This window comes from Burkholderia sp. KJ006, assembly GCF_000262695.1.
GTDB lineage: Bacteria > Pseudomonadota > Gammaproteobacteria > Burkholderiales > Burkholderiaceae > Burkholderia > Burkholderia vietnamiensis.
Window position 1 is genome coordinate 1,253,454 of record NC_017920.1, and the last position, 57,385, is coordinate 1,310,838.

At 67.9% G+C, this 57,385-nt stretch carries 49 protein-coding genes, 2 tRNA genes and 3 pseudogenes (2 of these 54 only partly in view); 37 read left to right on the forward strand and 17 right to left on the reverse strand.

Translation table 11 applies throughout. From position 1 onward, the window contains the following. From carB to MYA_RS05725, 3 genes are all read left to right on the forward strand, one after another. Window positions 1–390 carry the end of a carbamoyl-phosphate synthase large subunit gene (carB, locus tag MYA_RS05715; RefSeq protein ID WP_011884275.1) on the forward strand. Its footprint begins 2,865 nt before the window's first position, so only the last 390 of its 3,255 coding nucleotides appear in the window; the start codon falls outside the window, past its left edge; it ends in the stop codon at window positions 388–390. Between the two features lie 118 nt (window positions 391–508). Next, window positions 509–985, forward strand: coding sequence for a transcription elongation factor GreA (greA, locus tag MYA_RS05720; protein ID WP_011884276.1), 477 nt, complete (start codon window positions 509–511; stop codon window positions 983–985). A 14-nt stretch (window positions 986–999) separates the two neighbouring features. Beyond that, window positions 1,000–1,458: a DUF4149 domain-containing protein gene (locus MYA_RS05725; protein WP_011884277.1), complete on the forward strand. Its 459-nt coding sequence runs from the start codon at window positions 1,000–1,002 to the stop codon at window positions 1,456–1,458. A gap of 57 nt (window positions 1,459–1,515) precedes the next feature. Here the strand turns inward: MYA_RS05725 and MYA_RS05730 are convergent, their stop codons facing one another. Next, window positions 1,516–2,040 carry a YhbY family RNA-binding protein gene (locus MYA_RS05730; RefSeq protein ID WP_011884278.1) on the reverse strand — a complete coding sequence of 175 codons (525 nt, stop codon included), beginning with the start codon at window positions 2,038–2,040 and terminating at the stop codon, window positions 1,516–1,518. Between the two features lie 193 nt (window positions 2,041–2,233). Between MYA_RS05730 and MYA_RS05735 the strand changes: the two genes are divergently transcribed. The 11 genes from MYA_RS05735 (at window position 2,234) to phoR (ending at window position 14,470) form a co-directional block, all read left to right on the forward strand. Further along, a complete protein-coding gene (locus MYA_RS05735; RefSeq protein ID WP_011884279.1) occupies window positions 2,234–2,896 on the forward strand; it encodes an RlmE family RNA methyltransferase in 663 nt (220 codons plus the stop codon). Window positions 2,897–3,062: 166 nt separating this feature from the next. After that, window positions 3,063–4,958 carry an ATP-dependent zinc metalloprotease FtsH gene (ftsH, locus tag MYA_RS05740; protein ID WP_011884280.1) on the forward strand — a complete coding sequence of 632 codons (1,896 nt, stop codon included), beginning with the start codon at window positions 3,063–3,065 and terminating at the stop codon, window positions 4,956–4,958. Between the two features lie 76 nt (window positions 4,959–5,034). Then, the gene (gene folP / locus MYA_RS05745) at window positions 5,035–5,928 is read left to right on the forward strand and encodes a dihydropteroate synthase (protein WP_014722814.1); all 894 of its coding nucleotides are present in this window, start codon (window positions 5,035–5,037) and stop codon (window positions 5,926–5,928) included. A 36-nt stretch (window positions 5,929–5,964) separates the two neighbouring features. Further along, entirely contained in the window at window positions 5,965–7,320 is a 1,356-nt protein-coding gene (glmM, locus tag MYA_RS05750; protein WP_011884282.1) for a phosphoglucosamine mutase, read from the forward strand. Window positions 7,321–7,766: 446 nt separating this feature from the next. Continuing rightward, window positions 7,767–8,801 (forward strand): phosphate ABC transporter substrate-binding protein PstS, encoded by a 1,035-nt coding sequence (pstS, locus tag MYA_RS05755; RefSeq protein ID WP_014722815.1) that lies wholly within the window; start codon window positions 7,767–7,769, stop codon window positions 8,799–8,801. Window positions 8,802–8,896: 95 nt separating this feature from the next. Next, on the forward strand, window positions 8,897–9,883 hold the full coding sequence (gene pstC, locus MYA_RS05760; protein ID WP_011884284.1) for a phosphate ABC transporter permease PstC: 987 nt from the start codon (window positions 8,897–8,899) through the stop codon (window positions 9,881–9,883). Continuing rightward, window positions 9,880–10,773: a phosphate ABC transporter permease PstA gene (pstA, locus tag MYA_RS05765; protein ID WP_011884285.1), complete on the forward strand. Its 894-nt coding sequence runs from the start codon at window positions 9,880–9,882 to the stop codon at window positions 10,771–10,773. Before pstC ends, pstA begins: the two co-directional genes overlap by 4 nt. A gap of 15 nt (window positions 10,774–10,788) precedes the next feature. Next, a complete protein-coding gene (gene pstB / locus MYA_RS05770) occupies window positions 10,789–11,637 on the forward strand; it encodes a phosphate ABC transporter ATP-binding protein PstB (protein ID WP_011884286.1) in 849 nt (282 codons plus the stop codon). 18 nt (window positions 11,638–11,655) lie between these two features. After that, window positions 11,656–12,360, forward strand: a complete 705-nt coding sequence (gene phoU / locus MYA_RS05775) for a phosphate signaling complex protein PhoU (protein WP_011884287.1) — start codon at window positions 11,656–11,658, stop codon at window positions 12,358–12,360. Between the two features lie 31 nt (window positions 12,361–12,391). Then, window positions 12,392–13,093, forward strand: coding sequence for a phosphate regulon transcriptional regulator PhoB (phoB, locus tag MYA_RS05780; RefSeq protein WP_006750313.1), 702 nt, complete (start codon window positions 12,392–12,394; stop codon window positions 13,091–13,093). A gap of 57 nt (window positions 13,094–13,150) precedes the next feature. Next, entirely contained in the window at window positions 13,151–14,470 is a 1,320-nt protein-coding gene (phoR, locus tag MYA_RS05785; protein ID WP_011884288.1) for a phosphate regulon sensor histidine kinase PhoR, read from the forward strand. Between the two features lie 117 nt (window positions 14,471–14,587). Here the strand turns inward: phoR and ppk1 are convergent, their stop codons facing one another. Further along, on the reverse strand, window positions 14,588–16,651 hold the full coding sequence (gene ppk1 / locus MYA_RS05790) for a polyphosphate kinase 1 (RefSeq protein ID WP_011884289.1): 2,064 nt from the start codon (window positions 16,649–16,651) through the stop codon (window positions 14,588–14,590). Between the two features lie 283 nt (window positions 16,652–16,934). Between ppk1 and ppx the strand changes: the two genes are divergently transcribed. Further along, window positions 16,935–18,449, forward strand: a complete 1,515-nt coding sequence (gene ppx / locus MYA_RS05795) for an exopolyphosphatase (protein ID WP_011884290.1) — start codon at window positions 16,935–16,937, stop codon at window positions 18,447–18,449. A gap of 79 nt (window positions 18,450–18,528) precedes the next feature. Here the strand turns inward: ppx and MYA_RS05800 are convergent, their stop codons facing one another. Continuing rightward, complete coding sequence (locus MYA_RS05800; protein WP_011884291.1) at window positions 18,529–18,963, reverse strand: hypothetical protein; 435 nt, start codon at window positions 18,961–18,963, stop codon at window positions 18,529–18,531. A gap of 142 nt (window positions 18,964–19,105) precedes the next feature. After that, window positions 19,106–19,182, reverse strand: a tRNA-Pro gene (locus MYA_RS05805). A gap of 161 nt (window positions 19,183–19,343) precedes the next feature. Between MYA_RS05805 and sixA the strand changes: the two genes are divergently transcribed. Further along, complete coding sequence (sixA, locus tag MYA_RS05810) at window positions 19,344–19,805, forward strand: phosphohistidine phosphatase SixA (protein ID WP_011884302.1); 462 nt, start codon at window positions 19,344–19,346, stop codon at window positions 19,803–19,805. A gap of 160 nt (window positions 19,806–19,965) precedes the next feature. Next, complete coding sequence (locus tag MYA_RS05815) at window positions 19,966–20,772, forward strand: GNAT family N-acetyltransferase (protein ID WP_011884303.1); 807 nt, start codon at window positions 19,966–19,968, stop codon at window positions 20,770–20,772. Between the two features lie 190 nt (window positions 20,773–20,962). Here MYA_RS05815 and MYA_RS31905 read toward each other — a convergent pair whose 3' ends face one another. Then, complete coding sequence (locus tag MYA_RS31905) at window positions 20,963–21,133, reverse strand: hypothetical protein (RefSeq protein ID WP_014722818.1); 171 nt, start codon at window positions 21,131–21,133, stop codon at window positions 20,963–20,965. Between the two features lie 135 nt (window positions 21,134–21,268). Here MYA_RS31905 and MYA_RS05820 point away from each other — a divergent pair, with 135 nt between their 5' ends. Beyond that, window positions 21,269–21,454: a hypothetical protein gene (locus MYA_RS05820; protein WP_034193330.1), complete on the forward strand. Its 186-nt coding sequence runs from the start codon at window positions 21,269–21,271 to the stop codon at window positions 21,452–21,454. 16 nt (window positions 21,455–21,470) lie between these two features. On the opposite strand, the gene MYA_RS05825 is transcribed toward MYA_RS05820, so the two are convergent. The 4 genes from MYA_RS05825 to MYA_RS05840 form a co-directional block, all read right to left on the reverse strand. Further along, window positions 21,471–22,841: an MATE family efflux transporter gene (locus tag MYA_RS05825; RefSeq protein ID WP_014722820.1), complete on the reverse strand. Its 1,371-nt coding sequence runs from the start codon at window positions 22,839–22,841 to the stop codon at window positions 21,471–21,473. A gap of 10 nt (window positions 22,842–22,851) precedes the next feature. Then, the gene (locus tag MYA_RS05830; RefSeq protein ID WP_034193252.1) at window positions 22,852–23,175 is read right to left on the reverse strand and encodes a DUF2288 domain-containing protein; all 324 of its coding nucleotides are present in this window, start codon (window positions 23,173–23,175) and stop codon (window positions 22,852–22,854) included. A gap of 849 nt (window positions 23,176–24,024) precedes the next feature. Beyond that, the gene (locus MYA_RS05835) at window positions 24,025–24,723 is read right to left on the reverse strand and encodes a peptidoglycan DD-metalloendopeptidase family protein (RefSeq protein ID WP_014722823.1); all 699 of its coding nucleotides are present in this window, start codon (window positions 24,721–24,723) and stop codon (window positions 24,025–24,027) included. 130 nt (window positions 24,724–24,853) lie between these two features. Beyond that, on the reverse strand, window positions 24,854–25,768 hold the full coding sequence (locus MYA_RS05840) for an aldose epimerase family protein (RefSeq protein ID WP_014722824.1): 915 nt from the start codon (window positions 25,766–25,768) through the stop codon (window positions 24,854–24,856). 482 nt (window positions 25,769–26,250) lie between these two features. Here MYA_RS05840 and MYA_RS05845 point away from each other — a divergent pair, with 482 nt between their 5' ends. Both MYA_RS05845 and MYA_RS05850 read left to right on the forward strand, forming a co-directional pair. Next, window positions 26,251–27,081 carry an undecaprenyl-diphosphate phosphatase gene (locus MYA_RS05845; protein ID WP_011884310.1) on the forward strand — a complete coding sequence of 277 codons (831 nt, stop codon included), beginning with the start codon at window positions 26,251–26,253 and terminating at the stop codon, window positions 27,079–27,081. 179 nt (window positions 27,082–27,260) lie between these two features. Continuing rightward, window positions 27,261–27,337 (forward strand) — tRNA-Arg (locus MYA_RS05850). 401 nt (window positions 27,338–27,738) lie between these two features. Here MYA_RS05850 and MYA_RS05855 read toward each other — a convergent pair. Continuing rightward, entirely contained in the window at window positions 27,739–28,455 is a 717-nt protein-coding gene (locus tag MYA_RS05855) for a helix-turn-helix domain-containing protein (RefSeq protein WP_014722825.1), read from the reverse strand. A gap of 266 nt (window positions 28,456–28,721) precedes the next feature. Here MYA_RS05855 and MYA_RS05860 point away from each other — a divergent pair, with 266 nt between their 5' ends. Beyond that, a complete protein-coding gene (locus MYA_RS05860; protein WP_014722826.1) occupies window positions 28,722–29,783 on the forward strand; it encodes a helix-turn-helix transcriptional regulator in 1,062 nt (353 codons plus the stop codon). Window positions 29,784–29,872: 89 nt separating this feature from the next. Here MYA_RS05860 and MYA_RS05865 read toward each other — a convergent pair whose 3' ends face one another. From MYA_RS05865 to MYA_RS05875, 3 genes and pseudogenes are all read right to left on the reverse strand, one after another. Then, on the reverse strand, window positions 29,873–30,421 hold the full coding sequence (locus MYA_RS05865; RefSeq protein ID WP_233432741.1) for a hypothetical protein: 549 nt from the start codon (window positions 30,419–30,421) through the stop codon (window positions 29,873–29,875). Between the two features lie 199 nt (window positions 30,422–30,620). Continuing rightward, window positions 30,621–31,902 (reverse strand): annotated as a pseudogene (locus MYA_RS05870) (ATP-binding protein). Further along, window positions 31,903–32,631 (reverse strand): annotated as a pseudogene (locus MYA_RS05875) (response regulator). Window positions 32,632–32,873: 242 nt separating this feature from the next. Between MYA_RS05875 and MYA_RS05880 the strand changes: the two are divergent. Beyond that, window positions 32,874–33,620, forward strand: coding sequence for a MipA/OmpV family protein (locus MYA_RS05880; protein ID WP_014722828.1), 747 nt, complete (start codon window positions 32,874–32,876; stop codon window positions 33,618–33,620). A 93-nt stretch (window positions 33,621–33,713) separates the two neighbouring features. After that, on the forward strand, window positions 33,714–34,049 hold the full coding sequence (locus tag MYA_RS05885) for a hypothetical protein (protein WP_014722829.1): 336 nt from the start codon (window positions 33,714–33,716) through the stop codon (window positions 34,047–34,049). Window positions 34,050–34,095: 46 nt separating this feature from the next. On the opposite strand, the gene MYA_RS05890 is transcribed toward MYA_RS05885, so the two are convergent. Beyond that, window positions 34,096–35,295: a lytic transglycosylase domain-containing protein gene (locus MYA_RS05890; RefSeq protein WP_014722830.1), complete on the reverse strand. Its 1,200-nt coding sequence runs from the start codon at window positions 35,293–35,295 to the stop codon at window positions 34,096–34,098. A gap of 77 nt (window positions 35,296–35,372) precedes the next feature. Between MYA_RS05890 and MYA_RS30920 the strand changes: the two genes are divergently transcribed. Beyond that, window positions 35,373–35,609 carry a hypothetical protein gene (locus MYA_RS30920; protein ID WP_144410673.1) on the forward strand — a complete coding sequence of 79 codons (237 nt, stop codon included), beginning with the start codon at window positions 35,373–35,375 and terminating at the stop codon, window positions 35,607–35,609. Between the two features lie 97 nt (window positions 35,610–35,706). On the opposite strand, the gene MYA_RS05895 is transcribed toward MYA_RS30920, so the two are convergent. Next, window positions 35,707–36,867, reverse strand: a complete 1,161-nt coding sequence (locus MYA_RS05895) for a porin (RefSeq protein ID WP_014722832.1) — start codon at window positions 36,865–36,867, stop codon at window positions 35,707–35,709. A gap of 402 nt (window positions 36,868–37,269) precedes the next feature. On the opposite strand from MYA_RS05895, the pseudogene MYA_RS05900 reads away from it, so the two are divergent. Further along, window positions 37,270–37,979: pseudogene (locus MYA_RS05900) on the forward strand (topoisomerase IV). Window positions 37,980–38,033: 54 nt separating this feature from the next. On the opposite strand, the gene MYA_RS05905 reads toward MYA_RS05900, so the two are convergent. Then, window positions 38,034–38,963 (reverse strand): phosphatidate cytidylyltransferase, encoded by a 930-nt coding sequence (locus MYA_RS05905; RefSeq protein WP_011884369.1) that lies wholly within the window; start codon window positions 38,961–38,963, stop codon window positions 38,034–38,036. 35 nt (window positions 38,964–38,998) lie between these two features. Beyond that, window positions 38,999–39,631, reverse strand: coding sequence for a lysophospholipid acyltransferase family protein (locus MYA_RS05910; protein WP_011884370.1), 633 nt, complete (start codon window positions 39,629–39,631; stop codon window positions 38,999–39,001). On the opposite strand from MYA_RS05910, the gene MYA_RS31695 reads away from it, so the two are divergent. The 12 genes from MYA_RS31695 to bcsA form a co-directional block, all read left to right on the forward strand. Next, entirely contained in the window at window positions 39,624–40,004 is a 381-nt protein-coding gene (locus MYA_RS31695) for a hypothetical protein (RefSeq protein WP_155416765.1), read from the forward strand. The genes MYA_RS05910 and MYA_RS31695 overlap by 8 nt on opposite strands. A 79-nt stretch (window positions 40,005–40,083) precedes the next feature. After that, window positions 40,084–40,689 (forward strand): CDP-alcohol phosphatidyltransferase family protein, encoded by a 606-nt coding sequence (locus MYA_RS05915; RefSeq protein WP_011884371.1) that lies wholly within the window; start codon window positions 40,084–40,086, stop codon window positions 40,687–40,689. 90 nt (window positions 40,690–40,779) lie between these two features. Continuing rightward, window positions 40,780–42,549, forward strand: a complete 1,770-nt coding sequence (locus MYA_RS05920) for a bifunctional alpha/beta hydrolase/class I SAM-dependent methyltransferase (RefSeq protein ID WP_014722836.1) — start codon at window positions 40,780–40,782, stop codon at window positions 42,547–42,549. After that, a complete protein-coding gene (locus MYA_RS05925; protein ID WP_014722837.1) occupies window positions 42,546–43,943 on the forward strand; it encodes a phosphatase PAP2 family protein in 1,398 nt (465 codons plus the stop codon). Before MYA_RS05920 ends, MYA_RS05925 begins: the two co-directional genes overlap by 4 nt. Beyond that, window positions 43,940–44,401, forward strand: coding sequence for a hypothetical protein (locus tag MYA_RS05930; RefSeq protein ID WP_014722838.1), 462 nt, complete (start codon window positions 43,940–43,942; stop codon window positions 44,399–44,401). Before MYA_RS05925 ends, MYA_RS05930 begins: the two co-directional genes overlap by 4 nt. A gap of 619 nt (window positions 44,402–45,020) precedes the next feature. Then, the gene (gene bcsB, locus MYA_RS05935) at window positions 45,021–47,369 is read left to right on the forward strand and encodes a cellulose biosynthesis cyclic di-GMP-binding regulatory protein BcsB (protein WP_014722840.1); all 2,349 of its coding nucleotides are present in this window, start codon (window positions 45,021–45,023) and stop codon (window positions 47,367–47,369) included. A 3-nt stretch (window positions 47,370–47,372) separates the two neighbouring features. Beyond that, window positions 47,373–48,596: a cellulose synthase complex periplasmic endoglucanase BcsZ gene (bcsZ, locus tag MYA_RS05940; protein ID WP_014722841.1), complete on the forward strand. Its 1,224-nt coding sequence runs from the start codon at window positions 47,373–47,375 to the stop codon at window positions 48,594–48,596. Continuing rightward, window positions 48,581–52,513 carry a cellulose synthase subunit BcsC-related outer membrane protein gene (locus MYA_RS05945; RefSeq protein ID WP_014722842.1) on the forward strand — a complete coding sequence of 1,311 codons (3,933 nt, stop codon included), beginning with the start codon at window positions 48,581–48,583 and terminating at the stop codon, window positions 52,511–52,513. Before bcsZ ends, MYA_RS05945 begins: the two co-directional genes overlap by 16 nt. 10 nt (window positions 52,514–52,523) lie before the next feature. Continuing rightward, a complete protein-coding gene (gene bcsE, locus MYA_RS05950) occupies window positions 52,524–54,479 on the forward strand; it encodes a cellulose biosynthesis protein BcsE (protein ID WP_014722843.1) in 1,956 nt (651 codons plus the stop codon). Beyond that, complete coding sequence (locus MYA_RS05955; RefSeq protein ID WP_011884388.1) at window positions 54,476–54,685, forward strand: hypothetical protein; 210 nt, start codon at window positions 54,476–54,478, stop codon at window positions 54,683–54,685. The genes bcsE and MYA_RS05955 overlap by 4 nt, the downstream gene beginning before the upstream one ends. After that, window positions 54,682–55,488 (forward strand): cellulose biosynthesis protein BcsQ, encoded by an 807-nt coding sequence (gene bcsQ, locus MYA_RS05960; protein WP_014722844.1) that lies wholly within the window; start codon window positions 54,682–54,684, stop codon window positions 55,486–55,488. Before MYA_RS05955 ends, bcsQ begins: the two co-directional genes overlap by 4 nt. Continuing rightward, window positions 55,485–57,385, forward strand: partial view of a UDP-forming cellulose synthase catalytic subunit gene (gene bcsA / locus MYA_RS05965; RefSeq protein ID WP_014722845.1) — the 5' portion only. The gene runs 637 nt beyond the window's last position; the window shows 1,901 of its 2,538 coding nt (coding positions 1–1,901); it begins with the start codon at window positions 55,485–55,487; its stop codon lies off the right edge, out of view. The genes bcsQ and bcsA overlap by 4 nt, the downstream gene beginning before the upstream one ends.

Sequence of the window (57,385 nt, forward strand, 5' to 3'; positions counted from 1 at the left end):
CTGCTGACCGTGATGGATGCGGACAAGCCGAAGGCCGTCGAAGTCGCGCGCATGCTGCACGACCTCGGCTACCCGATCGTCGCGACCAAGGGCACTGCCGCCGCGATCGAAGCGGCCGGCGTGCCGGTGAAGGTCGTGAACAAGGTGAAGGACGGTCGTCCGCACATCGTCGACATGATCAAGAACGGCGAGATCGCGCTCGTCTTCACGACGGTCGACGAGACGCGTCAGGCGATCGCCGATTCGCGCTCGATCCGCATGAGCGCGCAGGCGCACAAGGTCACGTACTACACGACGATGTCGGGCGCGCGCGCGGCGGTGGAAGGCCTGCGCTACCTGAAGGATCTGGAAGTCTATGATTTACAAGGTCTTCACGCTCGCCTAAACTAAGCGTTCAGTTACCTGTCGAAGCAACACGTGCCGCGGTTAAGCGGTGTTTCCGGTTCGCCGGAAACGCGCTTAATCGCGGTGATTTTTTTTATAGCCGTTTTTAGCGATTGACCCGTTTATGAGCACCATTCCGTTGACAAAGCGTGGCGCAGAGCAACTGCGCGATGAATTGCAGCGCCTCAAGTCCGTCGAGCGGCCGGCCGTGATCAACGCGATCGCCGAGGCCCGCGCACAGGGCGATCTGTCCGAAAACGCCGAATACGACGCCGCGAAGGAAAAGCAGGGCTTCATCGAGGGCCGCATCGCGGAAATCGAATCGAAGCTGTCCGCCGCGCAGGTCATCGATCCCACCGTGCTCGACGCCGAAGGCCGCGTGGTGTTCGCGTCGACCGTCGAACTCGAGGATCTCGAGTCGGGCGACACCGTCAAGTACCAGATCGTCGGCGACGACGAAGCCGACATCGATCACGGCCTGATTTCGGTCAGCTCGCCGATCGCACGTGCGCTGATCGGCAAGAGCGAAGGCGACGTCGCGGCCGTGCAGGCGCCGGGCGGCGTGCGCGAATACGAGATCATCTCGGTCAGTTACATCTGAAGCGGGGCAACGTGATGCCGCATCGCGTGTTCCGTTTGCTGTCGGCCGTATGGGTCGGCAGCCTGCTGACGATCGGGTATGCGGTCGCACCCGTGCTGTTCAGGACGCTGGAGCGGATGACGGCCGGTTCGGTCGCCGCCCAGCTGTTTCGTATCGAGGCGATTCTCGGTGTCGTGTGCGGCGTGTTGCTGCTCGCGCTGTCGAACCAGCAGGTGCGGCGCGGCAGCGGCGATTATCGGCGCGTGCGCTGGATCGTCGCCGCGATGATCGCGTGCGTGCTGATCGGCTATTTTGCGCTGCAGCCGTTCATGAATGCGCTGCGGGTGGCCGCGATGGATGCGGGCACCGATATCGCGAACTCGCCGTACGCGAGCCGCTTCGGGATGCTGCACGGCGTCTCGAGCCTGTTCTATCTGGTCGAGAGCGTGCTGGGGCTGATGCTGATCTGGCGTTTGCCGGCGCGGGACGCGTAAGCGACCAATGACCAAACGGCCGGCACGACACGGGACACCCCGTGCCGCGCGCCGGTGTTACTTGCCCTGGTGCGGCCGCTTCGTGCTGGCCTGACGCTTTTTCGCACGCTTCACGGTGCCGCCCGCGGTCACGCGCTCGTTGCCGCGCACGAGGACCTTGACCGGCTTCGGGCGACGCACGGGGCTCGCGTTCGGCGACACCTTGACGACCTTCACGGTGCGCGGCGCACGGCCTTTGCGATCCTCGGCGGCTTCGGCTGCGCTCGGCAGCGCGCCGGCGCGGCGGCGGGACGGAGCGGCCACGGGCGCCTCGGGCTTCCAGATCACCAGCAGCTTGCCGATGTGCTGGATCGGCGCCGCGTTCAGGCGATCGCAGATCTCGTCGTAAATCGCGACGCGCTCGTCGCGCTCGTCGCCGAACACGCGGATCTTGATCAGCTGGTGGGCGGCAAGGTGGACCTTGATTTCCTTCAGCACGGCGTCGGTGAGCCCCTCGGCGCCGATCAGCACGACGGGCTTGAGCGCATGGGCCTGGGAGCGCAGCGCGGAGCGCTCGGCGGGGGAAAGCGAAAGGGCGGGCATGGAAATGTCGAAATCTAAATAAGGGCGCGCTGCATCAGATGCGAACGCGGTAAGTTACCGCGTCAGCCGCACGCCGAAACCACGTAAAATCGCGGCTTGGGCCCCGAAAGGGGCCGCAGCCGCGCGAATAAGACGCGTATTATCCGCCAAAAGCCCGGCTTCACGAAGCAAATAGCAGCAATCACTCTCTCGAATGGCAAAAAACCGCTTTAACCAGCACTGGCTGCACGATCACATCAACGACCCGTACGTCAAAATGGCGCAGCGGGAGGGCTATCGCGCGCGCGCGGCGTACAAGCTCAAGGAAATCGACGAGCAGGACAAGCTGATCCGTCCGGGTCAGGTGATCGTCGATCTCGGCGCCGCGCCCGGCAGCTGGAGCCAGTACGCGCGCAACAAGCTCGCGCAGGGCAAGCAGCGCGACGCGCAGCGCGAAGGCGGCATCGACGGCACGATCATCGCGCTCGACCTCCTGCCGATGGAGCCCATCGCCGACGTGCACTTCCTGCAGGGCGACTTCCGCGAGGACGACGTGCTGCATCAGCTCGAAGGCGTGCTCGAAGGTCGGCCGGTGGATCTTGTTATTTCCGACATGGCCCCCAACCTGTCCGGAGTGGCGTCGGCAGACGCCGCGCGCATCGAGCACATCTGCGATCTGGCGCTCGAGTTCGCGCAGAATCACCTGAAGCCGGAGGGCGCGCTGCTCGTGAAGTGTTTCCACGGCAGCGGCTACAGCCAGATCGTCGAAAAGTTCAAACAGCAGTTTAAGGTCGTCGCACCACGCAAACCCAAGGCGTCTCGCGACAAATCGTCCGAAACGTTCATTTTGGGTCGGCAGCTCAAGCATCCGCGGTGACGCGGAGCGGGATGCCGCAAACGGGCTCCGGCCCTTGCCAGACAAGCGCAGCGCTATCGTGGCGTTTGTCAATGCTTATGGCAGGGGTGGTCGGACTGGATTAGAATGACCGAGGAGCGCCGCAAGGAAAATGTAGGCGCTCGTCTACGAGTGAAGGAGTGGTGCTTTGAACAACAATATGTTTTCGAAGGCAGCAGTGTGGCTGGTGATTGCACTGGTGCTGTTTACAGTGTTCAAGCAGTTCGACAAGCCCCGCGTCCAGGAAGGTGTGTCCTATTCGCAGTTCATGGACGACGCCAAGAACGGCAAGGTCAAGAACGTCGTCGTGCAGGGGCGCAACCTCACCGTCACTCCGGCTGATGGCCAGAAATACCAGATCGTGTCGCCCGGCGACATCTGGATGGTCGGCGATCTGATGAAGTACGGCGTGCAGGTCAGCGGCAAGGCCGACGACGAGCCCAATGCGCTGATGTCCGCGCTGTATTACCTCGGGCCGACGATCCTCATCATCGTGTTCTGGTTCTACATGATGAGACAGATGCAGGGAGGCGGCAAAGGCGGCGCATTCTCGTTCGGGAAATCGCGCGCGCGGCTGATCGACGAGAACAACAACGCGGTCAACTTCTCCGACGTCGCAGGCTGCGACGAAGCGAAGGAAGAGGTGTCCGAGCTCGTCGACTTCCTGCGCGACCCGCAGAAATTCCAGAAGCTGGGCGGCCGCATTCCGCGCGGCGTGCTGCTGGTCGGCCCTCCGGGTACCGGCAAGACGCTGCTCGCTCGCGCGATCGCCGGTGAAGCGAAGGTGCCGTTCTTCAGCATCTCGGGTTCCGACTTCGTCGAAATGTTCGTCGGCGTGGGCGCGGCCCGCGTGCGCGACATGTTCGAGCAGGCGAAGAAGCACGCACCGTGCATCGTGTTCATCGACGAAATCGACGCGGTCGGTCGCCATCGCGGCGCCGGCATGGGCGGCGGCAACGACGAACGCGAGCAGACGTTGAACCAGATGCTGGTCGAGATGGACGGCTTCGAGGCGAACTCGGGCGTGATCGTGATCGCCGCGACGAACCGCTCCGACGTGCTCGACAAGGCGCTGCTGCGCCCGGGCCGTTTCGACCGTCAGGTCTATGTCGGGCTGCCGGACATCCGCGGTCGCGAGCAGATCATGCGCGTGCACCTGCGCAAGGTGCCGATCGCCAACGACGTCGACGCAGCCGTCATCGCACGCGGCACGCCGGGCTTCTCGGGCGCCGACCTCGCGAACCTCGTCAACGAAGCGGCGCTGTTCGCCGCACGCCGCGGCAAGCGGATCGTCGAAATGCAGGATTTCGAGGACGCGAAGGACAAGATCTTCATGGGTCCGGAGCGCAAGTCGGCCGTCATTCGCGAGGAAGCGAAGCGGGCGACGGCTTATCACGAGTCGGGCCATGCGGTCATCGCCAAGCTGCTGCCGAAGGCCGACCCGGTGCACAAGGTCACGATCATCCCGCGCGGTCGCGCGCTGGGCGTCACGTGGCAGCTGCCGGAGCATGACAACGAAACGTACTCGAAGGATTATCTGCTCGACCGTCTGGCGATCCTGTTCGGTGGCCGCGTGGCCGAGGAGCTGTTCCTGAACCTGATCAGCACCGGCGCGTCGGACGACTTCAACAAGGCGACGCAGACGGCGCGCGCGATGGTCGCCCGGTTCGGGATGACCGATGCGCTCGGGCCGATGGTCTACGTCGACGACGAGAGCGACAATGGCCCGTTCGGGCGCGGCTTCACGCGCACGATCTCGGAAGCGACGCAACAGAAGGTCGACGGCGAAATCCGCCGCGTGCTCGACGAGCAGTACAACCTCGCGCGGCGCCTGCTCGAAGAGAACCGCGACAAGGTCGAGGCAATGACGGCCGCGCTGATGGAGTGGGAAACGATCGACGCCGATCAGATCAACGACATCATGGAAGGGCGCCCGCCGCGCTCGCCGAAGAGCTCGCCGGCGGTCGGCGGCGACTCGTCGGGCGGCGGCACGACCGCCGAGGTGAAGACCGGCAACGCGCCGGCGCCGGCTTCCCCGGCCTGACCTTCGTAGTAGCTCCGTTCACGGGCTGGTGTGGCTTCACACCGGCCCGTTTTGCATTCATCAACGCATCGCTCCCGTGTCCGAATCCGCAGTCAGCGTATCCGCTCCCGCGCCGCTCCAGTGCGGCCGCTTCTCGCTCACCTTCGAGCGCCCGCTCGTGATGGGCATCCTCAACGCCACACCCGATTCGTTTTCCGACGGCGGCCGCTTCCTCGCGCGCGACGATGCGTTGCGCCAGGCCGAGCGGATGGTTGCCGACGGCGTCGATCTGATCGACATCGGCGGCGAATCGACGCGCCCCGGCGCGCCGCCCGTGCCGCTCGACGAGGAGCTCGCGCGCGTGATCCCGCTCGTCGAAGCGTTGCGCCCGCTCGACGTGCCGCTGTCGATCGACACGTACAAACCGGCGGTGATGCGCGCGGCGCTCGCGGCCGGCGCCGACCTGATCAACGACATCTGGGGGTTCCGACAGCCGGGCGCGATCGATGCGGTGCGCGACGGCAATTGCGGGTTGTGCGCGATGCACATGCTCGGCGAGCCGCAGACCATGCAGGTGGGCGAGCCGGACTACGACGACGTCGTCGTCGACGTGCACGACTTTCTCGCCGCGCGCGCGCAGGCGCTGCGCGATGCGGGCATCGCGCCGCAGCGGATCTGCGTCGACCCGGGCTTCGGCTTCGGCAAGGCGGTGATCGACGACAACTACGCGCTGCTGGCCGCGTTGCCCGACACGGCGCCGCTGCGGCCCGACGGGCGCGCCTATCCGATCCTCGCGGGCATGTCGCGCAAGTCGATGCTCGGCGCGGTGATCGGCGGCAAGCCGCCGCTCGAGCGCGTCGCGGCGAGCGTGGCGGCGGCCGTGTGCGCGGTCGCACGCGGCGCCGCGATCGTGCGCGTGCACGACGTGGCCGCGACGGTCGATGCATTGAAAGTTTGGAACGCCGTGCGCGAAGCCGCGCGGCAACGATAAGTCAGAGTTCAGGAAAGACGAAGGAGGAAGGTTCGCATGGGACGTCGATATTTCGGCACGGACGGCATTCGCGGGACGGTCGGCGATACGCCGATCACGCCCGATTTCGTGTTGCGTCTCGGCTATGCCGCGGGCAAGGTGCTGGCCGGCGCCGCGGACGGCGCGACGGGCGCGCGACCGACGGTGCTGATCGGCAAGGACACGCGCGTGTCGGGCTACATGCTCGAGGCGGCGCTCGAGGCCGGCTTCTCGGCGGCGGGCGTCGACGTGATGCTGGCCGGCCCGATGCCGACGCCGGGTGTCGCATATCTGACGCGCGCGCTGCGGCTGTCGGCCGGCGTCGTGATCAGCGCCTCGCACAACCCGTATCAGGACAACGGCATCAAGTTCTTCTCGGCCGACGGCAACAAGCTGCCCGACGAAACCGAGGCCGAGATCGAAGCGTGGCTCGACAAGCCGCTCGAATGCGCATCGTCGGACCGGCTCGGCAAGGCGCGCCGGCTCGACGACGCGGCCGGCCGCTACATCGAGTTCTGCAAGAGCACGTTCCCGGCCGCCTACGACCTGCGGGGGCTGAAGCTCGTGATCGACTGCGCGCACGGCGCCGCCTACCAGATCGCGCCGCACGTGTTCCACGAACTCGGCGCGGACGTGATCCCGATCGGCGTCGCACCGAACGGCTTCAACATCAACGACGGCGTCGGCGCGACGGCGCCCGACGCGCTGGTGCGCGCGGTGCGCGCGAACCATGCCGATCTCGGCATCGCGCTCGACGGCGATGCGGACCGCCTGCAGGTCGTCGATTCGAGCGGCCGGCTGTTCAACGGCGACGAGCTGCTCTACGTGCTCGTGAAGGACCGCATCGCGACGGCCGGCAAGGTCGAGGGCGCGGTCGGCACGCTGATGACGAACCTCGCGGTCGAGGTCGCGCTGCAGCGCGAAGGCGTCGAATTCGTGCGGGCGGCGGTCGGCGACCGCTATGTGCTCGAACAGCTGCGCGAGCGCGGCTGGCAGCTCGGCGCCGAAGGCTCCGGCCACATCCTGTCGCTCGACCGTCATTCGACCGGCGACGGCATCGTGTCGGCGCTGCTGGTGCTGGCCGCGCTCAAGCGCAGCGGCCGCACGCTCGCGCAGATGCTCGACGGCGTCACGCTGTTCCCGCAGAAGCTGATCAACGTGCGGATGAAGCCGGGCGCCGACTGGAAGGGCAGCGCATCGATTCGCGCCGCGATCGACGCGGCCGAGAGCGCGCTGGCGGGCCACGGCCGCGTGCTGATCCGCGCCTCGGGCACCGAGCCGGTGCTGCGCGTGATGGTCGAGGCGCAGCAGGCGGCCGACGCGACGCGCCACGCGGAAGCGATCGCGGACGCCGTGCGCGAAGCGACGAGCTGAGCGAGGCGGGCGGCCGGCACGCGTGACGATTCGATCGCGCATGCCGGCTGAACGATGGCCGAGCTACCGTGAGCGTCGTCAATTCGTCAGACGCAAAGGTTTGCGCTAATAAATAGAGGACGCTCTCGGTGGCGTCCGTCGTACTCGATGAAGTCTTCTGCGCCCAACCGGAAGACGAGCGCGCACCGGGCGGTGCGCGATGCGGGAAGCGGCGCGCCCTGCGCCGCACACTGCCCGAAACGGGGCGCGGCCACTCCGCGCAACGGGCAATTCTTGCCGCTTTTCCCAGCGCGCCGCGCGCGAACACGGGCTCGCGCATCACCGAATATCACCTTTCAAGCAGTCATGTTACTGTCACGCCAGTTTCATTCATTGTCACATTACCGTCATGAGGAGCCCCTAACCTTCGCGGTGCCGTAGTCATCCGCTCACACACTGGAGGTCTCATGAAATTGATGCAAACCGCGATTGCTGGCCTGGCTGGCGCACTTTTCGCAGTTGCTGCGCACGCTGCCGACATCACGGGCGCAGGCAGCACGTTCGCTATGCCGATCTATACGAAATGGGCTGCCGACTACCAGCAGTCGGGCGGCGCGAAGGTGAACTACCAAGGTATCGGCTCGTCGGGCGGCCTGAAGCAGATCATCGCGAAGACGGTCGATTTTGCCGGCTCGGACGCTCCGCTGAAGGATGAAGACCTCGCGAAGGACGGCCTGTTCCAGTTCCCGACGGTGGTCGGCGGCGTGGTGCCGGTCGTCAACGTGCCGGGCGTGAAGGCCGGCGAACTGACGCTGTCGGGCCCGGTGCTCGGCGACATCTACCTCGGCAAGATCAAGAAGTGGAACGACCCGGCGATCGCCGCGCTGAACCCGAAGGTCAAGCTGCCGGATACGGACATCGCGGTCGTGCGCCGCGCCGACGGCTCGGGCACGAGCTTCATCTGGACGAACTACCTGTCGAAGGTCAACGACGAGTGGAAGTCGAAGATCGGCGAAGGCACGACGGTCAACTGGCCGACGGGCACGGGCGGCAAGGGTAACGACGGCGTCGCGGCGTTCGTGCAGCGCCTGCCGGGCGCGATCGGCTACGTCGAATGGGCGTACGCGAAGAAGAACAACATGATCTACACGGCCCTGAAGAACTCGACGGGCACGGTGGTCGAGCCGAAGACGGAAACGTTCAAGGCCGCTGCAGCCGGCGCGAACTGGTCGAAGTCGTTCTACCAGATCCTGACGAACCAGCCGGGCAAGGAAGCATGGCCGGTCGTCGGCGCGACGTTCGTGCTGCTGCACGCGAAGCAGGACAAGCCGGAGCAGGGCGCCGAAACGCTGAAGTTCTTCAGCTGGGCGTTCAAGAACGGCGAGAAGGCAGCGGACAGCCTCGACTACATCTCGCTGCCGCCGGCAGTCGAAGCGGAAATCCGCAAGCAGTGGAAGACCAAGGTGACGGACGCAGCGGGCAAGCCGGTCGCCACCGAGTAAGCAGCAGAGCGGTTCGCTGCCCGGCCGTGCCGGCCGGGCAGTGCGTGCGGTAAGGCCGGGCGTCACGGCGCCCGGCGATCCACAACAGGCACCCAATGTCTGACACTTCCTACACGTCCTTCCGGTCCCCCGATGCCGCGCAGCAACGCGCGCCCGGCCGCCTCGGAGACGTTCTGTTCGGCGGCCTCGCATGGCTTGCCGCGATCGTGACCCTGCTGCTGCTGGGCGGGATCATCGTTTCCCTGATCTTTGCGTCGCTGCCGACCATCGAGAAGTTCGGCTTCGGCTTTTTGTGGCAATCCGAGTGGGATCCGAACTCGGATGTGTTCGGCGCCCTCGTGCCCATCTACGGCACGATCGTGACGTCGATCATCGCCCTCGTCATCGCGGTGCCGGTCAGCTTCGGCATCGCGCTGTTCCTCACCGAGCTGTCGCCCGTGTGGCTGCGCCGCCCGCTCGGCATCGCGATCGAGCTGCTCGCCGCGATCCCGTCGATCGTCTACGGGATGTGGGGCCTGCTCATATTCGCGCCGATCTTCGCGGAATACTTCCAGAAGCCGATCGGCCGCCTGTTCAAGGACGTGTGGGTACTCGGCCCGCTGACGTCCGGCCCGCCGATCGGGATCGGCATCCTCGCGGCCGGCGTGATCCTCGCGATCATGATCATCCCGTACATCGCGTCGGTGATGCGCGACGTGTTCGAAGTCACGCCCGTGCTGCTGAAGGAATCGGCCTACGGGATCGGCTGCACGACCTGGGAAGTGATGTGGAAGGTCGTGCTGCCCTATACGAAGACCGGCGTGATCGGCGGCGTGATGCTCGGCCTCGGCCGCGCGCTCGGCGAAACGATGGCCGTGACCTTCGTGATCGGCAACACGAACCTGCTCGACAGCGTGTCGCTGTTCGCGCCGGGCAACAGCATCACGTCCGCGCTCGCGAACGAATTCGCGGAAGCGCAACCGGGCCTGCATACGTCCGCGCTGATGGAACTCGGGCTGATCCTGTTCGTGATCACGTTCATCGTGCTGTCCATCTCCAAACTGCTGCTGCTTCGTCTCGAGAAGGGAGAGGGCAAGAAATGAGTCAGCCCATCATGAATTTCCCCGGCCCGGACGGCGCCGTGCTCGAAGCGATGCGCAGCCGCCTGCAGCGCAAGCGCAAGGCGATCAACGCGATCGCGCTGACCGCGTCGCTCGGCGCGATGGCGTTCGGCCTGCTGTGGCTCGTGTGGATTCTGTACACGACGGTGCACCTCGGTATCGGTGGCCTGTCGCTGCAACTGTTCACCGAATCGACGCCGGCGCCGAACACGACCGGCGGCGGTCTCGCCAACGCGATCGTCGGCAGCCTGCTGCTGTGCGGCTTCGGTACGCTGGTCGGCACGCCGATCGGCATCCTCGCGGGCGTCTATCTCGCCGAATACGGCCAGAAGAACCTGCTCGCGAGCACGATCCGCTTCATCAACGACATCCTGCTGTCGGCGCCGTCGATCGTGATCGGCCTGTTCGTGTATGCGATCGTCGTCGCGAAGTCCGGGCGCTTCTCGGGCTGGGCCGGCGTGATCGCGCTCGCGCTGCTGCAGATTCCGATCGTGATCCGCACGACCGAGAACATGCTGAAGCTGGTGCCGAACGCGCTGCGCGAAGCAGCGGTCGCGCTCGGCACGCCGAAGTGGCGCATGGTGATGAAGATCACGCTGCGCGCCTCGGTGGGCGGGATCGTGACCGGCGTGCTGCTCGCGGTAGCGCGGATCGCCGGCGAAACCGCGCCGCTGCTGTTCACCGCCCTGTCGAACCAGTTCTTCTCGTGGGACATGAGCCAGCCGATGGCCAACCTGCCCGTCACGATCTACAAGTTCGCGATGAGCCCGTTCGCGGAATGGCAATCGCTCGCGTGGGCGGGCGTGTTCCTGATTACGCTCGGTGTGCTCGGACTCAACATCCTGGCGCGCTCGATCTTCTCGAAAAAGTAACGGCGGAGCAATCCGATGAATATGGCAGAAAGCCACCTGAATCCCGTCGAGCGCACGGTTGCGCCCGCCGGCACGCAAGACACGGCAAACGACCGCCCGCTCGAGCCGTTGAACGCGAAGATCGAGGTCAACAACCTCAATTTCTTCTACAACAAGTTCCACGCGCTGAAGAACATCAACCTGCGCATTCCCGAAGGGAAGGTGACGGCGTTCATCGGCCCGTCGGGTTGCGGCAAGTCGACGCTGCTGCGCACCTTCAACAAGATGTTCGCGCTCTATCCGGAGCAGCGCGCCGAAGGCGAGATCCTGATGGACGGCGAGAACCTGCTGACCACCAAGCGCGACATTTCGCTGCTGCGTGCGCGCATCGGCATGGTGTTCCAGAAGCCGACGCCGTTCCCGATGTCGATCTACGACAACATCGCGTTCGGCGTGAAGATGTTCGAGAAGCTCACGCGCTCGGAGATGGACGACCGCGTCGAATGGGCGCTGACCAAAGCCGCGCTGTGGAGCGAAGTCAAGGACAAGCTGAACCAGAGCGGCTACGGGCTGTCCGGCGGCCAGCAGCAGCGGCTGTGCATCGCGCGCGGCATCGCGATCCGTCCGGAAGTGCTGCTGCTCGACGAGCCGTGCTCCGCGCTCGACCCGATCTCGACGGGCCGCATCGAGGAGCTGATCGCCGAGCTCAAGAGCGACTACACGGTCGTGATCGTCACGCACAACATGCAGCAGGCCGCACGCTGCTCGGACTTCACCGCGTACATGTACCTGGGCGAGCTGATCGAATTCGGCGAGACCGAGAAGATCTTCATCAAGCCGGTACGCAAGGAAACGGAAGACTACATCACCGGCCGTTTCGGCTGATGACGGAGAACAACAGCCATGTCGGATAAACATCTGTCGAGCCAGTTCGACGCGGACCTGAACGCCGTGTCGTCGAAGGTGCTGGAAATGGGCGGACTCGTCGAGTCGCAGATCGTCGGCGCGATGTACGCGCTGAACGAATTCGACCGCGAGGCGGCGGAGAAGGTCGTCACGGCCGAGGAAACGCTGAACGCGATGGAAGTCGAGATCGACCAGGAGTGCGGCAACATCATCGCGCGGAGGCAGCCTGCCGCGCGCGATCTGCGTCTTCTGATGTCGATTTCGAAAACGATTACGAACCTCGAGCGCGCCGGCGACGAAGCCGAGAAGATCGCGAAGCGCGTGCGCCGCCTGATCGACGAGCCGGCCGCGCGCGCGGTCAACATCGCCGAGATCAAGGTGTCGGGCGAGATGGCCGTGACGATCCTGCGCCGGGCGCTCGACGCGTTCGCGCGCCTCGACACGGTGGCCGCCGCGCAGATCGTCAAGGACGACAAGGAGATCGACCTGGAATTCCGTGCGTTCGTGCGCAAGCTCGTGTCGTACATGCAGGAAGATCCGCGCACGATCTCGGTCGGCCTCGAGTACCTGTTCATCGCGAAGGCCATCGAGCGCATCGGCGATCACGCGAAGAACATCGCCGAGTTCATCATCTACATCGTGAAGGGTACCGACGTGCGGCATCAGCCGCGCGACACGCTCGATCGCGAAGCCAACAGTTAATCGACTCCGTATAGGAAGAACAGAGGTGCCGATGCCCAGCAACATTCTCGTCGTCGAAGATGAGCCCGCGATTTCCGAACTGATCTCGGTGAATCTCCAGCATGCCGGTCACTGCCCGATCCGCGCCTACAACGCGGAGCAGGCGCAGAACCTGATCAGCGACGTGCTGCCCGACCTCGTGCTGCTCGACTGGATGCTGCCGGGCAAATCGGGCATCGCGTTCGCGCGCGACCTGCGCAACAACGAGCGGACCAAGCACATCCCGATCATCATGCTGACCGCGCGCGGCGACGAGCAGGACAAGGTGCTCGGCCTCGAGATCGGCGCGGACGACTACGTGACGAAGCCGTTCTCGCCGAAGGAGCTGATGGCGCGCATCAAGGCCGTGCTGCGCCGCCGTGCGCCGCAGCTGACCGAGGACGTCGTGTCGATCAACGGGCTGCGGCTCGATCCGGCCACGCACCGGGTCGCCGCGCACGGCGACGGCAGCGAGATCAAGCTCGACCTCGGCCCGACCGAATTCCGCCTGCTGCATTTCTTCATGACGCATCCGGAGCGCGTGCACAGCCGCACGCAACTGCTCGACCAGGTGTGGGGCGATCACGTGTTCGTCGAGGAGCGCACCGTCGACGTGCACATCAAGCGCTTGCGCGCGGCCTTGAAACCGGCCGGCTGCGATGCGATGATCGAGACCGTTCGCGGCAGCGGCTACCGGCTCGCGAAGCACGCGTAACGTATCCGCACGTGCCGTGTGCCACGGCATGCCGTTCATTCATTCGGGCGCTGAAACATGAACATCATCTGGGCGCGCTTTCTCGTGTCGCTCATGCTGCTCGTGCTGATCAGCGTATTGGTCGGCGTGTTCGCCGGCCCGATTGCGGGCCTCGCGTTCGCGGTCGTGATGCTGGTTGCGCAGGGCTTCTTCAGTACGTTCCACACGCAACGCCTGTGGCGTCTGCTCGATGCGCCCGTCTATGGCGAGGTGCCGAGCGCGCCGGGCATCTGGGGCGAAATCTATTACCGGCTGCACAAGCTCGCGAAGCAGTGGCATGCGCAGGTGCGCCAGGTCGAGCAGCAGCATTCGCGCTTCATCCAGGCGATCCAGGCGTCGCCGAACGGCGTCGCGATGCTCGACGATCACGATCAGATCGAATGGTGCAACGCGATCGCCGAGGTGCACTTCGGCGTCGACGCGAAGCGCGACCTGCGCCAGCACATCACGAACCTCGTGCGCCATCCCGAGTTCGTCCGCTACCTGAACGGGCAGCATTACGACGAGACGCTCGTGATGCGCGGCATGGGCGAATCGCGGCAGAACGTGCTCGAAGTGCAGGTGTTTCCGTACGGCGAGAACCGCAAGCTGCTGCTCACGCAGGACATCACCGAGCTCGAGCGCACCGATGCGATGCGGCGCGACTTCGTCGCCAACGTGTCGCATGAGCTGAAGACGCCGCTGACGGTGTTGTCGGGCTTCCTCGAGACGATGCGCGAGCTGCCGCTGAACGAAGACGATCGCGCGCGTTATCTCGACTTGATGGAGCAGCAGGCGTCGCGGATGCGGCATATCGTGACCGATCTGCTGGTGCTCGCGAAGCTCGAGGGCGAAAGCCGGCCGCCGACGGATCACGCGGTCGACATGCGCGCGCTGTTCGATCATCTGAAGGAGGATGCGCAGACGTTGTCGAACGGGCACCACGACATCACGTTCTCGATCGACGAGACGCTCGGCGTGACCGGCGCGCAGACCGAAGTGTTCAGCGCGTTCGCGAATCTCGTCACCAATGCGATCCGCTATACGCCGGACGGCGGCAAGATCGCCGTGTCATGGCGGCGCGAGGGCGCGCAGGGCGTGTTTTCCGTCACCGACAGCGGCTTCGGCATTCCGGCGGCCGACCTGCCGCGACTGACCGAGCGCTTCTACCGCGTCGATCGCAGCCGCTCGCGCGACACGGGCGGCACGGGGCTCGGCCTCGCGATCGTCAAGCACGTGCTGCAGCGGCACGACTCGCACCTGTACGTGCAGAGCGAGGAAGGGCGCGGCAGCACGTTCACCGCGCGGTTCCCGGCGTCGCGCGTGATCGCGATCCGGCCCGCGGCGTTCGAGGCGTGAGCGTGTAACGCGCGCGCCGGGCGCTGCATCGGCGCGCGGCCCGGAATGAAAAAAGCACAACCCGCGGGTTGTGCTTTTTCGTTTGCTGCGCGGCGCGCGAGCGCGCGCACGGCGTCGCTACGAACAGAACTTCGCGAGCAGCCCGAGCTGCGCATTGCGGACCGTCTTGCCCGCGCGCCGGCGGCGGTAGTGGCCGTCGCTCTGCATCAGCCAGGCCGACTGGTTGTCGCCGAGGCAGACCGACAGCCCTTCGGCGATCACGCGGCGCTTGAGCTTGCGCGCGCGGATCGGGAACGCGACTTCGACGCGGCGGAACAGGTTGCGGTCCATCCAGTCGGCGCTCGACAGATAGACTTCCTCGGCGCCGCCCGCATGGAAATAGTAGATGCGGTGATGTTCGAGGAAGCGGCCGACGATCGAGCGCACCGTGATGTTCTCCGACAGCCCCGGCACGCCCGGCTTCAGTGCGCACACGCCGCGCACGATCAGGTCGACCTTGACGCCGGCCTGCGACGCTTCGTACAGCGCGGCGATCACCGACGGCTCGAGCAGCGCGTTCATCTTCGCGACGATGCGGGCGCGCTTGCCGGCGCGCGCGTTGTCGATCTCGGCGCGGATCGAATCGATGATGCGCGGATGCAGCGTGAACGGCGACTGCCACAGCTCGTGCAGCGTCAGCTCGCCGCCGATGCCGGTCAGCTGCTGGAACACGTGGTGCACGTCCTCGCAGATCTTCTGGTCGGCCGTCATCAGCCCGAAGTCGGTGTAGAGGCGCGCGGTGCGCGGATGATAGTTGCCGGTGCCGAGGTGGACATAGCGGCGCAGCGTCGCCTTGCCGCCTTCGACCACGCGCCGCACGATCAGCATCATCTTCGCGTGGCACTTGTGGCCGACCACGCCGTACACGACGTGCGCGCCGACCGCTTCGAGCTGCGACGCCCAGTTGATGTTGGTCTCCTCGTCGAAGCGCGCGAGCAGCTCGACGACGACCGTCACTTCCTTGCCGTTGCGCGCGGCTTCCATCAGTGCGTCCATCAGCGGCGAATCGGTGCCGGTGCGATAGATCGTCTGCTTGATCGCGACCACGCTCGGATCCTTCGCGGCCTGCTGCAGCAGCTCGAGCACCGGCTGGAAGCTCTCGTACGGATGGTGCAGCAGGATGTCGCCGGCGTCGATCGCGTCGAACATCGTCGGCGCGTTCGCGATTGCAGGCGGGATCGACGCGACGAACGGCGCGAATTTCAGGTCGGGACGGTCGACGAGATCGGGAATCTGCATCAGCCGCACGAGGTTCACCGAGCCTGCCACGCGGTAGCAGTCCTTGTCGCCGAGGCTGCTTTCGTCGAGCAGGCGGCGCACGATGTGCGCAGGCGTGTCGGCCGAGACTTCGAGGCGCACCGCGTTGCCGAGGTGACGCGCGGGCAGTTCGCCTTGCAGCGCGACGCGCAGGTTGGTGATTTCGTCTTCGTCGACGAACAGCTCGCTGTTGCGGGTGATGCGGAACTGGTTGCAGCTCTTCACGACGAGCTGCGGGAACAGTTCGCCGACGAAGCGTTGCATGAACGAGCTGAGCAGCACGAAGCCGTGCTCGAAGCCCGACAGCGACTGCGGCATGCGCACCACGCGCGGCAGCGCGCGCGGCGCCTGCACGATGCCCATCACCGCCTGCCGGCCGAACGCGTCGCGGCCTTCGAGCTCGACCACGAAGTTCAGGCTCTTGTTCAGCACGCGCGGGAACGGATGCGCGGGGTCGAGGCCGATCGGCGTGAGCACCGGCAGCAGTTCGTCGAGAAAGTAGCCGCGCGCCCATTCGAGCTGCGCGTCGTTCCAGGTGTCGCTCGCGTGGAAGTAGATGCCTTCCTGTTCGAGCGCGGGCAGCACGGTTTCGTGCAGCATCGTGTACTGGCGATGGACGAGCCGCTGCGCGCGCTCGACGACGAGATCGTAAGCGTGTTGCAGCGACATGCCGTCGGGCGTCAGCGCACCGGGATTGTCGCGGATCTGTTCCTGCAGGCCCGCCATCCGCACCTCGAAGAATTCGTCGAGGTTGCTGCTGGTGATGCAGATGAAGCGCAGGCGCTCGAGCAGCGGCACTTGCGGGTCGGCGGCCTGGGCCAGCACACGCTCGTTGAAACCGAGGATGCCGAGTTCACGATTGAGTAGCGGGTAGCGAGCGGACATCGGCAGAGTAACGGATGATTCGGGCGATGATTCGAAAGGACGCTCGGAAACTCTCACGGTAGGATGACGTGCTGATGACGTTGGTTTATTGGTATCGGGAAATTCTACGCCGGAACCCGTTTCGTCTCATAAATGTTTCGGATATATGGAATCTACCTGTTTACATGCCCGTGAAGCGTGGCAATGGCAAGGGTTCCACGCTTAAAATGACGCCTTTGACAGTCGTCCAGCGGGCCTGACCGGTTGCGGTTGCCGCGGGCGTACGCGCACGGAGCCCCTTCTGATGGTTACATCCCCCCACTTGCTGGCGGCCGTCGATCTCGGCTCGAACAGCTTCCGGCTCATCGTCGGGCGCGTCGAGGAAACGTCGGCGGGCAGCCAGATCTATCCTGTCGATGCGTTGCGCGAGCCCGTTCGACTGGCCGCGGGGCTGTCGAGCGACAAGATGCTCGACCGTGCGTCGCAGGAGCGTGGCTGGGACGCGCTCAAACGGTTCGGCGAGCGCCTGCGCGATTTCCATCCCGATCATGTGCGCGCGGTGGCGACCAATACGTTGCGGGTCGCGAAGAATGCGGGCGAATTCCTCGGCGAGGCCGAGGCGGCGCTCGGGTTTCCGATCGAAGTGATCGCCGGTCGCGAAGAGGCGCGGCTGATCTACGCAGGCGCTGCGCATTCGGTGCCGGCGAGCGCGGGCAAGCGGCTCGTGGTCGACATCGGCGGCGGCTCGACCGAGTTCATCATCGGCTCGCACTACACGCCGCTCGTGATGGAGAGCCTTTATATCGGCTGCGTGAGCCACAGCCGCACGTTCTTTCCGGCCGGCAACGTCGACGAATACACGATGCGACAGGCCGAGCTCGCGGCCAAGCGCGAGATCCAGATCATTTCCAGCGAGTACAAGAAGGCCGGATGGGACCAGGCGATCGGGTCGTCCGGTACCGCGCGTGCGCTCGCCGAGCTCGTCGAGGCGAACGGCTTCAACGATGCGGGCATCACGCACGGCATTTCGCGCGGCGGGCTCGAGCGCCTGAAGCGCGCGCTGATCAAGTCGGAGAACGTGAACCGGTTGAAGCTGATCGCGCTGAAGCCCGATCGCGTGCCGGTGCTCGCCGGCGGCCTCGCGATCATGCTGGCCGTGTTCGAGGAGCTGGGCGTCGACTATGTCGATACGACCGACGGCGCGCTGCGTCTCGGCGTGCTGTACGACCTGCTCGGCCGCACGCAGCACGAGGACATGCGCGCGGTGACCGTCGAGGGCTTCACGCGCCGCTACGGCGTCGATCGTGCGCAGGCCGGGCGGATCGCCGCGCTGGCCGTGCGGTTCTACGACGAACTCGAGGAAGGCGACGACGAGGCGCGCGAAGAAGGCCGGACGTTTCTGGGCTGGGCCGCTGCGCTGCACGAGATCGGGCTGTCGATCTCGCACAGTTCGTACCACAAGCATTCGGCCTATATCGCGAGCAATGCGGACATGCCGGGCTTTTCGCGTACCGATCAGGCGCGCCTTGCCGCGCTCGTGCTCGGGCATGCGGGCAAGCTCGGCAAGCTGTCGCAGGCGCGCGATGTCGAGTGGCCGCTGCTGTTCTGCCTGCGGCTCGCCGCGCTGCTGTGCCGACGCCGCACGGATGCGGGGCTGCCGGACATTTCCGTGTCGCAGATGAAGAAGGGCGGGTATGAAGTGCGCCTGCCGGGCGCATGGGTCGAGCAAAACCCGCTGACCGACTACAGCCTCAGCCAGGAAGCGGCCGAGTGGGAGAAGGTCGGTATTCCGTATCGCGTCGTCTATACCGGCGCTTGATGCGTTCGGCGTTCGGCGTTCGGCGTTCGCGCGTGGGCGGGCGGCGCGTTTGCGCGCGCCCGGATTCTGCGCGACTCGCTCAGTCAGAGCACACGATCGCGGTCAGGAACGGAAACGCCTGCTTGACGGTGGCGTCGCTGCCTGCATTGCGCACGGCCGTCTCGACGGCGCTCTTCGTGCCGTGCACGACGACGCCATAGGCCCATTCGCCGATCGGCGTGCCGGTGCCCGAGCGGAAGATCGGGTCGTTCGCCTGGTAGCCGAGCACGACGTAGACGCCGAAGCCATAGGCGGTCAACGGATGGCTCGTACGGAACGCGTTCACCGAATTCGGTTCGACGTGCATCGGCTGCGACTCGATGTCGCCCGCGGCGAGCAGCGGCGCGACGAACTTGTGGCCGTTCGAATGACAGTCGAGCGCGGCGTCGATCGATTTGCCGGGTGCGGCGTTGCACGATGCGGCGAACGCGAGCAGCGCGCCGAAGAGGGCGGTTTTGAAAATTGGGTCGTTCATGCGCGGTTGCGAGTTTGATCACGGATATTATCGCGTGGTGTCGCAAGATTCGTGCGTGGGCTGGCGCCGGTGAAAACCGGTCGCTACTGCGCAAAAAGAAAAAGGGGTTACACGCTTTTGGCATGTAACCCCTTGATTCCTTTGGTCGGAGCGATAGGATTCGAACCTACGACCCTCTGATCCCAAATCAGATGCGCTACCAGGCTGCGCTACGCTCCGACGAGCCAAAGATTCTAGCGTCTAATGGGTCGCTGGGTCAATCCCGTTATCCACATGCCGCGTTCGACCACGAACGCCCACCGATTGGCGACAATACCAACGATGACCGTCCGCCGCGCACACGTACGGCCGGACGGTTCGCCGACACATGGAGAGACACGATGATGAATCTGATCCTGTGGCGTCACGCCGAGGCCGAGGACTACGCGGCCAACGATCTGGCGAGACAACTGACCACCCGCGGCCGCAAGGAAGCGCAGGCGATGGCCAAATGGCTGCGCGGCCGGCTCGAATCGAGCAGCGTGATCCTCGCGAGCCCGGCGGCGCGCACGGTGCAGACGGTCGAGGCGCTCACCGACCAGTACCGGACCGTCGATGCGCTCGCCCCGGGCGGCAGCGTGGACGACGTGCTGGCCGCCGCAGGCTGGCCCGACGGCATCGCACCGACGGTCGTGATCGTCGGCCACCAGCCGACGCTCGGCTGCGTCGCCGCCGAACTGATCGCGCGCAACGGCGACAGCTGGAGCGTCAAGAAGGGCGGCATCGTGTGGCTCGCGAGCCGCACCCGCGACGGCAACCATCAGGCCGTGCTGCGCGCCGTACTGACGCCGGAGCTTGTCTGAAGCGGTTTTCGTGCCATTGATCATACGGTTGCGTAAGCTTTCTGCTAAAGTCAATTCGGCGACACGTCATTGAAAGGACACGGTCGTGCCACAGAACGGTAACGACCGGTTACTACATTGGCTGGCATGTCGTCCTATTCCTTACGACCAGGAAAGCCTAATGCGAGAACTGCCGACGCCTACGCTCCCCTTCGCCTCGCTGCCCCTCGATACAGCGCGGCGCCACCTGCCGCGCGCCGCTGAAACCGTCACATCCGAGTACCGTCTGCGGGCCGCCTGGGCGCGCACGGAAGACGAACTGCGCGAGGCGCAGCGTCTGCGCTACACCGTATTCGCCGAGGAGATGGGCGCGCAGGTCAGCGGCCCGTCCGGTCTCGACGTCGATCCTTTCGACGCCTACTGCGACCACCTGCTGGTCCGCGATCTCGATACGCTGAAAGTTGTCGGCACGTATCGCGTGCTGCCGCCGCACCAGGCGGCCCGCGTCGGCCGGTTGTACGCCGAGGGCGAATTCGACCTGTCGCGGCTGACGCACCTGCGCGGCAAGATGGTCGAGGTCGGCCGCTCGTGCGTGCACAGCGACTACCGTAGCGGCGCGGTGATCATGGCGTTGTGGGGCGGTCTCGGCGCCTACATGATGCAGAACGGCTATGAGACGATGCTGGGCTGCGCGAGCGTGTCGATGGCCGACGGCGGCCACTATGCGGCCAACCTGTATCAGTCGCTGCCCGCACACTCGCTGACCGCGCCCGAGTACCGCGCCTTCCCGCACACCGCGCTGCCGGTCGACGAGCTGCAGACGGGCACCGTCGTCGCGCCGCCGCCGCTCATCAAGGGCTATCTGCGCCTCGGCGCGAAGATCTGCGGCGCACCGGCCTGGGATCCCGACTTCAACTGCGCCGACTTCCTGACGCTGTTCCGCCTGTCGGACATCAACGCGCGCTACGCCCGGCACTTCCTGGGCTGAGCACTGCCGCTTGCCTGCGCGTCGCGCCCGACGCGCACGCGCAAGCGAACGCAAACGAACGCCCTCACGCGCCGATGCGCCGCGTGATGGCGTTCGCTTTTCGCGGCACGCACCGGCCGCTCCAGCGTGCGCATGTCCGCACGTTGGATGCGCCGCTCACGCGGCGGACCCGACGACGCAGCGGCGTGCGCTAATGCTTGCGCCGCCAGTCGAGCAGATGGTGTTCCGCCATCCAGTGATGGATCATCCCTTCGCCACCGTGGGTGCGCTTGTATTCGCGCGACTCGAAGTAGGACAGCGCGACGAGCACCATCACACCGATGAACAGGCCGATCAGGCCGGCGATCTCTTCAGACATCATGGCAGCCTCCTTTCAACGGCACAGCGCCATGTTTGCATGGTAGGACATGTGCGCGACGACTCCCAAACCGGAATTCGGCTAGACTCGGCCCGGTTCCGGCGCGCGATGGGCGCGCCGTTTTTCGGAGCCTTCCCGATGACCCGTTTGATGCTGTTCGTGCTGGCCGTGTCGATTCTTGCCGGTTGTGCCGGCGATCCTCGCGAGGCACGCCGCGGCCACCCGCCGCAGGATCCAGCCGACTACCACGGCGTGCCGACCGACATGACGCCGCCGTCGATGCTCGATGCGTCGCCGGCGCCCGCGGGCGCTGCGGCGCAATAGCCGCTGCCCGAGGCGCTCAGGCGCCGGCCGCCGGCCCGTCGGCGCCGATGCGCCGCACGAGCGCCGGCAGATGGCGTGCGAGTGTCGCGCCACGCGCGGCCATGAACAGCAGCAGTGCGAACCACAGTCCGTGGTTGCCGAACGGGCCGACGGCGACGAGCGTCGCAGCGATGAAGACCGCGAGCGATGCCACCATCGCGCGCATCAGCGACTGCGTCTGGGTTGCGCCGATGAACACGCCGTCGAGCAGAAAGCCCCACACGGAAACGATCGGCGAGACGGCTGCCCAGGGCAAATAACGCAGCGCGACGGCGCGGATGTCGGGCTGGTCGGTCAGCCGCGCGACGATCCAGCCGCCGGCTGCCCAATAGACGAGCGCGAACAGCAGCGCACCCAGCGCCGACCACAGCAGCGTGACGCGCACGGCCTGCCGGAACGTCGCGCGATCGCGTGCGCCGGCGGCGGCGCCGACGAGCGCTTCGGCCGCGCGAGCGAAGCCGTCGAGCCCATACGCCATGAAGGTTTGGAAATTCAGCAGCAGCGCGTTTGCGGCGAGCGTCGCGTCGCCCTGTTGCGCCCCGAGATGCGCGAACCAGCCGAACGCGCCCAGCAGGCACAGCGTGCGCAGGAAGATGTCGCGATTGAGCGCGATCAGCCGCGTGAGCGCTATGCGATCCACCAGCGCATGCGCCGCGAGCGGCCCGAGGCCGCGCGGCCGCAGCCGCCACAGCATCCACGCGCCGAGCGCGAAGCCGCACGCGTCCGCGGTGGCCGTTGCGGCGCCGATTCCGGCAATGCCCCAGCCGAAGCCGTACACGTAAAGCAGCACGGCGCCGATGTTCACCGCGTTGATGAACACCTGCGCGACGAGGGCGAGCCGCACGCGCTGCACGCCGAGCAGGTAGCCGAGCACGACGTAGTTCGCCAGCGCGAACGGAGCGCTCCAGATGCGTGCGCGGCTGTAGGCGAGTGCCGTCGCACGCACCGCGTCGCTGCCGCCGAGCGCGGTCAGCGCGAACGACAGCAGCGGCACCTGCAAGGCGAGCACGGCGGCGCCGAGCGCGAACGCGACGATGAGCGCGCGCAGCACGCTCAGGCGGATGCCGGCTGCGTCGCGGGCGCCGTGCGCCTGCGCGACGAGGCCGGTCGTGCCCATCCGCAGGAAGCCGAAGCCCCAGAACACGAAGTTGAAGACGAGGCCGCCGAGCGCGACGCCGCCGAGATACTGCGCGCCGTCGAGATGGCCGGCCACGGCCGTGTCGACCGCGCCGAGCAGCGGCTGGGTCAGGTTGGCGAGGACGATCGGGAACGCGAGCGCGAGGACGCGCCGGTGCGAGACGGCGGCCGATGCGGTGTCGGCCGCGTGCGGTAAGGCGGATTCGGACATCGCGAACGCGTCAGGCGCGTTCCTGCACGCACACCCACGGCGACACGACTACCGCCCACAGCTCCGGATCGCGTGCCGCGTAGTCGGAAGCGGTTGGTGCCGGCATGCGCGCGACGAGGCCGGCCGACAGCCAGCGCGTGACTTGCTCGGCGTCGTCGCTGGCGATCGCTTCCGCGACGCTGACGAGATCGAGATCGCGCGCGACCGACAGCAGCTTGCCTTGTGCGAAGAAGCGCTCGAGATCGCACCAGTCGATCTTGGCGGTTTCACCCAGGAGTTTGGCGTAGAGCGGGCTATGCGACGCGCCCGCGGCGGTTTCGTGTTGGGAGGACATCGGTGTTCGGGAGAAAGGCTGCGTGGCGCCACTATAAACCATCCGGGCTATCGGGCGACCGGCTGGCCGTCGCGGCACGGCCGTGCTGCTGGCGTGCGTTGCATGGCGAGGGATGCGCGAGCGTGTCGTCGCCAACATCGCCGGGGTTCGGCGGCGCGATGAACGCCTTCACGATGTCGGTAGCTGTCCCGCCCTGGGGCACGCCGACCATGACCGCGGGCCGATGCGGTAACCGCCGGTCGCGATTGCTTCGTCGTCGCGGCCGACGAAGTGCACGGCGCGCACGGAGCCGTTCGCGCGACGGTTAGAAACCTTCCTCAGTTCGCCGAGCGCGGTGCGTGTCACGTTGCCGTGGGATGTTTGTTGAGTCGGCGCGAGCCGTCCGCCGTCGCTCACGCGGCAATCGCGGCGCGGCTGGAACCCTCGTGCTGAAGCGGCTGAGCGGCCTTTTTGGGCGGTCGGCTGCACGCGGTATCGCGGGTCGCGTCGAGGTCTGCCGAAGCAACCGTCGGCGCGCTTACATCATTGATTCACGCGACCGAAACCACAATGGCGACTGTGGATAGGGAATGTTCGGACTCGTGCGACGGGGCAGTTCAGTGCACGATTTCTCAATGACGCATAAGATCACGACAAAACAGTGATGTGACCATGGATTTGCTTCTGATTGCTACGGGGTTCAGCCTGTTCGGAATCGGCGCGCTGGTGATGTTTGCGAGCCGTGTCGATCCGTTGTCCGGCCGTTTCATCGGTCGTCTGCGCAAGCGCTGACACAACCTTTCGGATTGCCCTCGCGACGACATGCGATGCATGCCGGCATCTCATGTCGTCCGTCGGCGGCCCGCGCGTTCAGCGCGCGGGCAGGTAGCGTGCGGGGTCGATCGAGCGGCCGCCGTAACGCAGTTCGAAATGCAGCGCGACGCGATCGCTGTCGCTGCTGCCCATCTCGGCGATCGTCTGCCCCTGTGTGACCGACTGGCCTTCCTTCACGAGCAGCGCGCGGTTGTGCGCGTAGGCCGTCAGGTAATCGGCGTTGTGCTTCAGGATGATCAGATTGCCGTAGCCGCGCAAGCCGTTGCCCGCATAGACGACCGTGCCGGTGGCGGCCGCCTGCACCGGCGTACCGGCCGAATTCGCGATGTCGATCCCCTTGGATTTCGATCCGTCGAACGTGCGCACCACATTGCCGGCTGCCGGCCAGATCAGCGCGATGCTGGAAGCCGGTTTGACGTTCGATTCGACCGGCGCGGATGGCGCGGGGCGGCTGCGCGGCGCGCTACCGGTGCTGGTGCCGGAGGTGGACGCGGTCGTCGTGCCGGGCGGCGGCGCGACGCGCAGTACCTGGCCGACTTCGATCGCATCGGGATTCGTGATCTGGTTCCAGCGCACGATGTTTGCCAGCGACGTGCGGTTGTCGCGGGCGATCTTGTAGAGCGTGTCGCCGCGCTCGACGCGGTAGTAGCCGGGGCCGACGGGCGCGGAGCCGCACGCGACGAGCAGCGCCGCACAGGCGGCAGCGAAGAGCCGCTTCGTTGTTGTTCCGAACATTGAACCTCGCAAAACGCTGCCGCGCGCGGCGCGGCAGGCAATCCAAAACGTCCGATTTTAACGGGTTCGATCGGCCCGCCGCAGTTTCTGGCCGTAGTCGGCCGGCATGGCCGGCCCGGCGCCGGCGATGTCAGCCGGCGTGCGGCAGCACGCGAATGCGCAGCGTGGCCGTTTCGGTCGCGCCCGGCGCGAGCATGCGCAGCCCGAGACCGTTGTGAATTGCGTCCGGCAGGCCGAGCCACGGCTCGACGCAGTAGAAGTCGGATTCCGGCTTCTCGGTCCACGTCGTGACCGCATACCACGGGATCGAGCCCGGGATGTCAAGCGCGATCTCGATCGTGCGGCCGCGCCCCGGCATCACGATCCGTACCGGCGCGGACGGCGCGCCATCGTCGAGACAGTGGAAGCGGTCGAGGATCTCCGGATCTCCGAGGCTGTAGGACGATTGGCCCGGCTCCGCCGCGCCGATCGAGCCGTCGGCCAGCTGCATGCGGCGCTGCGTCGGCGGCAGCTCGAGCGTGGTCTGCGCGCGTTCGTCGTGCGGCAGCGCGAAATAGAAGTGGTGGCCTGCGTAGTACGGCAGCGGTGTGGCGCCGCGGTTCGTCGTGGTCAGCGCGACGTCGAGCGTGTGGGCATCGACGAGACGGTAGCTCGCTTCGAAGCGGAAATCGAACGGGTAGCTGTCGTGCAGCGCGTCGGTTGCATCGAGCGACATCGCGAGCGCGGCGCCGTCCGGCGACGCGTGTGCCGCGAACGGCAGGTCGCGCGCGAAACCGTGCATCGGCAGGTCGCGGACCACGCCGGCGGCGTCGCGCCAGCGGCCGAGTTCGCCGTCGACGCGATGCCGGCCGAGGAACGGGAACAACAGCGGATTGCCGCCGCGCACGCGCGCGAGGTTGGTCCAGTCCGCGGTTTCCGGCCAGAAGATGATCGGCTCGCCGTCGACGTACCACGACAGCAGGCGACCGCCGAATTGCGGAGCGACCCGAACGAGCGACGGGCCGGTGTGAAGTTCATGGATGTCGTGCTGCTGGAAGATCGGCATGGCAAGTCGGGATGAACGGGTGAGGGGATGCGCGAGCGCGCTCCATTATCGGGCAGCGACGCGGTCGGGGAAAACCCTTCTCGGGAAATCGCGACTTTTTAACACCGTCGACGGTCGGGATAATGCATTTAAACCGGTGATGTTGCCGGGTCATGACACTTCGAGGAGGCGCCATGGATCTGGCAATGGCAATGGGAATCGCACTGTTCGGCATGTTCACCGGCAGCACGGTACTGTTCTTTTATCAGCTCGGCCGCTGACGACAGGATTCTGTCCGATTCGAAAGGCCCGCCATGCAAATGGCGGGCCTTTTGCTTTCTGTGCGCTTACATGTTGCAAGCGTTTGTGTGCATCGCCGCAATTAGCGGTCAAATGCCCTTGGCGCAGTAATCATGGCTCGGCATAATCGGGGCGCGTTTTTCGGATGACGCGGTGCGTCGTCCGTCTTCCTACCGATTGTTCACCTTTAAAAGGACCGACGCGTGAGTCTCTGGTTTCTGGTATTCCTGAGCGTCCTGCAGGGCGTCACCGAACTGTTCCCCGTCAGCAGCCTCGGCCACACGCTGCTCGTGCCGGCGCTGTTCGGCATGCATATCGACAAGCACGCGCCGCAGTTGCTGCCATTTCTCGTCGCGCTGCATCTGGGTACGGCGCTCGCGCTGCTGTGGTACTTCCGTGAGCGCTGGATTGCGCTGATCGGCGGTTTCTTCGCGCAGCTCGGCGGCCGCAAGAACGATGACGGGCACATGATGTGGGCGCTGATCATCGGCACGATCCCGACCGGCATCGTCGGGTTGCTGCTCGAGAAGCGCATCGAGCGCGTGTTCCACGACCTGCGGATCGTTGCGATCGCACTGATCGTCAACGGCGTGCTGCTGTGGATCGGCGATCGGATTCAGCGCAGCCGCGCGCATCAGCCGCCGGAGAAGATGACGTTCAAGCAGGCGTTCCTCGTGGGCCTCGCGCAGATCGGCGCGCTGATCCCGGGCTTCTCGCGCAGCGGGCTGACGATGATCGCCGGCAATGTGGCCGGGTTGACTGCGGAGAAGGCCGCGGAGTTTTCGTTCCTGCTCGGTACGCCGATCATTTTTGCCGCGGGCGTGCTCGAGTTGCCGAAGCTGTTTCATGCTCGCGACCAACTCGCCGATGCACTGCTCGGCGGCGTGTTGACGGCGATTGCCGCGTATCTGAGCGTGCGGTTCCTGATGCGTTATTTCGAAGGGCGCGGGCGGTTGGCGTCGTTCGGGCTTTACTGTGTGATCGCCGGGGCGTTCTGTCTCGGGTGGTTCATGCTGCATCCGCAACCGGTTTGATGGTTGCTGCACCGGTCTGGCGTGATGTGTCGCGATGATCGGGTATAATTTCGGGCTCGGCTTCATGCCGGGCCCGTTTCGTTTCGGGGCTTCGAGTGGGTGGTTCTGGTATGGCTCGAAGCGCCTGTGCGTTGCATGCGGCCTGGGTTGTGTTTGTGTCGCCGTGTCTTTTCTCTCGACCGCCCTTAGCTCAGTTGGATAGAGCAACGGCCTTCTAAGCCGTAGGTCACACGTTCGAATCGTGTAGGGCGGGCCAGTCAAATCAAGCACTTGCGAAAATCCCCCTTGAGTCAATGCCGTCGAGCCGTAGACCATGTAACCATGGTGTAACCGGATTTGGTCAATGTGAGATAGCCGCGTTGCTACTTCGGCGAAGCAAAGCCAAGAATCACCCAGGCGACCGCTTTTGCCTGCGCCTCACGATACGGGAGGGAGGTGTCCATACCATTTCTCGAAAGAGTTGGGACCTCCACGAAACGTGAGATGGTTCGGCCTGTCGCCGATTGAGTTTGAGCGACGCCATGCGCTAAACGGCTTGCGATTGTCGATGAAGCTCCGGCCGGGCCAGTTTGAACGCGCGAAGGCCGCTGCCACCAGATCGCTCGAGCATCTCTCCCGATGCGCTGTACCGGCTGGGTACATGGCACGACTTGACGGTCACGGCACGGACCGAAAAGAGCTCGGCGCGTCCCCCGCGCCATCGCGCTCCACTGCACGCATGTCCGGACGCGCATGCGCATGTGCTCGCCGATATTCGATCGGGGTCTTGTCGAAGTGCTGGCGAAACAGGCGCGCGAGATGCTCGCCGCTGCCGAGCCCGCAACGCCGAGCGATCGAGTCTGCCGGGAGCGCGGTGAAGGCGAGCATCGCACACGCGCGTGCCAGCCTGACACGCATCAAATAGGCGCTGGGTGCCATGCCGATCTCGCTTGTAAAGTGACGCAGCAGGGTGCGCTCGCTCATCGCGACGAGATCGGCGGCCTGTCGAACCTTGACGGGCTTGTCGAAGTTGCACGCGATCCACTTGGCCACACGCTGCATTTTCTCGGACATGGGCCGCTCGTTCAGCGGAATTTTCATGGCGGCGCGGTTGATTGAACCGTCATTGAAGTCGAGGTCGTCAATCAGCGGCTGGCCTCGCCCTGCATCGACGCGAACCTGTACTTTGTTATCGGAATCGTCTTTCGCGAGGCAGTTCTCGGCCTGAAACGTCGAGCGCCGCATGTCCGAAGAGAATGGCATCGAGAATATCGTCCTGTTGTTGTCGAGCGGGTATTGTCGACGCCCGTTCGGACATACGGTGTCTTGATGTCGCATGAGGTCATGCATCCCCGGCACGGTCGTGATGATCGTTGCATGCACATCGAAGTTCACGCCGCCGCAGAAGTGAATCCGTCATCGGGACACCAATTGTCGGAACCGCACGGCACACTCGCTTCCGGTGCGAGTTCGTTTGCGTGAATATCCGATTCCGCATGCGCTGGCACCGGCCTGAATCTGCGCCCGATGGGTCCGCTCGAGCACGTGCTGTGTCACCTGAAGGGCTTGCTTCGCGCGAAGCGTGGAGGCGAGGCGCTCAAGAATGGCCATCGCTGGTCGATATACCGTGATCGACTCTTTGCGAGCAACGCTTACCCATCATGTCCGATCTCGATCGCGAAATCATGCGCGCGCTTCCCGACGCGGCAACGCACGACGACTACATCAGCACCCCCGATATCCACCGCTGGCTGTCGCGGACCGCGCTCGACACGCCAACCGTCAGGACGATCAACCGGCGCCTCGCGAAGCTCGAGCGCGACGGGCTCGTCGAGGTGCTCGAACGCGGCACCGCGCTGGTGTGGCGCAAGAAGGCGGGCGCGAGCGGCATGGCCGCCAAGGCTGGCTCGATGATGACGTTCGACGAAGCGCTCGCGCTGCAGACGTTGCGGCGCTTTTCGTCGCGCCAGATTCCGGAACTGGTGGCCGAATCGCTGTCGTCGATGTTCGACGTCGCGGAGGCACGGCTGCAGCGGACGAGCAATGAAACCGAGCGGCGCTATTCGCGCTGGGCGAGCAAGGTCGCGGTCGAAAGCGGCGGCTTCTCGCTGCATTACCCGGTAATCGACCGGGAACTGTTCGGCATCGTGTCACGCGCACTCTTTGAAGAGCGCAAGCTCGAAATCGTCTATCGCCCGCGTCACAACACCGACAACGACCGGGCCAGGATCATTCTGCCGCTCGGGTTCGTGGAGGTTGGCGGGCTCGTCTACCTGGTCGGCGGTACGCCGGGCAAGACCGAACCGACGATGTACCGCATGGACCGTTTCACGCGTGCCAGCGCGCTGCTCGAAACGTTTGACTATCCGCCGACCTTTTCGCTCGATGCCTATGTGAAGCAACAGCGTCGCTTCGACTTCATGGTCGAGAAGGAGGTGATGCTCAAGCTCAAGTTCCTCAATGGTGCCGGCGAGCATCTGCTCGAAGCGCCGATGTCGAAGGATCAGGCGCATACCCGCGACGGCGACGCACTTTTCGTCAAGGGCACCGTGCTATTGAGCCAGCGCTTGCGATGGTGGTTGCGCTCGTTCGGGCCGAACGTCGAGGTGCTTGCGCCCGCCGGCTTGCGTGCCGAGTTCGTGCGAGAGGCGAATGAGCTTGCACGCATGTACGGCAAGCCGGCGGGTGCAAGCCGCGCCGATGCAGCGGGGCGGCCGGAATGACCGCCTGACGTGCGCAGGCATTCGCCGCAGGAGTAAAAGCAATCGGGCGGCGGTGCGGCGTTCCGTCCGCGACCACCGCGCGACGCCGTTCATGCCATGTCCAGATCGTGCGAGATCAAGCGCATCAGCGTGCGTCGCACCGGCGGCTGCGGCTGCGGCTGCGGCTGCGGCTGCCGCTGCGGCGCGGCACAGGCCGCGATCAACCGGCCGAGCCTTGCAAGTGCCGCGGCCGGCGGCAATGCCCCGGCGGCGACCCAGTGACCGACGCGCTCGGCCGGCATCTGCTCCGAAGCGCCGATCAGAAGAGCGAGCTCCGTGCCGCAGGCCGCGAGCGATTGCCTGAGCGCATAGTTTGCACCGATGCCGTTCCAGCAGAACTGCCCGCGCGCTGCCGGCGCCGGCCTGACGACGTGGACCACGATATCCGCGCCGGGCGCCCGTCGATCGGTCGCGAGCTCCCACGCGATAGCCCGATCCAGTGTGGGCAGTGCGTTGATCCACGACTGGACGACGCAGGCATCGAATCCCCACGGGCGCAATGCGATACGCAGCATTGCGGAATCGTTGCGGAGGCAACGAGATGATCGTGCCAGGTCGGCGCGCTCGTGGCTCGCCGGTTTCGTCATGCGGGTATTCACGTGTGCATCTCCTGTTCCTGATTCTGATGGACAGTGTGCAACGTGCTTGAGACATACCCTGTCGCGAATCACGCAATCGCTTTCCGTTCGGTTGGATATGGGGCTGTCGGCGAGAGGCGGCATGGGTTCGCTGACGGCCCGTCACCCGGACCCTTCGGAAATTCCGTGCGCCAACGTCCGCTTAAAAACCTCATCCGCCTCACCCCGGCAACGAAATCACGAACCGCGCGCCGCCCAACGGCGAATCCTCGAGCCACACCTCACCCCCATGCACGCGCGCCACGCGCCGCACGATCGCGAGCCCGAGTCCGAACCCGCCGGTCTGCCGGTCGCGGCTCGAATCGAGCCGCTGAAACGGTTCGAACACGCGCGCGATCGGCCACTGGAATGCCCGGCCCGTCGTCGTCGACGCTCAGCACCAACGCGCCCGACGCATCGCTCGCCGCCGACAGCAGCACCGTACGCGACGCGTAGCGCGCGCCGTTGCGGATCAAGTTCAACAGCGCCCGCGCGACGAGTTTCGGATTGCATACGTGCGAGGCGGGCGCCCCCGTGGTCGACACGCCGAGCATGATGCCGCGATCGGCGACATCGTTCGCGACGCTGCCGGCGACGCTGTCGATCAGCGCATCGACGGCCACCTCCATCGGCTCCAGTTCGCTCGCGCCCTGTTCGAGCCGTCCGATCGTCAGCAACTCGGTCACGAGCTCGTCGAGTTCGCGCACGTCGCGTCGCAGCGCGTCGCAACGTGTCTGCATCCGGCTGCTGTCGTCGGCGTCGGCGAGCAGCGCGAGTCCGAATTCCAGGCGAGCGAGCGGCGTCTTCAGCTCGTGCGAAATCGCATGCATCATTTCGCGCTGCTGCTTGATCGACGCTTCGATCCGTTCCGCCATGTCGTTGAACTGCACTGACAGCTCATAGATGTTCGACCGTGCGGACAATCGCACGCGCGTCGACAGCTCGCCCGCACCGAACGCGTGTGCGGCAGTCTGCAGCTTGCGCAGGTCGCGCCAGTGATGCGACGTCCACAGCGCAACGGCGAACAGTGCGGCGAGCGCGATCATCCCGTTTGCATAGATCTTGACGTCGAGCATGGCCGGCTGAATCGGACGAGCATGCAGCACCGAACCATCGGCGAGCGGCATGTAGTAGTTCCTGCGGTCGTAGCTGATCGCAATCCGGCCGGCGTCCAGATCGCGCAGCGGCGCGTCGGACAATTGCGCGCGTGCGTCGGCCATCGTCAGGAAACCGAATCGCTCGTTGCCGTGCTGGCCGAGTTCGCTGAGCGCGAGCGTACGCTTCGCACCCGGATGGCGTTCGAGGTAATCGTTGAGCACGAACGCATACGTGGTCAGCGTATCGCGCTGCGCCTGCGCAACGCGCTCGTAGAAAATCTTGTCGAACGACCATTGAACGAATACGACCGCCGCGGCACAGCTGACGATCACGATCAGGTACAGCTTGATCAACGGGCGCAGCATTCACTCGTCCCATGCGGAAGGGCTGAACAGATAACCGCGGCCCCAGATCGTCTTGATCCGTTGCGGTTCGGACGAATCGTCCTCGAAGCGTCGGCGCAGCTTCGAGATGCCCGCGTCGACCGACCGGTCGATGCCATCGAACTCGATGCCACGCAACTGCTTCAGTATCGCGTCGCGACTCAGTACGGTACCGGCTGCGCGTGCGAGGATCAGCAGCAGGTTGAACTCGGTGGTCTTCAGGTCGACGAGCTCGCCGCGCCACGCGACCGTGCGGTTCGGCGGAGAAATCGTCAGCTAGCCGAACTGCGGAACCTGCACGGGCGCAGCGTCATCCGTCCGCGGTTCCGCAGGCTGCGCACGGCGCAGCAGCGCGCGAGCGCGGGCCACCAGCACACGCGGCTCGATCGGTTTCGTCACGTAGTCGTCGGCACCGGTTTCGAGGCCCGCGACCTGATCGTAGACATCCGCACGCGCCGTGAGAATCAGCATGGGCACGTTGGTGAACGCACGAATGCGCCGGCACACTTCCATCCCGTCGAGATTCGGCAGCATCAGGTCGAGTATCACGAGCGCCGGCCGGTGTTCGCGCACGGCGGCGATCGTGAGATCGCCGCGGCGCACGACCGTCACCGAGAATTCGTAGCCGTCGAGATATTCGCGCACGAGCTCGGCGAGGTGGTCGTCGTCCTCGATCAGCAGTACGCGGTATTTGAGCGGATGGTCGTTCATGGTCTCCTCGAAATGCGCGCCTTCTCTTTCACGCCAATGCGGGCGTGGCGCGGCACGCGAATTCTATCTGGCGTTGTAGCGGCCCGCGAGGCCTCACGACAATCGGGAACACTCGAACACAATTGAGCACACATTTTCCGCAGATTGCGGACAGTCGTGCCGCGCGGGCGCTCCTAGACTTCGGGCTCCGTCACTCTCGTTCCGATATCGTGCGTCCCTCCATTCGTTCGTTGCGCTATTGCATGCCGCTTGCCGGCCTCACGCTTGCCTCCGCCGTCCACGCCGAAAACCAGTACGCGATATCGCTCGGCGGTGGCTTCGCGCCGCGCTATCAGGGCAGCAATCAGTACCGCGCCATCGTCGCGCCGTCCTTTTCCGCGATGTTCGGCAACGGCTTCTTCGTCGACAGCAGCGCCGGCGCCGGCTATCGCCTCGCGCTGCCGAACGGCGCGTTCGTGTCGGCCGCGCTGGGCTACGACGCGGGTCGCACCGACGACGATCGCTTCGGTCGTGCGGGCTCCGATCATCTGAAGGGAATGGGCAGGGTGCCGGGCTCGGTGCTGTTCGCGATGCACGCAGGCGTGAAGCTGCCGGACGGCGGCGAGCTGAGCCTTGCGATCGATGCGCCGGTCACGCATGGGTCGCGCGGCTTGTCCGGCCATGTCGATCTCGCGGTGCCCGTGTTCGAGCGCGGACGGCACGCGCTGGTCGCGACGGCCAGCGTGCATGCCGGCACGGGGCGCTATATGCAGACCTTCTACGGTGTGACCGATGCGCAGTCGCGGGCGAGCGGGCTCGGCCCGTATTCGACGAGCGGCGGCGTGGACAGCGCGACGCTGTCGCTCACGTGGAACTGGGACCTGTCGCGGCATTGGGCAGTGCGCGCGACGGGCGGCTTCACGCGCCTGCTGGGCCGCTACGGCGACAGCCCCATCGTGCAGACGCGCAGCAACTACTACGGGATGGCCGGCGCGACCTACCGGTTCTGACCGAACCGCAAGCGACGCCTGCACTGCACGATTTGCCTGCGGTAACATCGGCGCGAAGCCGGCACACTGGCCGGCCGCAACAAGGAGAAGCGGATGAACAAGACGATCACGATGCTGGCCGCGCTCGTTGCGAGTGCAACCATTGCCGGCTGCGCGGATACGGCCACACAGCATCGCAACGCCACCGCCGGCGGCGCGGTGCCGATCGCCGTGCCATCGGGCGCCGCGAACGCATGCAAAGCTGACGCGATGCCCGACGACGCGCTGATCGGCAAGACCGAAGTCGATGCGGCCGCGCTGCTCGACGGCTGCCTGTGGCGCGTGCTCGAACGCGACGGCCGCTCTCTGCCGGGCACGATGGATTACCGCGCGGTGCGGCGCGATCTTGGCGTGGGCGACGGGAAGGTGATCTGGGTCCGGCGCGGATGACGGACGGCGCGCGCGCGGCGCAGCCGTAGCGCGCCGGCCCGCTGCGCTACTTCGAGATGTACCAGAGCGCGTCGGCGCTCGCGCGCGAATCCTGCGTAGCCGCAGCCGGGGCTTGCGGCGCGGCGGCCGGCGGCGTGTTCGACGTGACGGCAGTCGGCCACGTCGCGGGTGTGTTCGACGCGGTCGACACCGCGGGATTGTTCGCGCTGCTGCCGGTCGATGCCGAACCCGACGTGCCCGGCGTGTTCAGATACCACAGCGCGTCGGTGGAAGCCGTCCGCGCGGTCGGCGCCTTTGCCGGCTGTTTCGTTGCCGGCGCCGCGCCCGGGCGCGTCGTTGCCGCGCTTGCCTGCGCAGTCGTCGCGCCGCCGCCACGTTGCGCGCGCGCCTCGAACGGCCCGAGCTGGAAGATCAACGTTTGCGCGGAACGCGTCACGACGGCATACGGAAACTGCAGTTCCCACGACATCAGGACGCGCCCCGACGAAGTCTCCGTGAAGATCGCCGGCACGTGCTTCATGTCGCTGAACTGCACGTAGATGCGTGCGCCGTCGTCGAACACCTGGGTCGGCTTGGCCTGGTCGGCGCCCGTGACGGTCCAGCCGAAGTTGTACGTGCCGGCCGGCCCGGCGGGGCCGCCCTGCGAAGCAGGCGGAGCGGCCGGCGCGAGCGTGCGCGTGCGCGCGACCGGCGGCGCCGACACGCTCAGGCTCGCGAACGGATTGTACGGCTGCACCTGTTGCGGCGGCGTAAAGGAAGGGGGCAGGATGGGCATGGGAGTATCGGGCGAATCCGGCAGGGTCCGGATTGCATCATAGACCTTGCGGGCATACGCGAGGCGCTTGTCGGGCGACGCGGAGTTGTACGCGCCGATCGCGTTCCAGTTCGCGCCGAGCTGACGGATGTTCTGCGACAGGATCCACGCGCCGACGTACGCGTTGGTGCAGGCGTCGAACAGGCTTTCGCGCGTGATCCCTTCGCGCGCGAGCGTCGGCAGCCACGTGCTGTTGATCTGCATCAGGCCGATGTCGACCGTGCCGTTCGTGTTCGTGTTCACCGCGTTCGGATTCATCCCGGACTCCACCTGCGCGATGCCGCGCAGCAGGCTCACGCTCACCTTCTGGAACGTGGCGGCGTCGTCGAGGCAGTCCGCGTGCGCAAGCGTGGGCAGCGCGCACGACAGGGCGAGCGCCGCGGCGAGCGTCGGCATGGCGTGGCTGATCGAACGGTTGGTCTGACGCGGCATGACAGGATGGGGCGGAATCCGGCCGCCCGGTGCAAGGAAATTACGCAGACGCGAAGTGTGCCATAGCATTCGGTCAAATGGTTCGCGTCAAACTTTCCTTTGCAATTGTGCGGGCATTTTGGCCCGAATTTCCCCGCGTTTTCGTGAATTCCGCCCCGCTGAAATCGGTAAAAAAGACGATCTGGCGCATCTATGCCGACGAGCCGTTGCTGCCGCGCACGGAGATGACGCGGCGCGTCAATTCACCACAAAATGCGGCCATGAAAGACGGCAACCGAAGATCGCGGCCGGTGGGCCGTGGTAAATGGCGTTGACGACGGCCGCCGCCGCGCCCGCCCGGCACGCGCCGCGAGCCGAGCGAGGCGCCACCGCACGTTCCGCCGCGCTGCAACGCGCGGCCCGTCGTGCCCCTCAGAAGCGATGGCGCAGCCCGAGGTTGACGATCGTCTGCGAACTGGTGCCTGCGTAGCCGTACGAACCGATCGATGCCTGCGCGGCCATCGATCCGCCGTTGCCGTCGCCGGTCTGGCCGCTCGCGTGCTGGTAGGCGGCGGTCAGGTAGACGTCGGTGCGTTTCGACAGGTTGTAATCCGCGCCGACCGACACCTGGTGATAGGTGGCCGACGTATCGCCGCCCGAACGCGTATAGCTGTAGCCGAGGCCGACGAGCAGCGCATTGGTCGCCTGATAGTTCACGAAGCCCTGACCGGTGTTGTAGTGCTCGTTCGAGCCGAACACCGAGCTCGCATCGCGGCGGTATTGCGCGTTGCTGTAGCCGACGCCGAAGGTGAACGGGCCCGCGACGTACTGGCCCGCGATGCGTGTGATGCCGATCGAATGCGCGCTCGCGTAGCCGCTGTTGACCGGGCCGTCGAAGGTGCCGTCGGACGAGCTGGTCCAGCCGTTGCGCAGCCCGTTCGACGCCGCGCTGTTGGTCGCATGGAAGTAGCCGCCCGCGACGCTGAACGGCCCGTTGCCGTACGTGACGGCCGCCGAGTACGACTGTTGCGCGCCGGTGCTGCCGGCGATCCCGCCGAACGAGTACATCGCCGCGAACTGCAGGCCCGAATAGACGGCCGACGTGTATTTCACCGCGTTGTCGACGCGGAAGCTGTTGTCGTAGTTGTCCACGTCGCCCGGCGTCGCGAACACGCTGCCGAAATAGTTGTCGGCGGTGATGCCCTGCACGAGATCGATGAGCGGATCGTACTGGCGGCCGAACGTGAGCGTGCCGTATTGGTCGCTGGTCAGCCCGACGAACGCCTGGCGGCCGAACAGCCGGTTGCCCTGGCCGAGCCGGCCGTTGCTCGGATCGAAGCCGTTCTCGAGCTGGAACAACGCCTTGAGGCCGCCGCCGAGATCCTCGATGCCCTTCACGCCCCAGCGGCTGCCGGCGAGATTGCCCGCGCTGCTGTTGCCGAGCATCCACGCGTTGTCCTTGCCCTGCGCGTGATTCACGTAGGTGACCGACGTATCGATCACACCGTACAGCGTCACGCTCGATTGCGCGTGCGCGGCGGGAATCGCCGCGAACGACGCGAGCGACATCAGCGAAAGGGCCGTGCGTTTCATCTCATCTCCTTGCGTATTGGTTTTTTCACGAAAAGCGGAATGGCAGGAGACTACCGAGCGCATCGCGCATCGGCAAAAACGAAATACTCCGATGTGACCTAAAGCCGACATGTGCATTCTGCGGCAAGGTGCATTGAGAGATTCAGATTATTGATAAACGTGAGTCAATCTCGGTGAAATAGGCGCGCATATAAGGTTTGCGTTGCCGGATTTGCGATAATTCCACGCGAATTTCACACCGAAACGCGTTTGTCGCCGATTCGTCAATTAATTATTTAATGAATCGAATGCCGGAAAGCGTACGGGATGTGTTATTTGCACGCCGCATTCGCGCCGGCCGGTGCGCGCCGCATCGGCACCGATCGCCCGCAACAGCTCGCAACCCGCTCCGAGAACACCATCATGACCGTCCCGTCTCCAAAGTCGCGCCTGCAGCTGTTCGCAGCAGCCTTGGCACTCCTGTCTGCCCTCTGCGCGGTTGCACCCGCATACGCATACGCGGCGCGCCGGCTGCGCTCGAGCGCGGGCTGCACGCGTTCATCCGCGACACCTACGGCGCGTGGCGCGCCGACCGCAAAGGCTGGCAGCCGGCTGCCGGCGACTCGATCTATTCGGCACGCGGAACGTTGCGGGTCGCGACGGCCGACGGTCCACGCATGCTGCTCGCGATGTGCGGCGAGACCGACGCGGCCGTCGCCAACGGGATGCAGGGCATGGGCTCGGACGGCACGCCGGGCACGGTGCGCATCGAGCGGCTCGGCCCGCATCTGTTCGGTTTCGTGATCGGCGACGGCACCACGTTGCAGGGCTATACGCAGACGAGCCAGTCGATCCGGCTGCCGTACCGCAACGCGCTCGTCGAAGCCGCGCCGCGCATCGACGAAGCGCTCGACAACGGCGGCTCGCTCGATTGCGCCAACGCGAAGCCGCATTGCGAGCACCCCACGTTCGCGATCGCGCCCGACACGACGGCCACGGACGACGTCTATCCGTTGACGGTCATCGAGACGGGCCGGCGCGGCAGCCACGAGATCCACGCGCGCTACACGGTGAAGTTCGACGCGGCACGCGGCCGCTACGTCGTGCCGAAGCCGTTGCGCGAAGGCTATTGAGCGGCGCTGCGGGGCACGCGGCAAGCACCCCTCGGCACGCCGCGCGCCCGCGCGTCAGACGTACAGATACCGCACGAGATGGAAGAACACCGGCGCGGCGAAGCAGATCGAATCGACGCGATCGAGCATCCCGCCGTGACCGGCGATCATCGAGCCCCAGTCCTTCGTGCCGAGCGAGCGCTTCACGGCCGACAGCACGAGGCCGCCGACGAAGCCCGCGATCACGACCGCGAGCGAAATGCCGAACGCCGCGCCGAAGCTGAACGGCGTCACGCGATACAGCGACGCGCCGCACAGCGTCGCGAGCAAGCCGCCGCCGACGAAGCCCTCGACCGTCTTCGACGGCGACAGCTGCGGTGCGATCTTGCGGCGGCCGAACAGCTTGCCGACCACGTACTGCAGCACGTCGCTGATCTGCACGACGAACAGGAAGAAGAACAGCAGCAGCGCGTTCTGCCCCGCGTAGTGCGGAATGTCGAGGATCAGCACGGCGGGCGCATGGCTGAGCCCGTACACGCACACCATCAGCGCCCAGTTGATCTTCGCGTTGCGGCTCAGGAATTCGCGCGTGTCCTGCGTGAGCGCCGACACCAGCGACATCGCGAAGAAAAGGTGCACCGGCACGAAGATCGAATACATGCCGTACCAGTTGATCGCGAGCAGCAGGTACTGCACCGGAATCGCGACGAAGAACGCGATGAACAGCGTGGTGTGGTCGCTCGGCGTCGTCGGCGTGAGCGTGATGAATTCGCGCAGCGTCAGGTACGACAGCAGCGCGAACACGAAATACGTGACGTTGTTGCCGAGGCTGATCGCGACCACCATGATCGCGATCATCGCCCACCACGCGCGGATGCGCTGGTTCAGGTTGACGATGGTCGCGTTCGCGCCGCCGCTGCGCGCGCCGAGGATCGCGCCGATCACGGTCGCGATCACCAGCACGCCGGTGACGCCCGCGACCAGTTCCCAGAAGAGAGTTCGCATGAAGAAGTCCGGAATAGGAAGAGTAGGCGCCGCGTTCAGCCGGCCGGCCGCTGCGGCGGCGCGAGCGCGACGAGCGCGTCGCGCATGCGCGCGAGGAAGGTCGGCTTGTCCTCGCCGGCGCGCAGTGCATCGTTCGCGCCGAAATGCACCTTGCAGATCAGCGGCACGGGCCAGATCGTGCCCTTCGGCATGATCCGCTGCAGGTTCTCGAGGTAGACGGGCGCGAGCGCGACGTCCGGGAACTCGGTCGCGAGGTGGTACAGCCCGCTCTTGAACGGCTGCGGCAGCACGTCTGCACCGCGCGTGCCTTCCGGAAAGATGATGATCGAGTGGCCTTGCCGCAGCGCGTCGCGCACGGGGTCGAGCGGGTCGCCGCCCGACTCGCGGTGGCGATCGATCAGCACGACGTTCAGCAGCTTCTGCGCGACGTGCCGCTTCAGATTGCCGCTGTCCCAGTAGTCGCGCGCGGCGACGGGCCGGACGACCGCGCGCACGTCGCGCGGCAGCGCCGCGAGAATCGCGAGCGTGTCGATATGGCTCGTGTGGTTGGAGAAGTAGATCTTCTGCGTCGGCGCGGGGCGGCCCTGATGCCATACCGGATACGCGCCGGCCACGAGCCGCACGATTGACAGCAGGAAATCGCGTTGCCAGACGTTGACGATGTTCATCGGCGCCGCGCCTCCCGCATGCGTGAGCGTGCCGCCACCGATGCGCGGCGACCGCGTGGATCCCGAAATGCCGGCGCGGCAGGATGCGCACCGGACGGCCATGGTTCAATTTTTGTCAAATTCGTGGCTGCCTGTCGCAGGGCCGCGACGGCCGGACGCGTTGCCGCTTGTATCGGAGTGCGGCGAATGCGCCGATCGGCGGCGTAATAATCGGCTATTGCACGAGCGCCCGCTGCAATTCGAATGGATTGGTGTGCTGACGGGCTTGCGGATTATCGCGAGTTTCGGTCGAAAATGCCAGATTGCGCGCGCAACGAACGCGGCGCACGGCTTGACGCGTCGCAGCCGCTCGGCGACGATTACGCCCACCTGACGACCGCCGATCGCGGCGGTCGAGCCGCCGGGGGTAGGGCGGCGGCGAACGTGTCCGAGCGTGCCGAACCAGAAAAATCATGAGCCTCTACGCACTCAAACCAAAATTCCAGAACTGCCTGCGTCCGTTCGCGGATTCGCTCGCCGAGCGCGGTGTCACAGCCAACCAGGTCACGTTGTTCGCGGCGGGCGGCTCGATCGTCGTCGGTGCGCTCGCGGGGCTCGGCGGGTTCGCCCGCGCGCTGTTCCTGCTGATTCCGGTCTGGCTGTTCGCGCGGATGGCGCTCAACGCGATCGACGGCATGCTCGCGCGCGAACACGGGCAGAAAAGCACGCTCGGCGCGTACCTGAACGAGCTCGGCGACGTCGTGTCCGATCTCGCGCTCGTATTGCCGTTTCTCGCGATTCCCGCGTTCGCGCCGGCCGACGTCTGGTTGTTCGCGCTCGCCGCCGTCATCGTCGAATGCGCGGGGCTGATCGGCCCGCTCGCGGGCGCGACGCGCCGCTACGACGGCCCGTTCGGCAAGAGCGACCGCGCGCTCGCGCTCGGTGCGTTCGCGCTGTGGTTCGGCGTCGGCCTGCCGATCGGCGGCGTCGGCGCGTGGCTGTGGCGCGTGCTGATCGTGCTGTCGATCGTGACGGCCGTGCGGCGCGTGCGGGCCGGCGTCGCGGAAGCCGGCGGCTGATGGCTGATGGTCTACGGTTGACGGCACGCGCGTGAGACCGGCGCCGGGGGCGGCGCCGCATGATTCGAATAACGAAACGAGAGAGATCGCATGAGCGCACGCACGGCCCGCGAGGCCGACTTCATCACGCACGACGGCACCGCGCTGTTCTATCGTCACTGGCCCGCCACCGCGCCGCGCTGCCGCGGCGCGATCGTGCTGCTGCATCGCGGTCACGAGCATTCGGCGCGTGTCGCGCACCTCGTCGACGAGCTCGACCTGCCCGACTTCGCGTTCTTCGCATGTGACGCGCGCGGCCACGGCCGCTCGCCCGGCGCGCGCGGCTACAGTCCGGGCGCGGCCGCGTCGGTGCGCGATCTGCAGAGCTTCGTCGAGCACATTTGCGACACGCACGGCGTCGCGATCGAGGACATCGCCGTCGTCGGACAGAGCGTCGGCGCGGTGCTCGCAGCCGCGTGGGCGCACGACTATGCGCCGCCGATCCGCTGCCTCGTGCTCGCGTCGCCCGCGTTCCACATCAAGCTGTACGTACCGTTCGCGCGGCCGGGCCTGCGGCTGATGCACAAGCTGCGCGGCCTGTTCTACGTGAACAGCTACGTGAAGCCGAAATTCCTCACGCACGACCCGCAGCGGATCGCGAGCTATGCGGCCGATCCGCTGATCACGCGGCCGATCGCGGTCAACATGCTGCTCGATCTGCACGACACCGCGCAGCGGATCGTCGCCGATGCGGCCGCGATCACGGTGCCGACCCAGCTGCTGATCTCGGGCGCCGACTGGGTCGTGCATCGCGCTCCGCAGGATCGCTTCTTCGAGCGGCTCGGCGCCGCGCGCAAGGAGCGCATCGTGCTGCCGGGCTTCTATCACGACACGCTCGGCGAGCGCGACCGCGCGCAGGCGCTCGCGCCGCTGCGCGCGTTCGTGCTGCGCGAATTCGACACGCCGGGCCCGCGCGTGTCGCTCGCCGACGCCGACCGGCGCGGCGCATTCCATGACGAATACGTGGCGCTCCGCGCCGCGCCGGCGAGCCCGTTCGCGCGCGCGTACTGGGCGTTGGTGCGGGCCGGCCTGAAGGCGGGCGGCGCACTGTCGGACGGCATCGCGCTCGGGCTGCGGCTCGGCTTCGATTCGGGCTCGACGCTCGACTACGTGTACCGCAATCGCGCGCAGGGGCGCTTCGGCATCGGTGCGCGGATCGATCGCACCTATCTCGACTCGCCGGGCTGGGCCGGCATTCGCCAGCGCAAGCTGCACCTGCAGGAGCTGATCGGTGCGGCGATCGGCTGGCTGCGCAGCCGCGGCGAACCGGTGCGCATCGTCGACATCGCGGCCGGCCACGGGCGCTACGTGCTCGACGCGATCGCGTCGGCCGCCGAGCGCGACGGCGCGGCGCCCGACGACATCCTGCTGCGCGACTACAGCGCGCCGAACGTCGATGCCGGGCGCGTGCTGATCGCGCAGCGCGGCCTCGAGCCGATCGCGCGCTTCGAGCGCGGCGATGCGTTCGACGACGCGTCGCTCGCGACGCTCGAACCGCGTCCGACGCTCGCGATCGTGTCGGGACTGTACGAGCTGTTCGGCGACAACGCGCTCGTCGAGCGCTCGCTGCGCGGGCTCGCGCAGGCCGTGCCGCCCGGCGGGTATCTGGTCTATACGGGGCAGCCGTGGCATCCGCAGCTCGAATTCATCGCGCGCGTGTTGAACAATCACCGCGGCGAGGCGACGTGGGTGATGCGCCGCCGCTCGCAGGCCGAGATGGACGAGCTCGTCGCGCGCGCGGGCTTTCGCAAGCTCGACCAGCGCATCGACGCGATGGGCATCTTCACGGTCAGCCTGGCCCAGCGGGTCGACGCGCAATGAGCGCGCCCGGCGTTCGCGCGGGCCGTCCCGCGCAGGCGGCGGCCGGCGCAGGCGACGCGTCCTGGGCGTTGCGCATCGGCGCGCTCGCGGCGATGGGCGCGCTGTTCTTCTCCACCTACGGTCTCGCGAACTGGCTCGCCGCGCGCCGCGCCGCGGTGCCGACCTTCGCGTTCGGCTGGGAGCACGCGATCCCGTTCGTGCCGTGGACGATCGTGCCGTACTGGTCGATCGATCTGCTGTACGCGCTGTCGTTCCTGTTCTGGACCCGTCGCGACGATCTGCTCGACCACGTGAAGCGGCTGCTGACCGTGCAGCTCGTGTCGGTCGCGTGCTTCATCGCATGGCCGCTGCGCTTCGGCTTCGCGCGTCCCGACGCGAGCGGCATGGCCGGCGCGTTGTTCACGCTGCTGATGGGGTTCGACAAGCCGTACAACCAGGCGCCGTCGCTGCACATCGGGCTGCTCGTGGTGCTGTGGGCCGTCTACGCGCAGCAGCTGCGCGGCACGCTCGCGCGGGCGCTGCTGCATCTGTGGTTCGCGGCGATCGGCGTATCGGTGCTGACGACCTACCAGCACCACGTGATCGACGTGCCGACCGGCGCGGCCGTCGGCTGCATCGCACTGTTCCTGTTTCCGTTGCGCGATGCGGCGGGCCACTCGCGCAGTGGCGACGCTGCGCCGTGCGCGGCGAGCCGCGCGCTCGCGCGCCGCTATGCACTCGGCGCGGCGACGTTCGTGCTGGTCGTGCTCGGCTGTGTGCCGCGCGCGCCGGCCGCGGCGTTGCTCGCCGGGTGGGTCGCGCTGGCGCTCGCGTGCGTCGCTTGGGCTTACTGGCGCGGCGCGCCCGCCGCGTTCCAGAAGGACGACGCCGGCCGCATGCCGGTGTTCGCGCGCTGGCTGCTCGCGCCGACGATCGTCGGCGCGTTCGTCAATTCGCGGCTGTGGACGTTGCGGCACGCGGCGCCGGTGCGCGTCGCCGAGCGCGTGTGGATCGGCCGCACGCCGACGACGCGCGACGTGCGACGCCACGGCTTCACCGCGCTCGTCGACCTGACGGCCGAGATGCCGCGCTGGGCCGCGGCCGACGCGTCGCTCGCGTATGCGGCGGTGCCGCAGCTCGATCTGGTGGTGCCGAGCTGCGCGCAACTCGCGGCGGCGGTCGAGGCCATCGAGCGCCTGCATGCGCAAGGCCGCGACGTGCTGGTTCATTGCGCGCTCGGCTACGGGCGCAGCGTGCTGTGCGCGGCTGCATGGCTCGCGGCACGGCGCGGGCTGAGCGACGCGCGCGACGCACTCGCCGCGGTGCGCGAGGTGCGAGCGCGGGCGGTCTGGTCCGACGACGCGGTCGCCGTGCTGCAGGACTGGCTCGACCGCCGCGCGGCGGGGCGCGCATGAGCGGCGCTTCGTCGGCGCCGTTCCGGATCGCCGCCGCACGCGGCGTGCTCGACGCGGGCGCGTGGGCGATCGCGGCCGCGCTGGCGGCGGCCGGCGCGGGCGGATGGATCGCATCGGGCTGGCCGCCGGCGAGCATCGCGCGCGCGGTGCTGGCCGTCATCAGCGCCGGCTCGGCGATCGCCGCGCTGTGGTACGCGGTGCGCATCGAGATCGATCGCCGCTTGTTCGCCGCGCTCGCGCACGCGACGTCGGACGACGGCGACGACGAGCTCGGCCACGCGCTCACCGCGCTCGATCGCGCACTGGCCGACCTCGGCTGGATCGATCCACGCAGCGCCGCGCGCGGGCTCGACGCGCGCGTGCGCGGCGCGGTCCGGTTATGCCGGGCCGGCATGCTCGTCGCGATCGTGCAATGGGTCGTGGTGGCGGTCGCGATCGCGGCGCCGGTGGGCCATTGACGGCCATCTCGGTGCATTAGCGGCCCGTTAGCGACCCATTGGCGCCCGGCCGCGGCACACGATCGCGGTGTCGCCCGCGACGCAGCGCAGCAATGCCCGAACCGCGTGACCGAACCGCGGAATCGATTTGATATAAATCAGCTTTGCGCGAAGAAATCCCGACGTGCGGCGCACGCTTGCGGTAGCATACGCGCCGCCCACGCGGCAGCGCACATTTCGGGCGGCCCGCAAGGAGCCGCAATCCGTCTCCACGCACACCTGCCGCACCGACTCGATGCTGGCAGGCCGATCGCCAGCCCTCGTGCAAGTTTTGCCATTCAATCGCTGCACGCAGCATTTCCGACCGAATTGAGTTTTTTTCGCTTCGGCGTTGCTGAATCGTGCGGCTTTCGTCCTATTTTTAAGATAGTGTGACGAATGGGGTAGCGCCGGTGCCAGGCGCTCGCGTAGACGCGCGACCGGACAAAGAAGCCGCGTCGCCGTTCAGATAAATGAATTCAGGCCAGATAGATTATTGAGGGGAAGCAGTGGGGATGTGCACTTACGGGCATAGCTGCTTTGCGCGCGCCGGTCGCGGCGCGCTGGATCACCGGACGTTCGAAACGATGCGGGGCCGAGCATGAGGCCGGCCGCGTCGTTGTTCATGCTGTCCGCTGCGCTGTTCGGCGCATTGCATACCGCCGCGCTGTCCGCCGCGCCGATGCCGGTCGCGTCGGTGGCGTCGGCCGGGTCGGCCGTGCCTGCGGTTGCCGGCGCCGCGTCCGCGCCCGCCGATGTTGCGCGCGCGCCACAGGTTGCCGCCGCATCGGGCGCGGCCAGCGCGGCCGCCGCCGCGGCCGGCGGGCCGGCCATCACCGTGCGTCTGCCGTTCGCGTCGCTCGGCGCGTTCGACCCGCTGCATCTGCGCGGCGCCGACGATGCGCGCACGATCAACGCGGGCGTGCGGCTCGATCGCGTGGTGACCGGCGCGCGGCTGCGCCTGACCTACGCGTATTCGCCGTCGCTGGTGTTTCCGATGTCGCATCTGAAGGTGCTGGTGAACGGCGAGGTCGTCTCGACCGTGCCGTTTGACGCGCCGCGCGCGGGCCGCATGGTCACGCAGGACATCCCGATCGATCCGCGCTACTTCTCCGATTTCAACCAGATCGGCCTGCGCCTGATCGCGCATTACACGCTCGATCATTGCGAAGACCCGTCGAACTCGGCGCTGTGGGCCGACGTGAGCCCGACCAGCGAGCTGATCCTCGACGAAGCGCCGGTGCGCCTGCCGAACGATCTGGCGCTGCTGCCCGCGCCGTTCTTCGACCGGCGCGACAACGGCCGCCTGCGGCTGCCGTTCGTGCTGCCGGCGTCGCCCGACTCGGCGACGCTGCGCAGTGCCGGCGTGCTCGCGTCGTGGTTCGGCGCGCTGGCCGATTACCGGCAGGCGCGCTTCCCGGTCGCGACGACGCTGCCGGCCGACGACCAAGCGGTCGTGATCGGCACGGTCGCGACGCTGCCGGCCGGCCTCGCGCTGCCGGCGGTCAACGGCCCGCTGCTCGCCATCGCCGACAACCCGGCCGCTCCCGGGCGCAAGCTGCTGATCGTGACCGGCCGCACGGCGGCCGAGGTCGACGACGCGGTCGGGACGCTCGTGCTCGGCCGCGCGGCGCTGTCGGGCCCGGCCGCGACGGTCGCGCACGTCGATCTCGGCGCGCCGCGCAAGCCGTACGATGCGCCGCGCTGGTTGCCGGTCGACCGGCCGATCGCGTTCCGCGAGCTCGTGTCGGACCCGCGCCAGCTGGAAGTGCGCGGCACGTCGCCGGACGCGATCCGTCTGAACCTGCACGTGCCGGCCGATCTGCATTCGTGGAACGGCTCCGGCGTGCCGATCACGCTGCGCTATCGCTATACGGCGCCGAGCGTGCAGGACGACTCGACGCTGTCCGTCGAGATCAACGACCAGCTCGTGAAGTCGTACCGGCTCGCGCCGGCTCATTCGGAAGACGCGCGCGGCCGCATGCAGCTGCCGCTGCTGTCGGTGCCGGAAGGGCGCGTGACCAGCGACGTCGACATTCCGGCGTTCCGGGTCGGCAGCGGCAACCAGCTGCAGCTGCGCTTCACGCTCGATTCGCAGAAGACGGCGCTGTGCTCGAGCACAGCGCTCGAGCCGCAGCGCGCGGCGGTCGACCCCGATTCGACGATCGACTTCTCGCACTTCGTCCACTACGCGCAACTGCCGAATCTGGCGTACTTCGCGAACAGCGGGTTCCCGTTCACGCGCTTCGCCGACCTGTCGCAGACCGCCGTCGTGGTGCCCGACCGGCCGTCGCCGCAGGAGCTCGAAGCGTATCTGACGATGCTCGGCCACATGGGCCAGTGGACCGGCTTCCCGGCGCTGCGCGTGCAGCTCGCGCGGCCGGGCGAAGTCGCCGCGCTCGCGGGCCGCAAGGATCTGCTGGTGATCGACGGCTCGCCTGCGTCGCCGCTGCTGTCGCAGTGGCGCGCGGCCGCGCCGCTGTCGATCGACCCGCAGGCGGGCGCCGGCGCGACGCGCGTCGCGTTCGCGGTGAAGGAGCGCTGGCGCAACGGCGTCGGCCAGCCCGACGGCGGCGCGCACATCGAACAGACGGGCCCGCTGGCCGCGCTCGCCGGTTTCGAGTTGCCGGGCAGTCACGGCCGCAGCGTCGTCGCACTGACCGCGACCGACCAGCCGCGCCTGGGCGACCTGCTCGACGTGTTCGAGAAGCCGGGCCTCGTGTCGCAGCTGCAGGGCGACCTCGCGCTGGTGCGGCCGGGGCGGGTCGACAGCCTGCGCGTCGGCGATCGCTACGTGGTGGGCTTCGTGCCCTGGTATGCGCGCGTCTGGACGCACGCGGCGCGTCATCCGGTCGTGCTGGGCGTGGTCGGCGTCGTTGCCGGGCTGCTGCTCGCGCTCGGCGTGTTCAGCGTGCTGCAGAGAATCGCCGCGCGCCGACGGGGGATGTAACGGATGGTGTGGGCATACGCAACACGGCGGGCGGCGCGGCGCGCCGGCGCGGCGCTCGCGCTGGCCGCTGCCGCGGCAGCCGGCCCGCTGCACGCGGCGCAGGACGGCGCGGGCGCAGCGGCGGGGTCGGCCGGGGCGGCCGGCGCGCAATGCGGCGGCGCGGCGTGGCCGCGCTGGGACGCGTTCAAGCGCGATTTCGTGTCGGCCGACGGCCGGGTGATCGACGTCGGCTCCGACGATTCGCGCACGGTATCGGAGGGGCAGGCGTATGGACTGTTCTTCGCGCTCGTCGCGAACGACCGGCGCACGTTCGACACGATCCTCGCATGGACCGAGAACAATCTCGCGCAGGGCGACCTGAGCGCGCATCTGCCCGCGTGGCTGTGGGGCCGCGCGCCGGACGGCGCGTGGCGCGTGCTGGACGCGAACGCGGCGTCGGACGCCGACCTGTGGATCGCGTACACGCTCGTCGAAGCCGGCAGGCTGTGGCACGAGCGCAGCTACACCGCGCGCGGTGCGCTGCTCGCGAAGCGCGTGCTCGACACCGAGACGGCCAGCGTGCCGGGCCTCGGCCTCACGCTGCTGCCCGGCCCGACCGGCTTCAAGCTAGCGAACGGGCAATGGCGCGTGAACCCGAGCTATTCGCCGCCGCAGGTGATCCGCGGGCTCGCCGCCCGCCTGCCCGACGAGCGCCGCTGGGCCGCGCTGATGGCGAGCACCGGCCGCGTGCTGCTCGACACCGCACCGAAGGGCTTCGCGCCGGACTGGGCGCTGTATCGCGCGGGCGCCGGCTTCGGCCCCGATCCGCAGACCCACGCGGAAAGCGCGTACAACGCGATTCGCGTGTACCTGTGGGCCGGCATGCTGGATCGCAGCGATCCGCTCGCCGCGCCGCTGCTCGCGCGTTTCGCGCCGTTCGCCGACCACATCGCCGCGCATGGCGCGCCGCCGGAGCGGGTCGACACGACCACCGGCGTCGCCGCGCCGAACGACGGCAACGGCGGCTTCTCCGCGGCGGCCGTGCCGTTCCTCGCCGCGCGCGGCCAGCAGGCGCTCGCCGATGCGCAGGCCGCGCGGGTCGATGCGCTCGCGCGCCAGTCGCCGCCCGGCTATTACACGAGCGTGCTGACGCTGTTCGGCCTCGGCTGGCGCGACGGTCGCTACCGGTTCGGCGCCGACGGGACGCTCGACGCGCGCTGGGAGGGCCGTCCATGCGCGGCACGATGAAACGCGCGGCGCCGCGCGTCGCCCGGTTCGCGTGGCTCGCGTCGTCGATCGGTGCGGCCGTGCCGGCCGCCGCCGCTGTCACCGTGGCTCCGGCGCAGGACGTCGTGACGTCCCAGCCGGCCGCGACGCTGAGCGCGGCCGATCGCTCGGACGCGCAGCGCCTGCTGTCGACCGCGCGCATGTGGGGCGACAAACATCGCGACGATCTTGCGCGCGATGCGCTGCGCAAGGGGCTGCTGATCGCACCGGACGATCCGGGCCTGCTCGCCGAGCAGATGCGCGTGCTGCTGCGGCTCGGCGATTCGAAAGGCGCCCAGGCCGCGCTCGCGCGCCTGCAGGCGCGCGCACCGGCGGCGCCGGACACGCGCCGCGCGGCCGACGAATACCGCGTCGCGACGAGCGGCCGCGGCGAGATGGCGCAGATTCGCCTGCTCGCCCGCAGCGGCCGCACGGACGAAGCCGCGCGCCGCATCGTCGCGCTGTTTCCGAACGGCGCGCCGTCGGGCGCGCTCGGCGCCGAGTATTACGAGATCCTCGCGAATGCGCCGGGCGGCCGCGAAGCGGCGCTCGCCGCGTTGCGTCGGCGGATCGCGGCCGATCCGCAGGACGTCAACGCGTCGATGGCGCTCGCGCGGCTGCTGAACCAGCGCGCCGAGACGCGCGCGGAGGCGAACCGAATCGCATGGGCGCTCGCGAAGCGCCCGGACGCCGACCATACGGAAGCGATGAACATCTGGCGGCACGTGCTGCAGTCCGCGGGCGCCGATCTCGCGTATCTGGACGCGCTGCACGCTTATCTCGAACTGGTGCCGGACGACACGGAATTCCACGACCGCGCGGCCCAGCTCGACCAGCAGCGCGACGCGCAGCGCAAGCTCGAACGCGATCCCGACTACATCGCGCAGCAGCGCGGCCTGCAGGCGCTCGCCCGCGGCGATCTGGCCGGCGCCGATCCGCTGCTCGCGCGCGCCGCGCGCGCCCGGCCCGACGACGCCGATGCGCTCGGCGGCCTCGGGCTGCTGCGGCTGCGCGAAGGACGGCATGACGAAGCGCGTGCGCTGTTCGCGCGCGCTGCGGCGCTGGCCACAACCGATCAGCGCGGCAAGTGGCAGGGCCTCGCGCGCACCGCGCAGTTCTGGGGCCTGCTCGCCCAGGGCCGCGCAGCGGCCTCGGCCGGCCGGCCGCAGGACGCGGAGCGCTCGGCGCTCGCCGCGCTCGCGATGCAGCCCGACAGCCCCGACGCGAAGCTGCAGCTGGCCGATGCGCTGCTCGCGCAGCGCGACTGGACGCGTGCGGAGCCGCTGTTGCGCGAGTTGCTCGCCGTGCGTTCGCCGAGCGTGTCGGTCGTGCGCGACACCGCGCTGCTTTATCAGAACACCGGGCGCGCCGAGCGCATCGGGCCGTTGCTCGACGCGCTGCAAAGCCGCGTGACCGGCAGCGACGACCGTCGCGCGCTCGACGGGCTGCGTGCCGACCTGCTCGCGACCGAGGCGCGCGCGCTCGCCGACAAGGGCGAGCGCGGCCCGGCCGCGCAGCGCTACGAGGCCGCGGTGCGCGCGGCGCCCGATGAGCCGTGGACGCGTTTCGCGCTGGCGCGGTTGTATCGCGACATGGGCTTGCCGCAGCTCGGCCGCACGGTGATGGACGACGGCCTCGCGCAGGCCGATACGCCCGAAATGCGCTATGCGTGCGCGCTGTACCGCAACTCGATCGACGACGTCGCGGGCGCCCGGACGGCGCTCGCCGGCATCGCCGACGCGCAGCGCTCGGACGGCATGCGCGCGCTCGCACGCAAGCTCGACGCCGAAGCGGCGCTGGCCGACGCGCGCGTCGCGCTGGGCGGCGGCGACCGGACGGCCTTCGCCGCGTCGCTCGCGCACGCGCAGGCGAGCGCGCCCGACGATCCCGACATGCTGGCCGCGATCGGCGCGCAATGGATCGACGCGGGCGAGCCCGAGCGCGGGCTCGCGCCGCTGCGCGACTGGATCGCCGCGCATCCGAACGAGGCCGATCCCGACGTGCGGCTGCGCTACGGCGATCTGCTTGGCAGCGCGGCGCGCGACGACGCGCTCGCCGCATGGCTCGCCGCGCTGCGCGGCGAACGCGGGCTGACGCCGGCGCAGACGGCGCGTCTCGAAGACCAATCGTTGCGGCTCGTGCTGCGCCAGACCGACGACGCGATCGCGCAGCAGGACTATGCGCGCGCGCGCCGGCTGCTCGAGCGCGCGAGCCCGGCCGGCCGGGCCGACCCGCGCTACGCGCTCGAGCTCGCCGATCTCGAACGCGCGCAGGGCCATTACGATGCGGCGCGCGCCGCGCTCGCGCCGGTCGTCGCGCGCACGCCGGACGATGCCGACGTGCAACTCGCACTCGCGCGCATCGACGAGGACAGCGGCCAGCGCAAGGCTGCGCTCGCACGCGTGCAGGCAGTGCTCGCGCGCACGCCGGACGACGACGTCGACACGCGGCTGTCGGTGGTGCGGCGCCTGAACGCGCTGCGCCGCGCCGACGAAGCCGCGCAGGTGGTCGAGCCGTTGCAGGCCGCCTATCCGGCGCGCGCCGACGTGACGGTCGCGGCCGGCCGCGTGGCCGAGGCGCAGGGGCGCTACGACGATGCCGCGTCGCTGTACCGGCTGTCGCAGTCGCAGGAGCGTGCGACCGGCGTGAGCCCCGGCCGCGACGGCCGCACGCCGGCGCAAGCCGCGTTCGCGGAGCTCGAGCAGCGGCGCGATCCCGAGATCGAGGCCGGCTGGCTGCCCGCGTACAAGTCCGGGGACGAAGGCGTGTCCGCGTACCGTGCGCAGCAGGTGCCGATCTACATGCAGCTGCCGATCCGCTACGACGGTCATGCGTTCCTGCAGCTCGACACCGTGCATCTGGACGCCGGCGCGCTCGACACGAGCGTGCCGGACACGTACACGCTGAAGACCTTCGGCACCTACGCGGCGCTCAGGTCGCCGATCGGGCTGCCGGCGCCGTTCGCGCAGAATCCGGCGGCGGCCGCGCTGCTCGCGCAGCCGGGCGACCTGCATCAGTCGATGACGGGCGTCGCGCTCGGCGCCGGCTACCGCACCGACGCGTTGCGCGTCGACCTCGGCACGTCGCCGCTCGGCTTTCCGGTGCACTACGTCGTCGGCGGCGTGCGCTATCGGTTCGACGCGGGCCCGGCGAGCTTCAGCGTGAACGCGTCGCGCCGGCCCGAAACCAGCAGCGTGCTGTCCTATGCGGGGATGCGCGACCCGTGGACCGGCGCGGTCTGGGGCGGCGTGCGCCGCGACGGCGTGAACCTGCGCGGCTCGGTCGACGTCGGCCGCGTGAATCTGTTCGCGGAATTCGGCGCGGGCGTGCTGTCGGGCCGCAACGTCGAGCGCAACGCCGAAGCGACGCTGCGCACCGGCTTCACGGTGCCCGTCTACGAGCGCGCGACGATGCGCATCAGCACCGGCCTCGTCGGCAACGCCTGGCACTACGCGCAGAACCTGCGTTACTACACGTATGGGCAGGGCGGTTACTACAGCCCGCAGCGCTACCTGTCGCTCGGCGTGCCGATCGAATGGGCGGGGCGGCGCGACGCGCTGTCGTGGGACCTGACCGTCACGGCCGGGATCTCGAACAGCTACGAGAAGGATTCGCTGTTCTACCCGACGCTGACCGACCAGCGCGCCGCGCAGCAGCGGGCCGGCTTCGTCTATACCGGCAGTTCGACGCAAGGCGTGGCGTTCTCGTACGGCGTGAACGGCATCGTCGAATATCGCGTGAACCCGCACCTGAGCGCCGGCGCACAACTGCATATCGACCGCTCGCACGCGTATGCGCCGAGCTCGGCGCTGGTCTACGTGCGCTATGCGTTCGATGCGCGCGCGCCGCGCAGCTGGCTCGTCACGCCGACGCCGGTGCGGCTTTATTCGGATTACTAGGGGAAGCGCGTTGAATACCGAAACCGAAGCCACTCGTCCCGCGCGCGGCGCGGCCGGTCTGCTCGGCCCGCTGCGCGCGCTGTTGCGCACGGGGCCGGCCGGCGGTCGCGCCGGCCCGTTGGGCGGGCTCGCGATCGACGGGCTGCCCGACACCTGGACGCAACTCGAAGCGGGCGGCCTGTACGCCGTGTACGCGGCCGCCGACACGCCGGCGTGCGACGCGCTCGTATGGGAAAGCGCGCGGCAGTCGCGCACGCGCGACGTGACCGTCGTGCTGTCGCGCGACGCGGCGCGCGTCGCCGCGCAGATGCAGGCGCGCGGCTTTGCGGGCGGCGCCTTGCCGGCCGGCTGGCCGCGCAATCTGAACGTGCTCGCGATGCCGCCCGAAGCGCAGGCGGCCACCGACGGCGAACCTGCAGCCAGTGCGGCGCCCGGCCCGTTCGCGCGCCTCACCGGCGGCCTCGATGCGTTGAAGCGCTACGGCTTTCGTGCGCGTTCGGTGTACTTCGTCGAAGGCGCGCAGCGCTGGCTCAGCTGGGACGCGCCGGACGCGCTCGCCGAGGAGGCCTACGCGCTCGCCGACTGGTGCCGCATCCACCGCATCGCGCTGGTGCTGCTGCTCGATCCCGAGCTGGCGCGCGCGGGCAGCGCGCCGCGCACCGACGATCCGCCGCTCGTGCGCGACGCGAATCGCGCGACGCGCAGCGGCTTCCACGGCATCTGCTCGGGCGTCGCGCAGTTGCAGCGCACTCACGGCGAGCTGCTGTGGGTGGTCGACTTCTGGCGCGCGGGCGACACGCTCGCGGCCGGTGAGGTGCGGCCGCTGCGCTTCGCGCCCGACGGCCGTCTCGCGGCCATCGCCGATGGCGTGCCGACCGAAACCGCGCGCGCGATGAAGCTCGCGAGCGACGAGGATCGCGTCGTCGTCAGCCGCGCGGTGCTCGACGCAGGCGGGCGCGTGCCTGCGGGCTGGGAAGTCGTCGACGACAACGCGGCGGTGGTCGCCGCCTGTGCGCACGCGCAGGCCGCCACCGCGGTGCTGGCGTTCCGCGCGCACGCGCAGCTCGAAGGCGTGTGCGCAGCGGTGCACGCGTTGCGGCGGCAGTGCGGCGGCGCGCTGAAGATCGCCGTCGTCGAGCGCGACGTGGTGCTGCGCCAGCAGTTCGAGATGCTGGTGCTGAGCGTCGGCGCGAACTGTGTCGTCGCGCGCGACTTGCCGGTGTCGCGGATGCAGGCCGCCGTGCACGCGCTGCGCGGCCAGCTCTACGCGCGCCCGGTCGCGTCCGACTATCGGGCGGCGCTCGCCGCCGCGCTCGGCGATTCGGTGCTCGGCTACCTGCCGGTCGGCGCGTTCTGCGAGCGCATCCGCGCGGTGCTCGAGCGCGGCGCCGTGCTGGCGCTGCCGCATACGCTCGCGAAGCTCGCGCTGCTGCCCGGCGTGTCGCATGTCGATGCGCTGCGGCATTGCCGGCCGCGCCGCGCGGGCGACGTCGTGACCGCCGATGCCGCGCACCTGTACGTGTTCCTGTTCGCCTGCGAGCCGGCCGATGCGGAGGATGCGCTCGCCCGCATCGTCGACGTGCCGCTCGATACGGTGTCCGACCGCGTCGTGTGTCTCGGGCAGGGCAGCATCGATGCCGAGCTCGATGCGCTGAAGGCCGAGAACCGCCGTGCGCCGATCGCCGACTACAGCGACCTGTTCGCCGCCGAGCAGCCGGCCGGCGCCGCACAGCCGAAGGCCGAGCGCACCGCGGCATCGGCAGCGTCGGCCGCAGCGGCCGACACCGCCGAAGCCGGTGAAATCAGCCGCTCGATCGACGCGATCGATACGATCGTCTCGCTCGAAGCGCTGGCCGCCACGCCCGCGCCCGACGATGCAGCGGCGCGGCCCCCCGTCATTTCCGCCGCGCCCCGGCGCGGCGCCATCCGCAGCGCGATGCCGCTGCGCCAGCAGGAGGGCGCATGATCGCCGAACTCGTCATCGGATTCGTCGTCGGCATCGCGATCGCGATACCGGTGTGGATCGTCGCGCAGCACCTGGGCGTCGGTCGCCGCTTCCAGGCGCCGGGCGGGCTCGCTCGACGCGACGCGGTTGCATGCGAGCTCGTGCCGGTCGCGTTGCGCGGGCGCCTGCTGCCCGAATTCGAGCGTGCGGCCGGGGCAGAGCAATGAAGACGATCGCCATTACCTCGACCACCGGCGGCGCGGGCCGCACGACGCTCACCGGCGCGCTGGCCGTGCTGCTCGCGCGGCGCGGCCGGCCGGTCGTCGCGGTCGAGTTCGACGTGCAGAACCTGATGGGCGCGACGCTCGGGCTCGACACGCCCGCCGCGCGCGGCCTTGCGCACGGGCTGCTGGCGCGCGCCGACGCTGCCGCGCCGTGGCACGCGCAGACCTACCGCAATGCCGACGGCGTGCTGTTCGTGCCGTACGGGCAGATCGACGCCGCCGACGCGGCCGCGTGCGATGCGCGGCTCGCCGCCGATCCCGCGTGGCTGTCGCGCGCGCTCGACGAGATCGCGCTGCCCGCGCATGGCGTCGTGCTGGTCGACACCGCGCGCTATCCGTCGCCGCAGGCCGAGCAGGCGATCCGCCGCGCCGATCTCACGCTCGTCGTCGTGCCGCCCGAACCGGCCGCATGCGCGAGCGTCGCCGCACGCATCGACGCGTTGCGCGCGGGCGGCGGCGAGCTGCACATCGTCGTGAACCGGCTGAACCCGGCGCGCGACATGCAGCGCGATGCGATCGCGATGCTGCGCGCCGTGGTCGGGCAGTCAGCGGTGCTCGAACAACGCATCCACATCGATGCGGCCGTGCCCGAAGCGTTCGCGCGCGGCAGCTGGATCTTCGACGACGCGCCGCATTCGCAGGCGTCGCACGACCTGAACGGCGTCGCGAACTGGGTCGACGCGTGGCTCGCGACCGCCGCGACCGCCACGACCTCGGCGGCCGGCCGCGCCGGAGCGTCGCGATGAAGGCCGCGCTCGCCTCGCGCTGGCGCGCCGCGACGCGGCGCGCGGCCGACTGGTGCGCGCATGGCCTCGGCCTGCCGGCCCAGCGCACACTGCTCGACTGGCTCGTGCGGCTGTTCTTCCATGCGCCGCCGCCCGGCCGGCCCGACCCGGTGCGCCGCTGGGCGCGCGCCGCGTTCCTGCGGCTCGCGCGCGACTGGGGCGTGCTGCAGCCGCTGAGCCTGCGCGAATGGCTGTGGCGCGCCGTCGTGCGCGCGCCGCGCGCAGCCGACGAGGGGCCCGCGCGCGATCCGCTCGCATGGTTCGATGCGACCGTCGTGCCGGTCTACGTCGCGCTGCGTGCGGTCGCCGCGCGCATCGACGCGTTGTTCGAACGGCTGCCGTGGACGCGCTGGGGCGGCTGGCTCGACGCGCGCGCCAACGGCGTCGGCCGGCATCGCTGGATGGCGCCGCTGCTGCTGATCGCCGGGGCGCTGATGTGGGCGGCCGCCGGGATGTCGCCGCTGATGCCCGGCGCGCAGTTCGCCTTCTTCGCGATCGTCGCGGTGCTCGCGCTCGCGCTGCGCCGTCTGCCGGGACACCTGCCGACGCTCGCGCTGGCGTCGCTCGCGCTGCTCGCCACGCTGCGCTACGTGTGGTGGCGCACGACGCAGACACTCGATTTCCGCAGCCCCGTCGAGGCCGTCGCCGGCTACCTGCTGTACGGCGCCGAAGCCTATACGTGGATGATCCTGCTGCTCGGCTTCATCCAGACCGCGTGGCCGCTCGACCGGCCGATCGTGCCGCTGCCGGACGATCCCGACACCTGGCCGAGCGTCGACATCTACATCCCGACCTACAACGAGCCGCTGTCGGTCGTGAAGCCGACCGTGTTCGCGGCGCAGAGCATCGACTGGCCGACGGCGAAGCTGCGCGTGTACCTGCTCGACGACGGCCGGCGCCCCGAGTTCGCGGCGTTCGCGCGCGAGGCCGGCATCGGCTACCTCACGCGCGACGACAACCTGCATGCGAAGGCGGGCAACATCAACCGCGCGCTGCCGAGAACGCACGGCGAATACATCGCGATCTTCGATTGCGATCACGTACCGACGCGCTCGTTCCTGCAGACCACGATGGGCGTGTTCCTGCGCGACCCGAAATGCGCGCTGGTGCAGACGCCGCATCACTTCTTCTCGCCCGATCCGTTCGAGCGCAACCTCGGCACGTTCCGCGAGGTGCCGAACGAAGGCAATCTGTTCTACGGGCTCGTGCAGTCGGGCAACGACCTGTGGAACGCGACGTTCTTCTGCGGCTCGTGCGCGGTGCTCAAGCGCAGCGCGCTGGAGGAGGTCGGCGGCGTCGCGGTCGAGACCGTCACCGAGGACGCGCACACCGCGCTCAAGCTGCATCGGCGCGGCTACACGTCCGCGTACCTGCCGACCGTGCAGGCCGCGGGCCTCGCGACCGAGAGCCTGGCGGGCCACGTGAAGCAGCGCACGCGCTGGGCGCGCGGGATGGCGCAGATCTTCCGCATCGACAACCCGTTCGTCGGGCGCGGGCTCGGCCTGATCCAGCGCATCTGCTACGGCAACGCGATGCTGCACTTCTTCTACGGGATTCCGCGGCTGGTGTTCCTGACGATCCCGCTCGCGTACCTGTTCTTCCATCTGTACTTCATCAACGCGTCGTCGGTCGCGCTGGCGAGCTACGTGGTCCCGTACCTCGTGCTCGCGAACGTCGCGAACTCGCGGATGCAGGGGCGCTTCCGCCATTCGTTCTGGGCCGAAGTCTACGAGTCGGTGCTCGCGTGGTACATCGCGCTGCCGACCACCGTCGCGTTCTTCAGCCCGAAGCACGGCAAGTTCAACGTGACCGACAAGGGCGGCAAGATCGACGAAGGCTACGTCGACTGGTCGACCTC

Bases quoted from the DNA above. Each gene is read 5' to 3' on its own strand.
- greA (WP_011884276.1), top strand. From the start codon at position 509: ATGAGCACCATTCCGTTGACAAAGCGTGGCGCAGAGCAACTGCGCGAT.
- MYA_RS05725 (WP_011884277.1), top strand. From the start codon at position 1,000: ATGCCGCATCGCGTGTTCCGTTTGCTGTCGGCCGTATGGGTCGGCAGC.
- MYA_RS05730 (WP_011884278.1), bottom strand. From the start codon at position 2,040: ATGCCCGCCCTTTCGCTTTCCCCCGCCGAGCGCTCCGCGCTGCGCTCC.
- MYA_RS05735 (WP_011884279.1), top strand. From the start codon at position 2,234: ATGGCAAAAAACCGCTTTAACCAGCACTGGCTGCACGATCACATCAAC.
- glmM (WP_011884282.1), top strand. From the start codon at position 5,965: ATGGGACGTCGATATTTCGGCACGGACGGCATTCGCGGGACGGTCGGC.
- pstS (WP_014722815.1), top strand. From the start codon at position 7,767: ATGAAATTGATGCAAACCGCGATTGCTGGCCTGGCTGGCGCACTTTTC.
- pstC (WP_011884284.1), top strand. From the start codon at position 8,897: ATGTCTGACACTTCCTACACGTCCTTCCGGTCCCCCGATGCCGCGCAG.
- pstA (WP_011884285.1), top strand. From the start codon at position 9,880: ATGAGTCAGCCCATCATGAATTTCCCCGGCCCGGACGGCGCCGTGCTC.
- pstB (WP_011884286.1), top strand. From the start codon at position 10,789: ATGAATATGGCAGAAAGCCACCTGAATCCCGTCGAGCGCACGGTTGCG.
- phoU (WP_011884287.1), top strand. From the start codon at position 11,656: ATGTCGGATAAACATCTGTCGAGCCAGTTCGACGCGGACCTGAACGCC.
- phoB (WP_006750313.1), top strand. From the start codon at position 12,392: ATGCCCAGCAACATTCTCGTCGTCGAAGATGAGCCCGCGATTTCCGAA.
- phoR (WP_011884288.1), top strand. From the start codon at position 13,151: ATGAACATCATCTGGGCGCGCTTTCTCGTGTCGCTCATGCTGCTCGTG.
- ppk1 (WP_011884289.1), bottom strand. From the start codon at position 16,651: ATGTCCGCTCGCTACCCGCTACTCAATCGTGAACTCGGCATCCTCGGT.
- ppx (WP_011884290.1), top strand. From the start codon at position 16,935: ATGGTTACATCCCCCCACTTGCTGGCGGCCGTCGATCTCGGCTCGAAC.
- MYA_RS05800 (WP_011884291.1), bottom strand. From the start codon at position 18,963: ATGAACGACCCAATTTTCAAAACCGCCCTCTTCGGCGCGCTGCTCGCG.
- sixA (WP_011884302.1), top strand. From the start codon at position 19,344: ATGATGAATCTGATCCTGTGGCGTCACGCCGAGGCCGAGGACTACGCG.
- MYA_RS05815 (WP_011884303.1), top strand. From the start codon at position 19,966: ATGCGAGAACTGCCGACGCCTACGCTCCCCTTCGCCTCGCTGCCCCTC.
- MYA_RS31905 (WP_014722818.1), bottom strand. From the start codon at position 21,133: ATGATGTCTGAAGAGATCGCCGGCCTGATCGGCCTGTTCATCGGTGTG.
- MYA_RS05820 (WP_034193330.1), top strand. From the start codon at position 21,269: ATGACCCGTTTGATGCTGTTCGTGCTGGCCGTGTCGATTCTTGCCGGT.
- MYA_RS05825 (WP_014722820.1), bottom strand. From the start codon at position 22,841: ATGTCCGAATCCGCCTTACCGCACGCGGCCGACACCGCATCGGCCGCC.
- MYA_RS05830 (WP_034193252.1), bottom strand. From the start codon at position 23,175: ATGTCCTCCCAACACGAAACCGCCGCGGGCGCGTCGCATAGCCCGCTC.
- MYA_RS05835 (WP_014722823.1), bottom strand. From the start codon at position 24,723: ATGTTCGGAACAACAACGAAGCGGCTCTTCGCTGCCGCCTGTGCGGCG.
- MYA_RS05840 (WP_014722824.1), bottom strand. From the start codon at position 25,768: ATGCCGATCTTCCAGCAGCACGACATCCATGAACTTCACACCGGCCCG.
- MYA_RS05860 (WP_014722826.1), top strand. From the start codon at position 28,722: ATGTCCGATCTCGATCGCGAAATCATGCGCGCGCTTCCCGACGCGGCA.
- MYA_RS05880 (WP_014722828.1), top strand. From the start codon at position 32,874: ATGCCGCTTGCCGGCCTCACGCTTGCCTCCGCCGTCCACGCCGAAAAC.
- MYA_RS05885 (WP_014722829.1), top strand. From the start codon at position 33,714: ATGAACAAGACGATCACGATGCTGGCCGCGCTCGTTGCGAGTGCAACC.
- MYA_RS05890 (WP_014722830.1), bottom strand. From the start codon at position 35,295: ATGCCGCGTCAGACCAACCGTTCGATCAGCCACGCCATGCCGACGCTC.
- MYA_RS30920 (WP_144410673.1), top strand. From the start codon at position 35,373: ATGGTTCGCGTCAAACTTTCCTTTGCAATTGTGCGGGCATTTTGGCCC.
- MYA_RS05895 (WP_014722832.1), bottom strand. From the start codon at position 36,867: ATGAAACGCACGGCCCTTTCGCTGATGTCGCTCGCGTCGTTCGCGGCG.
- MYA_RS05905 (WP_011884369.1), bottom strand. From the start codon at position 38,963: ATGCGAACTCTCTTCTGGGAACTGGTCGCGGGCGTCACCGGCGTGCTG.
- MYA_RS31695 (WP_155416765.1), top strand. From the start codon at position 39,624: ATGTTCATCGGCGCCGCGCCTCCCGCATGCGTGAGCGTGCCGCCACCG.
- MYA_RS05910 (WP_011884370.1), bottom strand. From the start codon at position 39,631: ATGAACATCGTCAACGTCTGGCAACGCGATTTCCTGCTGTCAATCGTG.
- MYA_RS05915 (WP_011884371.1), top strand. From the start codon at position 40,084: ATGAGCCTCTACGCACTCAAACCAAAATTCCAGAACTGCCTGCGTCCG.
- MYA_RS05920 (WP_014722836.1), top strand. From the start codon at position 40,780: ATGAGCGCACGCACGGCCCGCGAGGCCGACTTCATCACGCACGACGGC.
- MYA_RS05925 (WP_014722837.1), top strand. From the start codon at position 42,546: ATGAGCGCGCCCGGCGTTCGCGCGGGCCGTCCCGCGCAGGCGGCGGCC.
- MYA_RS05930 (WP_014722838.1), top strand. From the start codon at position 43,940: ATGAGCGGCGCTTCGTCGGCGCCGTTCCGGATCGCCGCCGCACGCGGC.
- bcsB (WP_014722840.1), top strand. From the start codon at position 45,021: ATGAGGCCGGCCGCGTCGTTGTTCATGCTGTCCGCTGCGCTGTTCGGC.
- bcsZ (WP_014722841.1), top strand. From the start codon at position 47,373: ATGGTGTGGGCATACGCAACACGGCGGGCGGCGCGGCGCGCCGGCGCG.
- MYA_RS05945 (WP_014722842.1), top strand. From the start codon at position 48,581: ATGCGCGGCACGATGAAACGCGCGGCGCCGCGCGTCGCCCGGTTCGCG.
- MYA_RS05955 (WP_011884388.1), top strand. From the start codon at position 54,476: ATGATCGCCGAACTCGTCATCGGATTCGTCGTCGGCATCGCGATCGCG.
- bcsQ (WP_014722844.1), top strand. From the start codon at position 54,682: ATGAAGACGATCGCCATTACCTCGACCACCGGCGGCGCGGGCCGCACG.